This window comes from Eggerthella sp. BIOML-A4 (assembly GCF_009875575.1).
GTDB lineage: Bacteria > Actinomycetota > Coriobacteriia > Coriobacteriales > Eggerthellaceae > Eggerthella > Eggerthella lenta.
The window spans coordinates 92,173-149,843 of the sequence record NZ_WWRX01000001.1; the positions used below are offsets into that span (position 1 = coordinate 92,173).

Sequence of the window (57,671 nt, forward strand, 5' to 3'; positions counted from 1 at the left end):
ATGCAGGCGCCCACGCTGCTGTCCGTGGCCGCCGACGGCTCCGTGGACGTGATCCCGGGCGCCGCCGCCGTGTTCCAGCACGTCAATGCGATGAAAGCGCAGGTGACCGCCTAACCGCCGGCTTCGGTCGGTTTGAAACCAGGGCGTACCCGTCACCACATTCGCGAACGCGGCATCAGCATACCAGCAGCAAGCGCCCAGCAACTTCCGGGCCGGATCGAAGGATCCGGCCCTTTTGCATGCGGGGAGGTGCAGTATGGGGATGGCAAAGCTTGCGGGTGCTTTGCTGCGCACCGTGTCGACGCGGTTTGTTTCGCGAGTCTTTCCTGCGGGTGGGGCGACCGCTTCCTCAATGCTAGCATGCGACTGGTAATGCGAGCGTTTGGGTCGCAGCAAAATAATATAAGTCAATTCATCATGGACAAAAAGCTATAGTATTCTGTAGTTTTTTGACCTAAAAGAGAGGGATCGAGCATCAGGCAATTCCCATCATGCCTGGTGAGAAGCGCACCGCTTTGCCTTATCTTCATAGAGGATAAAGAAAATCGGCACTTTTTGTCCATGACTATATTGGTTATAAAAAGATACTGCGGCGCGCGGGTTCCAACGCGGCGTTCACCCTTCGTTGAGCTCGGTGATGTTGTAAAGCTTGGGCATTTGAGGCATCTTGCCGAGGTAATCGTCGATCTCCTGCTGGGAGGCGCCGCTTGAAGGAGGCTCGATGCTCTGAAATGCGGCACGGGCATCGGAATAGGCCTCGTATCGTTCGTCGAAATCGGGCACCGGAGCGATGCGATACGTTTTCGTTTGCATGGAGCCGTCGGCGAACGTGGCGGTGAGCTTCAATCGGGAGGTCGAGATTTCCCGGGCCGCGCCTTTTTCGATGGCGGTATTCAGCTGCCTGCTCGCTTCGAGCGAGTTTTTGCCGGCAAGGGCCAATTCGTACGCTTCCTTCCCCTCTTCGGGAAGGGGGAAGCCGATGTAGATTTCTACGATACGCTGGTCGTCGATCGACTCCTGATGGTCGTAGTCGAACGTAACGGACTTGGTGTAATTGAACACGTGCTTGCCGTTGTCGTGCTGCTCGGCGGTGACGGTGTTATCGATGATCTCGAAGTAGCTGCGCTCGCCTTCGATTTCGTAGGTGACGGATTCGATGTTGTTCCCGACGCACCGCACAGGGAAATGATACTTGTATCCAGCCCATTCGTAGCTCCAGAACGTGTCGTCGGCTGGGTTGTACCAGGGACCGCTGTAGCCGCCGCCTCCCGTGAAGTCTTGGGACTCCAGCTCTACGGTTTTCCCCGGTCCGAACCCGCCGGGGCCGTTGATCGCGAAAGCCGTTGCGCCGATTCCCGCGACCAGCACGAGGCAGGCAGCGACGGCGAACCCGAGCGCCGAGCGTCGCCTGACCGACGCGCCTGTTCGGACGGGTGTCCGCACGGTTTTAGCGCTGCGGACCCGGCGCCTGCCCGCTTCGCTCAGGGTCGCTTGTTTCAGCTGGTCCGGGACGTGCGTTCCTCGCATCATGGTGCGGTACTCATCCACGGTTGGGCGTGGGCCGGGGTTGCGGGGATCGGTCACGGTTCGGCTCCTTTCGGCATAGGGGGTCGCGGCAGCTTGCAAGGCTCGACTCGCGTTGGCCGCGGTCGTCTTCTAGCATGCTGCGCAGCTGCTGGCGGGCGCGGTGGAGGCGGGTTCGCACGGTGCTGGGGCGACATCCCGTGATGCGCGCGATCTCTTCGGTGGCGTAGCCCTCGACGTAGAACAGGTGCACCGGGATGCGCAGGTCGGGCGGCAACGCGCCCACGACCTCCCAGATGTCGGCGTCGAACGCGTCGGGGGCGGGGATGTCGGCATGCTCCCGCGTGAAGCCTTCCGTGCGGCGGTTCCAGGTCAGGCGCGCCAAGTCGCGGCAGCGGTTCACCGTGACGCGCAGCAGCCAGGCTTTCAGGTGCTCGTCGCTTTCGAACGCGGTGTCGTTTTCCAGCAGGCGCATGAACACGTCCTGGAACACGTCGTCGGCGTCGCTGGGCGAGCCGGTCTGCGCCAGCGCGACGCGATACACGACATCGCCCCACGCGTCCATGGCCTCGAGCAAGAACGCGTCGGATCGAAGCGGTTTCGGGCTGTCGCGGGCTGCGGCGGGCTGGTTTTTTCGCTGGAACGGCAAGCGCATGCATTCACCTCTCTGGTAACAATACGGGCTAGAGTGTGAGATTGTTCTGAGGAAGGCGAAAAAGTTCGTTTGAGCGAATGCGCTTCGCGGGCGGCGTGCGCGCAGCCTCGAATCCGCGAAGGCTGCGTCGATGGTTTGGAACGGGAAGGAAAGAGAGCGCCGCGCAAAGCGCGGAACGGAAAGGGGATCCGGAAATGCAGCAAGGCCGCGTGCGGGACGCGGCCTTGCGGGTGCGAGCGTCGCTCGCAGATGCTATGGAAGCGGTTACTCCACGCCCACGATGACGTCGGTGGACTTCACGATGGCGAGCGCGGCAGCACCCTCGGCGAGACCCAGATCCTCGATGGCCTCGTTCGTGATGGAGCCCATGATGCGTGCGCCCTCGGGGGTCTCGATGGTCACATGACCGTTCACGGCGCCCTTCTTCACGGACGCGATCGTTCCGGCGATCTGGTTGCGGGCCGAGATGCCCTGGATGCGCTCGGAGCCGGCGGCGAACATCACGTTGCTGGCCTTGATGATGGCCATTGCGTCGGTGCCCTCTTTGAGGCCCAGATCGTTGATGGCTTCCATGGTGATGTCGGCTTTGACCACGGTAGATCCCAGGTCGATGGAAACGACGCCGTTCACGGCGCCCTCGGCGATGGCGGAGACGGTGCCCTTGAGCTGGTTGCGAGCGGATATCTTCATAGCAGGTTCCTTTCGTTGGGGGCTTCCGGCTTCTGCGGAGCCCGTTCGACATGGTCACAGTGTCGCGGGTTCGGACGCGGTGTGGAAGAAGTCCGTGGGAAATGACTCCGGTTCGTGTCGTTTCGTTCAAGCTCGTGCATTCTCGTGTACGAAACCATGCGAATCCGTGGAGGGGTCATGAAGCTTGTGCGTTGCGCCACGCCCGATAGGGTTTATACTGAGAAGAAGATTATATGTGCATGAGGATGATTTCGAGAATGGGTGACCGTGCGGTATCTCGTGGACGGCCGCAACGTGACAAAGCGCGATCCCGTGACGAGCGGGCTTGCGATCGCCGATGCCGTACGACGTGGGCATTCCGGCGAACGCGAACGAGATCAACCGCGAGTTGAAGAAGCTGTGGGGTATCGACGACTGACGGAGGAGGCGGCATGCGCAACGACGACGCGTTGACGGCGGACGAGGTGGCCGGCTTGCTGCAGGTGAGCCGCAGCTCGGTCTACAAGTTGGTGAAGGCCGACGAGCTGGCGTCGTACCACGTCGGCCGCAAGATGCGCTTCACCATGGGCGACGTGGAGAACTACATCGCGCGTTCGAAGCGCGCGAAGACCGCTGCGGTGACGGCTGCCGCCCTGCCGTGCGCGGCCGTGTCGGCTCCGGCCCCTGCCCCGACTGCGGTCTCGGCGTCCCGATCGGGTTCGCAGTCGGCCTCCGGCCCATTCGTGTTGGCCGGCAACGACATCGTGGGCGACATCCTGGCGAACTACCTGGGAGCCACGAACACCGCGGTGGACCGCATCTACGAGGGCAGCTACAACGCGCTGGTCGACCTGTACCGCGGGGAGGTCCACGCGGCGCTCACGCATCTGTACGACGGCGAGACCGACTCGTACAACGTCGCCGCGGTGAAGCGGCTGCTGCCGGGAGTCCCGCTGAAGGTGGTACGCCTTGTGCGCCGCCGCCAAGGGCTCATCGTGGCGAAGGGCAATCCGAAGAGCCTGCGCACCTGGGACGACCTGCTGCAGCCGGGCGTGCGCCTCGTGAACCGCGAATGCGGGTGCGGGTCGCGCATCCTGCTGGACGAGCAGCTGGCGCGCCGCGGCGTTTCGGGGGCGGCCATCGAGGGCTATGAGCGCGAGGCGAATTCGGCGTTGTCGATGGCCTCGTTCGTCGCTCGGGGCGCCGCCGACGTGGGAATCGGTGCGGAACGCGTGTTCCACCAAGTGGAAGGCGTAGGCTTTCTCCCGCTGCAAGACGAGTGGCTCGACATCGTGCTGGCGAAGCGTCCCGGCTGCGAGCGCACAGTCGATGCCATCGCGAAGCTCGCCCGCACGCGCCCCTTCCGCGAAGAGATCGGCTCCATCGTCGGCTACGACGCCTCCCGCATGGGGGAAGTGTATTCGAGCGGTAGCCTTCGCCCCTGCTGGGCGCAAACGGGCACCCATGACAATTTCGATGGTTCTTAGCGTGCTATTTCGGCTTCGTCGCGAAACACGACCAGGCCTTTTGCTGACGACGTGCCGGACGAGCACGCTTTAGGCGATCGATTATTGACATGGGTGCCGTTTTGCGTCCAAGTTGTTCGTCTCGTTTTGGGCGCTATGCGCGTTGCGGTGGGCGAGCGCCCGGCGAACCCTACACCCCCAACGTCATGTGCAGCGCGTAGAACGTGAATCGCACAGCGAAGCAGGCGGCCAGCGTCAGCAAGGCACTCGCCCCCGTCAGCGCCAGCCGCACTATGCGTGCACGCTGCGCGGCTGCGAAAGGGTCGTCTCCCGTGCCGATGACGCGCCGCAGCGCGCCGATGCCGCCCAGCGCGACGGCGACGGCCTCGCATGCGGCGTACGCTCCGATGGCCAGCGGCATCGCGGGAACCAGGTCGACGGCGCGCGTGGTGGTGGTCACGATGCCGGGCAGCTCCTGCCACTGCATCCCCAGCACTGCGGCGTTCACGGCCGCGGCCAGCGCGACCAGCGCCAGCAGCGCCGCCACCATGCCCCTATTCGGCTCCTGGCGTGCCAGCAGCAACCCGAACAGCCCCACCAGCGGTCCGCTCGACAGAGCGTTCAGCCATAGCGTCAGCGGCGCGGTGGGCAGGTTCCAGGTGGGAACCGAGGGCACCGAGTACGCCACGGCGATATACCCCACGAACACGAAGCCCGCCGCCGCGGTGGCTGCCAGCCACGCGACGCGGAAAGGCCGCCGCAGGTCGTCGCGGAACGACAGGATCCAGTACACGCCGCCCAGCGCGAGGAACGCCACGGCGGCCACCACCTCGTTCGACAGGGGCGAGCGGCCGATGCCGGTGATTACGTACAGCGCGTTCGCTGGCGTTCCCAGATGGGTAGCCGACGCGATGAGGCCGGAGATGGCCAGCACGAGCGGCACCACGAGATAGCGGCTGATGGCGGCGGCGCGCTCCTCGTCGCGGGACAACACGATGGCGAGCGCCATGGTGAGGTACCCCATGACGCCCGCCGGAGCTATGGTGGTGAACAGCACGAGGGTGATCTCGTTGAGCGCCGTCTCCATGCTGCCGTTGCCCCCTTCAGTTGTCGCGCCTCGTTACAGCGCGATGCCCATGTACAAGCCGTAGAATCCGATGCGCGCCAGGAATATCCCCACCGCGACGACGACGCATGCCGTCGCCATGAGCGCCGGCGCGAACGCCTTCTTCGCCGCGGCGAGCGTCAGGCCGGCAGCGACGAGGCCGCACGCTGCGAACGCGCCCAGCAGCAGCCAGATGGCCGGCACCAGCTCGGCGGCCGACGACCAGATGTTGCGGATGGCGTCGAGCCCTGCGATCTGCATGCCGAAGCCCACGGTGCCCACCGCAACGCCGACCAGCGTCAGCGCAAGCGCAACGGTCCCCGCTCCCTTCGGCAAGCCCACCTGGGCGAAACCCACGGTGCAGAAGCCCAGCACCGTGCCGCCTGCTAGCAGGTAGCCGATCATCTGAACGATGGACAGCGGCGTGTTCCACGTGGGGATAGTGTACATCATGTAGGCCAACCCGCAGAAGGCGGCGAACACCACGGCCAGAGCCGCCAGCGCCACGAGCAGCGCTTTGCGCAGCGTAGACGACAGCTTTCCGGCAAGGGCCAGCGCCCAGTACACCACGGCGACCGCTGCGAACACCACGCCGACGAGGATCTCGTTCGACAGAGGGGAGGAGCCGATGCCTGCGAACACGCCGAAGGCGTTCAGCGGGCTTGCGAGGTGCATGAAGGCGCCGAGGAAACCCGCCGCCAGAACGGCGAGCGGCAGGGCCGTCCAGCAATCGAGGCGCTTCGCGGCGGTCTCGTCGGGGGCGCCGGCGATGAACGCGTAGGCCAGTGCGATGAATGCCCCGGCTCCCATCGGCGCCAGGGTGGTGAACACCGCCAGCGCGGTGTGCTCGAATCCGGTTCCCATGTTATTTCACCTCCGCGGCGTTGGCGACGACGCACGACGTGGAGCCGCACGGCTGCGACGAGGCGCAGGCTTTGATAAGGAAGTTCGGCGAAGTCACGCTAGGATCGGGCAGCGGAGCCACGGCGGCTGGCGCGCCGCCGCTCGGCAGGCTGTCCATCGGGCCGAATTCGATGGCGCGCATCGAGCAAGCTTCCATGCATACCGGCTGCTTGCCCGCGGCCACGCGCTCGGCGCAGCCGTCGCACTTGACGCTATGGCCCTTGGTGCGGTCGACATGCGGGTTGCCGTAGGGGCAGGCCAGCTCGCAGTAGCCGCAGCCGATGCAGCGATGAGCGTCAACCGACACGATGCCGTTGTCGTCTTTATGCATGGCGCCGGTGGGGCACACGTGCATGCAGGCCGGGTTCGCGCAGTGGCTGCACGAGAACGAGGTGTAGTAGGTGTAGGAATCCGTGGTCCAGGTGCCGTCGGACGCCTGGCTCCACGAGCCGCCTTCCAGCTCGTACACGTGACGGTGCGACAGCTCAAGCGGCAGGTCGTGGTAATCGCGGCACGCGGCCTCGCACGTCTTGCAGCCCGTGCAGCGCGTCGCGTCGAAGTAAAATCCGTATTGCGTCATGGTTTACCCCTCCACTTTCTCGATCGTGCCGATCACGCTGTGCTGGCCTGTGCCCTTCGACACCGGGGCGCAATGGCGGCTGGTCAACGTGTTGCTGCATCCGCCGTGGTCCACGCGGTCGCCTTGCATGTCGGCGTTGTGCCACGCGCCTTGCGGGTACATGATGACGCCGGGGATCACGCGGTTCGTCACTTTAGCCGTGGTGCGGATCTCGCCCTGCGCGCTGACGAGGCGGACGGGGTCGAGGTCGGCGATGCCCTGGCGCTCGGCATCGATCGGGTTGATCCATGCCTGGAACGGCGACATCTTGTGCAGCACCTCGTTGGCGGCGTACGTCGAGTGCGTCGTGCCCTTGTGGTGGAAGTCCACGATCTGGAACGGGTACTCGTCGGTGGTGGAGTCGGGCCCGTCGAAGCCCGGATAATACACGGGGATGGGGGAGATCACGTCGCCTTCCTGGAGCGTCCAGGTCTCGGCCATCTCGGCCAGCTCTGGAGAGTAGATCTGAATCTTGCCCGTGGCGGTTTTCAGCGGGTTCGCCTCAGGGTCGAGGATGTACTTGTCCACCTCGGTCGAGGGCTCGATGTCGTAGGTGAACGCGCCCATCTTCACGCCTTCGTCGTACGTGGGCAGCTCGGGCTTATCCTCGCGCAGCTCATCGTAGAGCTTGCGGCACCAGTCCTCGCGCGTCATGCCGCCCTCGGAGTACTCGTCATATACGCCCAGGCGCTTCGCCAGCTCGCCGCACACTTCGTACACCTCGCGGCGCTCGAACTTCGGCTCGTAGAGGGGCAGGCCGAAGCGGATGCCCTCCACATCGTTGCTCTCGCCGGCGGCCGTCAGGCTGTACGTTTCCTGCGGGGTGAGGTCGGGCAGCACGATGTCGGCCCAGTTGCACGAGGCGGTCCACGCAACGTCGTACTGCAGGATGAATTCGCACAGGCTCTCGTCGCGCAGGATGTCGGTGGTGAAGTTGATGTCGGCGTTCTGGTTGGCCATCATGTTGTTACCGTAGTTCACGAGGAACTTGATGCCCGTCTTGAGGCCTTCGGCATTCTGGATGCCGGCGTTTGTGGCGGTGAGCTTCGCGCCGTCGCGGATGGCTTCGGGCCACAAGAAGTTCGGGAACTTCGTCTTGATGGGGTTGTCTCCCGTGGGCAGCGAGTTCAGGCCGATATCGTCGTTGCCGATAGTGCCGCCGGACGTGGTGCCGGGCTTGCCCACCTGGCCCACCAGCTGCGGAAGCACCATGATGGCGCGCGCGGCGTTGTCGCCGTTGGTGTGGCGCTGCGGCCCGAGACCCTGGCAGATGTAGCACGGGTCGGACTCGGCGATCTCATGCGCCAGCTTCACGATGCGCTCGGCCGGGATCTTCGTGATGGAAGCGGCCCATGCGGGCGTCTTCTCCACCTTGTCATAGCCGGTGCCCATGATGTAGTCGCGGTACGACAGGTTCTTGCCGCGTGCCTCCTCGGGCATGCTCTCCTCGTCGAAGCCCATGCAGTACGTGTGCAGGAAGTCGAGGTCCACGAGGTCCTTCGTGATCAACTCGTGCGCGATGCCCGCCACGAGCGCGGCGTCGGTGCCCGGCACGATGGGGATCCACTCGGCTCCTTGGTTCGTGCACGTCTCGTTGCGGCGCGGATCGATGACGATGACGCGGGCGTTCTTCGTCTCGCGCATCACGTTGAGGTCGTAACCCGGGCCGTCGCCGGCCATGCGCATGTCGTTGGGCGCGAAGCCGAACATCACCACCAGCTCGCCTTCCTGGATGGTCTTGAGCGAGCGGTTGCCCCACGACTTGCCGTAAGTGTACGGCACGGCGCCGAAGCTGATGGCGGCGCTCGAGTAGCTGCCGTAGCGGGTGACCTCGCCGCCCAGCAGGTTGAACAGGCGGAAGAACGGGTTGTTCATCATGATGTTCTGCTCCACGCCCGAGCATTCCTGGATGAACACGCTCTCGTTGCCGTATTTCTCGGTGATGCGCTTGAACTCGCTGGCGATGGTGTCGAGTGCCTCGTCCCAGCTGATTCGCTCGTACTGGCCGTCGCCGCGCTTCGTGCCCTCGACGCGCTTCATGGGGTAGTTCAGGCGGTCGGCGCTGCCCAGCCACGGGCGGATGGAGCGTCCGCGCAAGCAGGCGCGCGCCTCTACGGCTCCGAACGACGCGTCGCCGGTGTTGTCCGATTCGACGTACTTCAACTCGCCGTCCTGCACGTGGCACTGCAGCACGCAGGCTCCTCCGCAGTTGACGTGGCAGTGCGTCCATACGATGCTCTCGCCGTCGCCGCTCCCGTCGCCGAACGCCTGCGGCGCCGACGCGTACAGCGTGTTCGCCGCGGTGCCGCAGGTGGCCAGCGCTCCCAGCGCTCCGGCCGATGCGACGAACGTGCGGCGGGTCAGCGCAGTGCGATCTGTTGACATGCAACCCCCTCCATTCTCGTTTCATGCGAGGCCGCTCATGCGGTGGCGCGGCCTCTCCGTCTGCGGTGAACTATAGGTGCTCGCCGCTTGCGATGTTGTCACCAGAATGTTGTGATATTTCTATTTTCCCAGTTCAAATGCATCACCGTGTCACCATGTCCGCCGGCCGTCCCCGGTGCGTCTGCTAGAATGACCCTACGGCAAACGGAGGGGGACTCTCGCACATGCGCGCTCCATCAGCATTGAAACCGGACGTGCCAAGCTTCGGGTACGCGACGTTTCTGTCCATCAACGCAACGTCCATCTGGGGCGGCATCTACCCCTACTTGCCTGCGTTCTGCCAGACGTCGCTCACCACCATCGTATTCTACACGGTGCAGATCGCCGTGTTCTGGTTGGCGTTCTGCGCGGCCATGGCCTTCACGTGGGCGCGTCCCGGCCTCTCCCGCGGGGCGCATGTGCTGGCGTTCTCGGCGCCGCTTGCGTTCGGGCCGCTCATGCTGGTGGGGGCCATGTACCTGGAATCGCTTGCGCTGGCGTTGGTGGTGGGCGCGGCGGCGCTCATCGGCGTGGGGTCGGCGGGCTACCTCATGAGCTGGCAGCGCGTGTTCGCCTCGCTCGACAGCGCGCGCGGCAACCTCGCGCTCATCAAGGGCACCGGGTTCTCGGCGCTGCTGTACTTCTTCCTGTGCTTCATCCCCACGGCTCTCACCGCTTACCTTATACCCCTGGTGCTGGTGCCGCTGGCGGGGCTGTGCCTGTGGATCGCCGCGCACGCGACGGACGCGCAGCAGCCCATGTTCGACGACGTGCCGCGCGAGCACGCGGTGGTGTACAAGAACGCGCTGTGCGAAAGCTTCCTGCCGGCGCTGTCGGTGGGCGCGCTCGGGTTCTGCTCGGGCGCCATCCGCTTCATCGCGGTCACGCACCAGGAGCTGCTCAGCACCATCAACATCTTCTCGATGTCCGCGCTGCTGGCTGTGGTGGCCGTGTTTTACGGGGCATGGAGGCGGCGCACCATCCACGTGGACCTCATGAGCGTGTTCCGCGTGCTGTTTCCCATCGCGGCGACGTGCCTCATCGTGCTGCCGTTCGCGGGAGGCGAGTTCACCACGGTGGGAAGCGGCGTGACGTACGCGTGCTTCATGCTGGCGTGCGTGCTCATGATGATGCATTGCGGCCAGATCTCGCGCGATAGCGGCATCAACCCGGTGTTCATCTTCGCGTTCTACGGCACCATCACCTACTTCATGCAGATGTGCGGCTACCTGGTGGGCTACGCCTCGGGCAGTGCGGCGGCGCTTGGCGTGGAGCAGCTGTCGTTCGTGGCGTTGGTGGCCCTGTACGTGATGCTGCTGATCGCGCTGGTGGGGCGCAAGGTGGGCAAGCTGCACACGAACCGCCTGGAGTTCCTCATGCTCACGCCGAAGGCGCCGCAGAAGGAGACGTCGGCCGAGATCGCCGTGACGCAGGCGGTGCGCTCCCGCGACGTGGGAGCGCCGGCCGGCGCTGCCACGGGGCCGCAGCTTGCCGATCGCGTGTCGAAGCGCTGCAAGCGCCTGAGCGAGCTGTACGGTCTGTCCAGCCGCGAGGCCGAGGTCATGGAGTTGCTCGTGCGCGGCTACTCGGGCCCGGCCATCGCCGAGATGCTGTTCATTTCCGAGAACACCATGCGGACCCACTCGAAGCGCATCTACGCCAAGCTCGACATCCACAAGAAGCAGGAGCTGCTGGTCCTGATCGACCAGATGTAGGGGAAGCGCGACGTCCGAGCTGGGAGGATGCTTGCTTCGTGGGCGCAAATGGCTTCCCATGGCAATTTTGGTGGCGGTTGGCGCGTCGCTTCGGCTTCGTTGCGAAACGCGACCAGGCCTTTTGCCGACGGCGCGTCGGGCGAGCGCGCTTTAAGCGTCCGATTATTGTCATGGGTGCCGTTTTGCGCCCAGCATTTCCGGTCGCGTGGTGCCAAGCAGCTGAGATCGTAGTCTGATCTGCTTGAGTTCCCAATCGTGCGCTCGGGAGCGACATCTCGTTCCCAGCCGTTTCGCCATCGCATGGGCGACCTTGTCCATTTCCGACCTCGTGTGCAGTTGGTCGCTTGAAACGGTGATGACGAGGATGCCCGCGTACGCCAACGCGGTTCTGCGAGCCGAGTCCTTCTCCTGCTCGGCCTCCCCTGCATGGTGCAGCCGGCTGTCGTACTCGACATCGAGTTTCGCGTCGGGCCAGAACAGGTCGCAGCGGCATATTCGGCCCACGTCCCGTCCGCGCGCGTTCTCCGAGATGCGCACAGGGTGGTTCAGCGTTGCCGGGGGAAACCCGTAGCCGCCGAGGCGTCCCGGAAAGCTGCTGAGCATGGAAAGCTGCGATTCTTTGGGCGATTCCGAATTCTGGAGTATGTGCGGAACGGCTTTTCTCGCCGCGCCGACGCCGTTGACATCTTGCGTGCGGGAGAGGAGCGACTGCAGCTTCGGCACGGAGGTCAGGGGGAGCTGGTCGGGTGCCATGTTGCCGTCTGGCAGGGCAGGCAGCCGGTATCGTCCGCAGAACTCGTAGCCCGTTTCGACGAGGTTCGCTAAAGCGGCCGTGCGGGCTTCGAGCAGCAGGCACAGTTCGGGCGAGGCGACGAACACCCCGTCGCCCACGTTGACGAAAGCCGATGAGGGAATCCTTCGGTCGAACACGCTGCAGGTTATGCGTGCAGTGCGCACGCGTGAAAGCGCGTTGGGGACGATAAAGTGCGCGGGGTTCGCGTGTTGCGCGAGCCCGATGCGCTCGAGCCGTTCCAAATCGCCTGCGCTCGGCTTGGCTACGTCAGGCGAATCCGAGCGAAAGCTCCGAGGCTCGCCGCGGCGAGCGAGCAGCGCGCGCGTTTGGGAATGCGAGCGCTTGGCGCGCCAGAACTCCATCGACGAGGTATGTCCGAGAACGATTTCCATGCGTCCAGCGTACCATGGCAAGCCGGGTAATGGAAGAGCAAAAATGATGTTTGATCAGGCGTTATACGTTAGATTCACGTGAGAAGCGCGCTAGATCGGCGCTAGATCCGCGTGGAATTTCCGTTAGATTCGCGCTAGGGCCGTGCGAGGTTTCCGCTAGATCGGCGCGCCGCTCGCCCAGGCGCCTGCATGCCGTCATGCGGGCGATTCGATTGGAGCGCCCCGGTGTTCGTGGGCGCAAAAGGCCACCCATGGCAATTCTGATGGCGATTTTACCGAAGGACGGGCATGCGGGTTGTTCACCACCTGGGGTTTTGCTAGCTGTAGGCGTTGAAGCGTCGAAGAATCGCGCTGGAAATTGTCATGGGTGCCGTTTTGCGCCCACAACGGCGAAGTATGGTCGGCGGGGGTCGCGGAGATGTGCGTTCGCAGCGGGATCGCGGGATCCTGGGGTTGGGATGCGGGATCGCGGGATCCCGCCCGCGCCGCCCGCTCCTTTGCCGGTGACTTCGCCGTGCGATTGTGGGACAATGGGACGTGAACTATTCGAATTCGCGCATGTGAGGTATGAGAGCCATGTCTGCCCAGTTCAAGATCAAAGCGGCCGACCCCGCGTCCGTCGTGCGCCTGGAGCGCGAACTCGGTCTGCCCCGCTTCATCGCAGCGACGCTGGTCGCCCGCGGCATCGACAACCCCGCTGCGGTTCACCGTTTCCTCGCGCCGTCGCTCGAGCGCGACTGGCTGGACCCCTACATCATCCCCGGCCTGTCCGACGTGGCCGATGCCCTGGAAGCCGCCGTCAAGCGCGGCGACCACATCCTCGTGTTCGGCGACTTCGATCTCGACGGCATCTCGGCCACCACCGTGCTCACCCGCGGTTTGCGCGCCCGCGGCGCGCAGGCCACGCCGTTCATCCCGCTGCGCTTCGAAGAGGGCTACGCGCTGTCGCAGGCCGCCATCACGCGCGCGTGCTCGTTCGGCCCCGACTTCATCGTCACGGTGGACTGCGGCATCGCCTGCAAGGCGGAGGCCGCGGCCGTGGTGGAGGCGGGTCTGGGCCTGGCTATCACCGACCACCACGAGCCGGTGGACCTTGTGCCTGAAGGCGTGCCCGTGGCCGATCCGAAGTGCGACGCGAACTGCCCCAGCTCCATCCTGGCGGGCGTGGGCGTGGCCCTGAAGCTGGTGCAGGTGCTGGGCGGCCGTCTGGGCCAGCCGCACCTATGGCGCGACTTCACCGACTTCGCCACGCTGGGCACGGTGGCCGACCTCATGCCCATGCGCGACGAGAACCGCGCCCTCGTGTCCGACGGCATCGCGCGCATGAACGCCGCGCCGCGCCCGTGCATCGCCGCGCTGCTGGCCACCAGCGGCGCGGCCGACAAGCCCGTCAGCGCCACGAACCTCAGCTTCTCCGTCATCCCGCGCCTCAACGCCGCCGGCCGCATGGGCGACGCGCAGCTGGCGCTCGACCTGCTGATGACCGACGACTTCGAGGAGGCGAACCGCCTGGCCACGAAGCTGGAATCGGTGAACGATCAGCGCCGCGCCATCGAAGCCGAGCTGTCCGAGATCGCGAAGGCGCAGGCCGCCGAGATCTACCACGGCCAGCGCGCGCTGGTGGTGTCGGGCGAGAGCTGGCACGAGGGCGTGAAGGGCATCGTGGCAAGCCGCCTGGTGAACACGTACGGCGTGCCCAGCCTGCTGTTCACCATCGACGGCGACGAAGCGCGCGGCAGCGGCCGCAGCGTGGGCCAGGTCAGCCTGTTCTCGGCTGTGGAAAGCGCATCCGACCTGCTCACGCGCTTCGGCGGGCACGATGCGGCCGTGGGCGTCACGCTGCCGGCCGACAAGCTGCCGGAGTTCGAGCGGCGCCTGTGCGCCTACATGGACGCGCTGCCCGAGGGCGCGTTCCATCCGCTCGTGGAAATCGACTCGTGCGTCAGCCTCGATGAGCTGACGCTGGACAACGTGGCGCAACTGGACAAGCTGGCGCCGTTCGGCCAGGAGCATCCCGTGCCCGTGTACCTGGCGCGCGACGTGATGCTGGCGAACTGCCGCGCGGTGGGCGCCGAGAAGAACCACTTCTCGTGCTCGCTGTCCGACGGGCGCGCCACGGTGTCGGGCATCATGTTCCACTGCTCGGACATCGAATCGCTCATGCGCACCGACAGCGTGGTGAACGCCGCGTTCGAGGTGCAGATCGACGAATGGCGCGGCCGCAAGTCGGTGAAGGCCATGCTGCAGTCGCTGGCTCCCGCGCGCACCTGCGGCGCCCTGGAGGCCTGCCTCAACCCCGAGAACCTCAGCTTCGTGGCCGACCTGTACGCCACGAGCGACGCCGAGCTGTGCGCGAACGCGCCGCATCGCCCCGAGGACGTGGAGGCCTACGAGGCGGCCCGCGCGGCGAACCGCGCCTGCTGGGAGCGCAAGGCCGCGGAAGACCCCGCGGCGCTCGAGCAGGCCGTCGTGCGCGCCATCATCGGCGACAAGCCGCTGCACGACGCGCAGCGCGAGATCCTCGCGCATCTGCGCGCCGGGCGCTCCACGCTGGGCATCATGGCCACGGGGCGCGGCAAATCGCTGACCTTCCAGGTGCACGCCGCCACGCGCGCGCTGGCGAACCACGAGGCCAGCCTGTTCGTGTACCCGCTGCGCGCGCTGATCGCCGATCAGGCGTTCCACCTGCGCGAGGCGCTGGACGCGTTCGGTATCGGCGTGATCACGCTGACGGGCGAGAGCACGCCCGACGAGCGCCGCCAGGGCTTCGCGGGCCTGGCCGACGGCACCTACGACATCGTGCTGACCACGCCCGAGTTCCTTGCGTGGCACGCTGACGAGTTCGCGGCCGCGGGCCGCGTGCGCTTCGTCGTGGTGGACGAGGCGCACCATATCGGCCTGGCGAAGGCGGGCCAGCGCGTGGCCTACGCCACCATCGGCGCCGCCATTGCGAAGCTGGCTGGGCCCGGCGGCGAGGCTCCCGCGGTGCTGGCGCTTACGGCCACGGCCGACGACGAGGTGGCGGCCGCCATCAAGCGCGAGCTGCCGGTGGACGCCTGCGTGTACGACCCGGCTTCGCGTCCCAACCTCGAGGTGGACGACCAGCGCAACCTCAAGAACCGCGACGACTACCTGGCGAATCTCATCGCGTCGGGCGGCAAGACGGTCATCTACGTGAACTCGCGCGAGCAGTCGGTTGCCGTGGCGCGCGCTCTGCGCAAGCGGGTGCCCCAGCTGGCGCCGCTCATCGGCTTCTACAACGCGGGCCTCGCACGCGCCGAGCGCAAGCGCATCGAAGAGCTGTTCCGCACCGACGCGCTGTCGGTGCTGGTGGCCACGTCCGCTTTCGGCGAGGGCGTGGACATCCCCAACATCCGCCACGTGGTGCTGTACCACCTGCCGTTCAACGAGATCGAGTTCAACCAGATGAGCGGCCGGGCGGGCCGCGACGGCAAGCCCGCGGGCATCCACCTACTGTTCAACCGCGGCGACTGCTCGCTCAACGAGCGCATCCTGCGCGACATGACGCCCGACCACGACTGCCTGGCCCAGGTGTACCGCCGCCTGCGCAGTCTGCAGCGAGAGATGGGCGAGTGCTTCTTCACCATGGGCAACGCCGATCTGGCCGCGGCGGCCAGCACCGATGCATTCCCTATCAGCCCCGCCTCGGCAGCGTGCGGCGTGGCGGTGTTTCGCGAGCTCGGGCTTATCGAGACGCACACCGCGTTCGGCGCCGACGGCATGGCGCGCTCCATCCACGTGGTGGAGACGCAGGACAAGGTGGAGTTGACGGACAGCGTACGCTACCGTGAAGGTTTGGGGGAGCGCGAGGTGTTCCACGCGTTCCGGGACTGGGCGATGAAGAGCGATTCTGCTACCCTCCATATACGCGTGTCGCGGCCCATTTTGCCGGGTGACGCGGCAGGCGACGCGCGCGAGCGCTAGGGCATAGGGAGGACGACCAAAATGGGCAAGAGCAACCATGAGGAGCTGCTGGGCGGCGCGCCCGAGGCGACGTCGAACAAGCAGACCGTGGAGGACAACCTGCTGGGCCGGCCGCACGTGGCCGAGAAATCGTTCGCGCCCGAAGCCAAGAAGGACGCCCTCGCGCCGAAGACTCCCGAGGAGCGATTCGCCGAGCTGCAGCGCCTGACCTCGGTGTACCTGTCCGAGGACGACGAGGCCATGCTGGCGAAGGCCTTCCGATTCGCAAGCGAGGCGCACGAGGGCCAGTGCCGCAAAAGCGGCGAGCCGTTCGTGGCACATCCCGTGGAGGTGGCCATCATCCTGGCCGACTTGCGCATGGACGTGGAAACGCTGTGTGCAGCGCTGCTGCACGACACCGTGGAGGACACCAGCGTGACGCGCGACCAGGTGGAAGCGGAGTTCAATCCCCAGGTGGCACAGCTGGTGGAGGGCGTGACGAAGATCACGCGCATCGAGGTGGAAAGCCTCACCGACGAGCAGGCCGCCACCATCCGCAAGATGTTCGTAGCCATGAGCAAGGACATCCGCGTCATCGTCATCAAGCTGGCCGACCGCCTGCACAACATGCGCACGCTGGGCGCGCTGCGTGAAGACCGCCGCATCTTCAAGGCGCGCGAGACGCTGGAGATTTACGCGCCCATCGCGCACCGTCTCGGCATCAACAACATCAAGTGGGAGCTCGAGGACCTGTCGTTCTACTATCTGGAACCGAACAAGTTCAAGCAGATCAGCCGCATGGTGACTGAAAGCCGCTCTGAGCGCGAGGGCTATCTCGACCAGATCATCTCCATCTTGCACGACGAGATGGAAAAGGTGAACATCCAGGCGCAGATCATGGGCCGCCCGAAGCACCTCTACTCCATCTACCAGAAGATGACGAAGAAGGGCAAGGGCTTTTCGGAGATATACGACCTCATCGCCGTGCGCGTTATCGTGAAGTCGGTGAAGGACTGCTACTCGGCTCTGGGCGCGGTGCACACGCTGTGGCATCCGATGCCCGGCCGTTTCAAAGATTACATCGCCATGCCGAAGTTCAACATGTACCAGAGCCTGCACACCACGGTCATCGGGCCGGCGGGCCGTCCGCTGGAGGTCCAGATCCGCACCGAAGACATGCACCGGCAAAGCGAGTACGGCGTGGCGGCGCACTGGCGCTACAAGGAGAAGGGCGGCAAGAGCGGCGACGCGCTGGACCAGCAGCTGGCGTGGCTGCGCCAGATGGTGGACTGGCAGGACGAGTCGCAGGATTCGCGCGAGTTCCTGAAGGACCTGAAAGTGGATCTCGCGCCCACCGAGGTGTTCGTGTTCACGCCGAAAGGCGAGGTCATGAGCCTGCGCGCTGGTTCGACGCCGGTCGATTTCGCCTACGCCATCCACACCGAGGTGGGCAACCACTGCGTGGGCGCGAAGGTGAACGGCGCCATCGTGCCGCTGACCTACGAGCTGCAGCTGGGCGACCGCGTGGACATCCTCACGCAGAAAAGCGCCAGCCCTTCGCGCGACTGGCTGGGCATCGTGAAAACGCCCAGCGCGCGCAGCAAGATCCGCTCGTACTTCAGCAAGGTCAGCCGCAGCGACGATTTGCAATTCGGCCGCGACAAGCTGACCCGCGAGATGCGCAAGCACGGTCTGGGCATATCCAGCGCCCAGTCGATGCGCGCCCTCAAGTCGGTGGCCGACCACATGGGCTACAAGGACGCCGACGACATGCTCGTGCACATCGGCACCGGCAAGGAAAGCGCCCAGCACGTGGCGAACCGTCTGCTGAAGATCCTCGTGGACAAGGGCCACGAGGCCGAGACCGCCATGGACTACGTGGCAGGCGACATGTCCACCGGCAAGATGCCGCCGATGCTGACCAGCGTGAAGGCGCCGAAGAAGCACGAGGCGCACACGTCGAACGGCGTGGTGGTGAAGGGCGTGGACGACGTGCTGGTGCGCCTGTCGCGGTGCTGCAACCCGGTGCCGGGCGACGAGATTCTCGGCTTCGTGACGCGCGGCCGCGGCGTGTCGGTGCACCGCGCCGACTGCCCGAACGCTCAGGATCTCAAGCAAACCCCCGAGCGTATCATCGAGGTGGCCTGGGAGAACGATCTGCCGAAGAACACGTCGTTCAAGGTGGAGGTGTTCTTGGACGCGCTCGACCGCATGAACCTGCTGCGCGACGTGGCCATCATCCTGTCGGAGCAAGGGGCGAACGTGCTGTCCAGCTCCACCACGTCGCATCGCGACGGCATGGTGGAGATGCGGTTTTTGTTCCAGGTGTCCGATATCAACCATATCGATATCGTACTGAGCAAACTGCGCGGCATCGAAGGAGTGTTCGACGCGCGCCGCATGGTTCCCAAGGCCGGCGGCGGCAAGAAAAAGACTAGGAGCGACGCATGACCAATAAGGTGAAGGGCACGTGCGTGCCCGTCGAGTACCTCGTGCTCGGCATGCTGGAGAACAACGTGTACATCATTTCCGACGGCAAGGCCACCATCGTGGTGGATCCCACGTGCAAGCCCGACGAGATCATCAAGGCGGCGGGGGGCTCGGTCGACGCCATCATCCTCACGCATCGCCATTCGGACCACGTGGGCGCTGCGAAGGAGCTGCGCGACAAGACCGGCGCCACGGTCATCGCCTCGGCCATCGACGCGCCCATCATTTCGGGCGAGAAGAAGCTGCCGCGCGACGACATGCGCTTCACGCCGTGCCCGGTGGATCATGTAGTGAACGACGGCGACATTCTCAAGATCGGCGACATGCCGTGGAAGGTGATCCTGACGCCGGGTCACACCGAGGGCGGTATCTGCCTGTTCATCGACCCGCGCTTCGGCACGAACCCTGAAGGCGCGCCGGTGCTGATTTCGGGCGACACGCTGTTCTGCGGCTCCATTGGCCGTACGGATTTCCAGGGAGGCGACATGAACGCTATGCGCCGCTCGCTGAAGCGCCTGGCCGTGCTGCCCGACGAGACGGTGGTCCTGCCCGGCCACAACAGCACCACCAAGATCGGCAACGAACGCAAAAGGGTGTTCGCTTACTACGCGTAGGGGGTCGCGGCTTACGCTCAGGAGACGGATTGCGCGCTCCGTGCCCTCAGGATGACCGAGTCTTCCTCCTCATGACCAGCGAAATCGCCAGGCAGGCGAGGGCGAAGGCGCCGAAGGCGGCAAATCCGGGGACGCTCGTGCTGAACAGCAGCGTCGATGCCGACAGCACGAGCGGCGGAAAGAAGCCGCCCAGGCCGCCCATCATGGCCACGATGCCGTTGGCAATCCCGGCTTGCTTCGTGAAGTACGCAGGCACCAACTTGAACACCACGCCGTTGCCGATGCCGCATGCGATGCTGACCAGATAGATGCCCGCCAGGTACACGGGCAGCCCCGGTGCCGTGGCCAGCACCGCGGCGCCTGCGGCGAGGCCTGCGAACACGAGGGCCAGCAGCCGATAACAGTCGAACCGGTCGCCCAGCCAGCCGCCCAGCACGCGGATGGCGGCCGCCGCCACGATAAACACCGAGGTGGCCACGCCTGCCGACACGCCGTCCATCCCGTAGTGCGACGTGAGAAAGTTCGGCAGGTACACGGTCAAGGCTACGAAAGCGCCGAATGTCACGAAGTAGAACAGCGACAGGAACCACAGGCGCGCGTCGCTCCAGACGGCGCGCAGCTGCTCCATGACCGGCGTCTTCACACGCGGTTCGTCGCGATCGCCCAGCACGAAGTTCAGCACGATGAACGCCGCCAGCAGCACGAGGTACAGCTTGACGGCCATGCGCCAACCGAAGGCAACCGCGGCCACGGGCGCCAACCAGGTGGTCAGCGCCGTTCCCATATTGCCGAAGCCGTATACCCCGTTCACGAAGCCGTGGCGCTCCTTCGGGTAGTACTTCGGCAGCGAGGTGACGCCCACCGAGAACACTGCGCCGGCGATGCCCAGAAACGTCCCGCCTATGAGCAATCCCTGATACGTGGTGGCCTCGCTCAAAAACCATACGGGCACCACGAGCACGATGAAGCTGGCCAGGAACACGGCACGAGCGCCGAACAGGTTCGCACAGTAGCCGAAGGGTACGCGCAGCACCGATCCCAACACCACGGGAATGGCGGTGACGAGGGCTATCTGGTCGGGAGGGATATAGACGTCCTGCTTGATGTACGGAAGCAGCGACGACAGGATGACCCACACCATGAATCCGGCGATCAGATCCGCGGTCTGCAAGGGCAGCTGGAAGCGCCTTCTCATTTCGATTTCCTCCCCCCAGGCGTCGTCGAGCCGTGCTTGCGACGCGGCGACGCGGAAACCTCTTCTTGCGTAACGGTTACTTTATCACGTATCGATAGAGCGGGGGTTAACTCCTACCGATTGCAGGGGTTTTACCCGTAGGCGGTGCCGGGGCGTGACTTTACCTGTATTTTGCCGTTTCGCCCGTAATCCAACGTGAAAAGAGAAAAGAGCCCCTTTCGCTTTGTTAGATTTACGTTAAACTGGGGAATGCTGAACCTTTTTGCTGTTGTTGTCGAGAGGGATTTCGTGACCATAGAGTGGGCTTCGTTCATCGCTGGGCTCGCGTCCAACCCGATCCTCGTGGTTGTGACCCTGCTCAACATCGGCGTCATCGTCGTGAATGGGGCGACGGACGCTCCGAACGCGATCGCAACCGTCGTATCGACAAGGGCTATGAAGCCGAAGCCCGCCATCGTCATGGCGGCTGTCTGCAACTTCCTGGGGCTGCTGGTGGTTTCTCTGTTTACCGCCGCCGTCGCACACACCATATTCAATATGGTCGATTTCGGAGGCGACTCCCAGCAGTCGCTCATCGCTCTCATGGCCGCCATGGTGGCCATCATCGTGTGGGGCACCGTGGCCTGGTATTTCGGCATTCCCACCAGCCAAAGCCATTCGCTGATCGCCGGCCTCACGGGCGCGGCCATCGCGCTGCAGGGCAGCTTCGACGCCATCAACGGCGCGGAGTGGATCAAGGTGGTGTACGGCATTCTTTTGTCCACGCTGCTGGGCTTCTTTCTGGGTTGGCTGAACTCCAAGGCGCTTGGACGCGTCTGCCGCAACATGGATCGCAAGAAGACTTCGCGCTTCTTCCGTTGGGCTCAGGTGGCCTCGGGCGCGGGCGTGGCGTTCATGCACGGCGCGCAGGACGGCCAGAAATTCATGAGCATCTTCGTGCTGGCCATCACGTTGGCCACGGGCGTGGGGCAGGCCGATCAAATGATCCTGCCCATCTGGCTCATGTTCTTCTGCGCGCTCAACATGGGGTTGGGCACCGCCGTCGGCGGCGAGCGCATCATAAAAAGCGTCGGCCTGGATATGGTGAAGCTCGAGCCGTTCCAAGGATTCGCCGCCAGCGTGGCAACGTTTTTCTGCCTTATGCTCTCCACCTTCGCCGGCTTGCCGGTTTCCACGACGCACACGAATACGACCGCCATCATGGGCGTGGGCGCAGCGAAGCGGAAAAGCGCGGTGAAGTGGGGAATTGCAATCGATATGGTGAAAACGTGGGTGCTGACGTTTCCGGGGTGCGGTCTGCTCGGATTCGCGTTCGCCCACCTGTTCTTAATGTTCTCGTAAAGGAGGACCCTGTGGGCAAGAGGGACAAGTTCGATTATTTCGATGCGTTCGAGAAACAGACGGAAGTTGCCGTTCAGGAAGCCGAGCTGCTGATCGAGGCCATCGAAAGCTTCACCGAGGCGGAGCATCTCAAAGAGGTCATGGAGCGCGCGCACGAGCTGGAGCACAAGGGCGACGAGATCAACCACGCCATCTTCAAGACGGTTGCTACCGATTTCATCACGCCTATCGAGCGCGAGGACATCATCAACATGTCCCAGTACCTCGACAACATCATCGACTACATCGAAGACGTCATGCAACGCTTCTACATGTACGACGTGCATTTCATCCATCATGATGCGCTGGAGTTCGCGCACCTCATCAAGAAGAGCTGCGTGGCGCTGGACAAGGCCATGGAGGATTTCCGCAATTTCAAGAAGTCCAAGATGTTCAAGCAGCTCATCATCGACGTGAACGATTACGAGGAAGAGGCCGATCAGCTGTACATGACGGTCATTCGCAAACTGCATACGCACGACCGCGAGAACCCCATGCGCGTGCTGGTGTGGTCGCAGATATTCGACCGCATGGAGAAGTGCTGCGACTCGTGCGAGCACGCCGCCGACACGATGAACTCCATCCTGCTGAAGAACGTGTAACCGAAGGAAAGCGTGTCGAAGGGACGGGGGGTTTGACACGCTTTTTCCCGTTTTGCGAGGCGCGGTGTCGCGAGCGTGTCAGATCCCCCGTCCTTTCGACACGCGCTGGACACGGTGGCTTGGTTTTAGCTTCTTGGCTCGAAGGGGTCGCGAGGTTTCTCTTCCTCGCCGCCCATGATGCGGTGGAGCTCCTCGCGGTCCACGATGATGCGGTCGCTGGGGTCGCTGGCTGCGGCGGTGCCGGCCGACGATCTGGCCGCTTGCGAGTCGGATGCGGCAAGCTTGTCGTCCTTGCTGCGCTCGGCCACGTACTCGCCGTTCATGCGCGCCCAGAACGCACGCAGCTTCTCGTAACCGTGCCGCTCCTTGTCGCGCTCCACCTTGCCCTTGGGCGGCCGCACGCGATTCGCCACCGAGCGTACCGGCTTCGATACCGCGCGGGTCACCACGTCGGAGTAGTCGCGCGGCGGCTTCGTGCGCCAGCCGAAGAACAGCGACGCGTAGCGCAGCCCCAGCACCAGCACCACGCAGGACAGCGCGGCGTAGTTGTCCAGGATGTGGTTCTGGCTCATCAACGCGTACACGATGCAGCCCACCAGCGCGGCGCTGCCGTACAGTGCGCCGGCCTGGAACGCCTCGGGCTCGCGGTTCATGCAGATGTCGCGCAGGATGCCGCCGCCCACGGCGGTGATGGTGCCCAGGATGATGGACGGGATGATGTCGAGCCCCGCCGACAGGCTCTTGCTCACGCTGATCACGGCCCACAGCGCTACCGACAGGTTGTCCAGCAAGTCGACGATGGGGTCGAGATAGGTGGCCAGCTTACCGAAGTAGAACACCACCACGCCCGCGATGGCGCAGGCGATGATCAGCGTAGGCTTCTGGAACGCGTAGATACCGTAGTTCTGCAGCAGGATGTCGCGCATGATGCCGCCGGCCAAACCGGTGATAATGGCGATGCACGCCACGCCGAATATATCGTAGCGTGCGCGCACTGCGCTCATGGCGCCGGACAAACCGCCGGTCAGCGCAGCGGCAAGCTCCAGCCAGAAGGGGATGGTGAGGGCGACGTCCAGCATGGGGCGCTTACGCTTCGTCGGCGGGCTGCGGCTGCGCGTCGGCAGCGCCGTCCTCGACCGACACCACGAGCGCCACAACGGGTTCGCCCGAGAAGTCTCGCTCGTTGGTGATGGCGCGCGCTGCTGCGAGATCGAATCCGTCCTCGTCGAATGCGAACAGGTTGTCTTGCGCTTTTCCCAGCGCCTCGCCGAAGAGATCCCAGAAGCTTGCGGTGCTCATGTCTCCCGTGAACGGGTTCTCCCACGTCTCGCGGGCACGGTTGTCGAACTGGCTTTCGGTAAGCGCGACGGGGCGGTGGCTCATCGACTTGTAGAACGAGAAGGGGCGCAGCAGTTCTTCGACGCGCCCGAAGAGGGCGCGCTTGCGGCCGGAGGGCGAGTAGAACACGCGCTGCGCCACGCGGAAGTCCTTGACGGCCGTCTCGAACAGGTCGGCGGGGACGATCTCGCCGTACACGGTGAGGGCGACGTAGGCGTACATCTTCGAGATGACGTGCAGCGTGAAGTTGCTGGCGTTGAGGATTTCGGCGGAGGGGTTGAACGTGGCGATGGTCTCGCCGCGCTTCTCAAACAGAACGAGTTCGTCCAGTTCGCTCTCGATCGTGCCGTGCACTTCGCTTCCGTCGGCGCGCGTCAGGCCTGGAACGCCGGCGTCGCACAACCGGTACTCGTGGAAGTACACGAACGGGTGCATCGTGGAGTCCAGCGTGTAGTGGCAGAGGAAACCCAACGCATAGGCGCGACCCACTTCGCGCTCGGCGCTGTTGAGGATGCCGAGTGAGTTTTTGAGCGCGGTTAGAAGCTCGCTGGGCTTTTTGTTGTGCATAGTCGAGCCCAGTCGGTTGTGCGCGCGCAACTGCGGACTGAGTACCAGGTAAAACAGAGGGTCGGGGCCTTGGTTGCCCAACAGGAAGGCGTCGGCTTCGTCGCGCGAGCCGCCTATGAAGGTGTACAGGCGGTCGTAGACGTCGCGCCCGAAGAAGTCGTGGGTGATGAGTGCGGGCATGGGGATGACGCTCCGTTCTGACTTGAATTTTACCGGTGACGCTACGCGCTATCATATACAATGAGCGGGGACTTGTTAACCTTCGGTTTCGCACTTGTGAAGAAGGAATCCCAAGTTGACGCAAACGAGACGAGAGGCAAGGCCATGGCAGGCAAGCTGACCAAGCAGGAGAAAAGCTGGATCCTCTACGATGTGGGCAATTCGGCCTTCGTGCTGCTTGCGACGGCGCTGATCCCCGTGTATTTCAAGACGCTAGCCGAACCGGGTTCGTCGGTTGTGGTGGCGTGGGGCTATGCCGAGACGGTGGCGTCGCTTCTGCTGGCGCTGCTCATGCCGGTTCTGGGCAGCCTGGCCGACCTCAAGGGCAACAAGAAGAAGTTCTTCATCGGAACCGTGGGCACGGGCGCCATCGCCTTGGCGGCGCTGGGCATCCCGTCGGCTGCGCTGGCTTTCCTCGTGATCTACGTCGTCGCGTCCATCATGCTGAACGGCTCGATGGTGTTCTACGATGCGTTCCTCGTGGATGCCACCACCGATGAGCGTTACGACGAGGTGTCGTCGCAGGGTTACGCCTGGGGCTATATCGGCTCGTGCGTGCCGTTCATCCTGTGCCTGATCGTGGTGCTGGCAGGGCCCAGCGTGGGTATCCCCATGGACATCGGGATGAAGATCGCGTTTCTGATCACGGCCGTTTGGTGGGTGGCGTTCAGCGTGCCCCTTATCCGCGATGTGCATCAGACGCACTACAAGGAACGTGCTCCTCGCTTGATCCGCGACACGTTCGCCGGCCTCTTCCGCACGCTGAAACGTATTTGGAAGGATCGTCGCCTGCGCTACTTCATGCTAGCGTTCTTCTGCTACATCGACGGCGTGCACACCATTATAAAGATGTCCACAAGCTACGGCACCGACCTCGGCATCGATGCGACGCAGCTGGTTTTGGCGCTGTTGGTGACGCAGTTCGTGGCGTTCCCGTCGGCCATCGCCTACGGGCGTCTGTCCACAAGATTCGGCACGAAGCGCATGCTGCTGGTAGCTATCGGCGCGTACTTCTGCATCACGCTGTTCGCGGCGTTCTTCCTGCGCGAGGCCGCGGAGTTCTGGATGCTGGCCATCTGCGTGGGGTTGTTCCAGGGCGGCATCCAAGCGCTGTCGCGCAGCGAGTTCGGCAAGCTCATTCCGAAGGAGCACGCCAACGAGTACTACGGCTTCTTCGACATCTTCGGCAAGTACGCTGCCGTCATGGGCACGTTCCTGGTCAGCTTCTTCACCCAGCTGTCGGGCAACTCGTCGTTGGGCGTGCTGTCCATCGCCGTGCTGTTCGTGCTGGGCTTCGTGCTGCTGTGGAGGATGCCTGAAAAGCAGGGGTAGAGCGCGCGGCGCGCGGGTTTTACGGCCTCCGCGGCGCGGGCGGCTGGTCTCCGGTTGGGGCTCAGCGGGTGCGGCTGATCGGATACATGGTGCGGCTGCTCTCCGAGAACAGACAGGCCACCAGCACGAATGCTCCTATGATGACGGTTGCGCCGACGGCTTTGCAGGCGATGCTCAACGGTTTGCTCATGGCGATCTCCTCGTATCGTGCGTTCACGGGTTCAACTATACCGTGAGCGCATGACGGACGCCTTGACCGCCGCTTACACTCAGCTTACGTCTTCGTAAGACGAGGGTTCCCGGCAAAGCGCAGGTGTGAGGTCGCGTGGGGAAGCGACGTTTCCGCCCTCTGTCGAAAGGATTCCCGTTCGGGTGCCTCTCGCTCGGGGCGGTTGCGGACTGTATGCGGAGCTGGGCGCAAAGCGGCACCCATGGCAAAGTTTGCCGTCACGAACTGGCGAATTCTCGAATCAGCGAAGTTGCGACCAGGCATTATGGTGGGTGACGCCCGTGTTTGCGGGTGCGAGCAGCTCGAAAACGCTTGCGAAATTGTCATGGGAAGCATTTTGCGGCCACGTCGGCAGGATGACCTAGCTCCTGAGGGTCGCCTCTTCGAGATCGAGGCCGGGGGAGCCTTCCGGTTCGCACGCGTAATTCTCGTCAAGCGCGGCCGGTCGTCCGTACGCGCTCCTCGCGATGCGGTATCATGCGTACCGTATCGCATCTTCTTGGAAGATCGCTTCTCATGCGCGATGGGACGGAGGGGCTGTTGGTTACCGTTGCGGACATTATCGCATTGCCGGCGTTCAAGAACGTGGAGCTCGCCGCTCCCTGCGAGGGAGCGGAGCGGCGCGAGGTGCGCAACGTGGGCATCCTCGACTGTCCTCCCGACTACAACGAATACAGTGTATACGTGGCGGGCGAACTCATCCTCACGAACCTCGGGTTCGCGTTCGGCAACCCTGGCATGGCCGAGAAGTCGCTGCTGACGATGCTGCGCCGCGACGTGGCCGCCATCGCCGTCAAAACCGTCTACGAGCCTCCCATCAGCGACGCCGTGCGCAAGGAAAGCACGGCGCGCGGGGTGCCGCTTTATCTGTACGACGGCGCTTACCACGAGACGGTGGCGTACCAATCGCTCGATCTGCTGCAGCGCGATCGCGACGAGCTGGACAAGGGCAAGGCCCTCGACGAGCTGCTGACCGCCCACGACGGCGACCGGGTGCGTACGAGGCTGAGCGCGCTCGTGGGCGTGACGGGCTCGAAGCTGCAGTGCTTCGCGTTCGCCCTGCGCGCGGGCGACCCGTGCTCATTCTACGCCATGCTCGACTCGGTGTCCTCTGGGCTGGGGACGGTGAGGGACGGGTGCGCGATCGTCGAGTCGGCCAGCGTGTGCCGCTACCGCGATCATATCCTGGCGTTCGTATCCTACGGCTCGGCCAGCGATGAGGAGCGGGCGGCCGCCGAGCGCCGCTGCATCGCCGTGACCTCGGTGGAAGGCAGCCTGCACTGCGGCGTGAGCGAGGCGGTGCACCTGTGCGATGGCGACCTGGCTATCCGCCAGGCGCTTGCCGCAGCCGCGAGTGCGCAGCGCCACGGCGAGCAGCTGGCGCGTTGGTCGGGCCTGCACCTGTCGGCATTCGCCAGCGCCGCGCGCTACGACCGCCTGTTCATGAGCGCGAGCGAGCTGTACCGCTCGATGCTGGCCGGCTATGACGACGAGCACGGTACCGAGCTCGTGCGTACGGCCGAGGCGCTGGTGAACTGGCACGGCGACGTGAAGGCTATCGCCGAGGAGCTTCACCAGCATCCGAACACCGTGCGTTACCGCATGCGCAAGATGAAGGCCGTGTTGGGCATTCCCCATGAGGACGACAAGGTGTTCATTAACCTGCTCAGCCTGGTGTTCCTGCCCGAGTTGGGGTGAGGCAAGGGAACGGGTTCACGCCTCATTCAAACGGCGAGGGCACCTTCTGCTTGCTGAGAAGGTTCGCCGCTGCGTACGCTACGAGCCCCGACGCCATGCCTGCGACGATGGGGACTGAGCTTGCTGTTCCCACGACGACGAAGCAGCCCGTCACCGCCACAGTGCTCGCGCCCAGCGCGTACAGCCCTGCCTTCGGGCTGAACCGCTTGAGCACGAAACTGGCCACCAGCGGCACGAACACGCAGCCCGACAGGTAGCCGTAGCAGATGTCGATGCCCACCAGCACGTCGTTGATCCACAGCGAGCACACCATCACCACCACGCCGATGAGCAGGGCGAACAGACGCGTGATGGTCACTTCCTTGAGATGCGTCGTCCTCCGGGCCGCCCCCTTGCGAACGAATCGCAGGTACAGGTCGTTGTATAGGATGGTGGACGATGCCAGGATGGTGCCGCTCGACACCGACATCGTGGCCGCCATCGCCGCCGCCAAGATCAGCCCGCGCACCCCGACCGGCAAGAACGTGGACACGCCCACCACGAACGCGTTCTGCGGGTTGTCCAGATGGGGCAGCAGCACGAACACGCTCATGCCGATGACGACGGTGGCCAACGCGTAGAAGACGCTGTACACGCCCGCGCAGACGGTGCCCGTTTTCGACACCTTCTCGTTCTTCGCGGTGAAGATGCGCTGCCAGATGTCCTGGCCGATGATGAGCCCTGGCACGTACAGCACGATGTAGGCGAAGCTCTTGTCGAAGCCCATGCTGCCCACCGACAGGTACGTCTCGGGCACCTTGCTGACGAGCGCGTCCCAGCCGCCCGCCGCCGAGATGCAAAAGATGGGGGCCAGGATGAGGATGCCCACCGTTTTCACCACGAACTGCACGATGTCGGTCATGGTGACCGACCACATGCCTCCCACGAACGTGTACAGGATGACGATGCCGCCTCCTACCAGCATGGACAGCGTGGCGTCGATGCCCGTCACGCCGTTGATGATGGTGCCGATGGAGATGACCTGCACCACGCTCAGCGTGAGCGTGTAGATGAGCGTGAGCGCCGAGCTGAACACGCGGGCGATGGGGCCGTAGCTGCTCTCCACCACCTCGTTCACGCTGAGAGCGCGCAGCTTCGAAAGCTTGCTGGTAACCAGGAAGCCGGCCGCGACGAGCCCCAGTCCGATGCTCAGGTTGAGCCAGATGCCGCCGAGCCCGAACTCGTAGCCCAGCTGGGCGCTGCCGATAGTGGAGCCGCCGCCCAGCGTGAGCGCGGCCATGCAGCCGAAGAACAGGGGAAACGACAGCCGCCTGCCGGCCACGAGGTAATCTTCCTTCGTTTTCGCGAACCGCGCCGCGATGAAGCCGATGGCCACGATGACGATGAAGTACAACGCGATGATGACGTAGTCGATAGGCGATAGAACCATCTGCGACCCCCGCTCCGTTGGAAGAACCCGCTTGCGCGCTTTCATCCTAGATTCCCGTTGCCCTGTGTCCCTTGTTCGGTCGGACAAAGCGCGCGGCTCGGGTTTTGTCCGACTGTCCAGAGGGGCTCCCTCTCGCCGCTGCGTATGATGCTTCTCGTAACCTGGCCTGCCAGGAGGGGTCGCACCATCGGGCGCGGCGTCCGTCGGGGATTAGGGCGCAAGAGCATCCATCGAAAGGAGCTTCACATGACCGAGTCGGTATTCCGGGGACGCAGCCTCCTCTCCACGAGGGACTACACGAAAGACGAGCTGATGTACCTCATCGGGTTCGCCGAACATCTCAAAGACCTGAAGAAGCGGGGCGTCGAGCATCGCTACCTCGCAGGCAAGAACATCGCGCTCTTGTTCGAGAAGACGTCCACCCGCACCCGCGCCGCGTTCACCACCGCGTGCATCGACCTGGGCGCGCACCCCGAGTATCTGGGCAAGAACGACATCCAGCTGGGCAAGAAGGAGACGGTGCGCGACACCGCGCTGGTGCTGGGCAGCATGTTCGACGGCATCGAGTTCCGCGGCTTCAAGCAGGAGCACGTCGAGGATCTGGCGAAGTACAGCGGCGTGCCGGTGTGGAACGGCCTCACCGACAAGGAGCATCCCACCCAGATGCTGGCCGACTTCATGACCATGAAGGAGAACTTCGGCACGCTGGAGGGCCTCACGCTGGCCTACTGCGGCCAGGGACGCAACAACGTGCAGAACTCCCTCATGATCACCAGCGCCATCCTGGGCGTGAACTACGTGAACGCCACGCCGGCCGAACTCGAGCCCGACCCGGCCATCGTCGAGGTGGCGCGGGCCTTCGCCGCCGAGAGCGGCGCTACCATCACGGTGACGAACGACCCGGTGGAGGCGGTGGAGAATGCCGACGCCATCTACACGAACGTGTGGGCGGCCATGGGCGAGGAGTCTCAGTTCGCTGAGCGCGTGAAGCTCATGTCGCCCTACCAGGTGAACGCTGAGCTGCTGTCCCATGTGAAGAACCCGGACTACATCTTCCTGCACTGCCTGCCGGCCTTCCATAATGCGGAGACCGAGTACGCCGCCGATATGGCCGAGCGCTTCGGCGTGAAGGAGATGGAAGTTACCGACGAGGTGTTCTACTCCGACCACGGCCGCCAGTTCCAGCAGGCTGAGAACCGCATGCACACCATCAAGGCCATCATGGCGGCCACCCTGGGCGATCTGTACATCCCCTGCGTCTAAACACGCTTCCCGGTACGCCGTGCGGCTCTGCGCAGGGTCGCACGGCAGGCTCGGTCTGCGAGGATGCCGCTTCTGCGGCACCCTTGGGCAGCTGCGCCCCGCTGTGCCGGAAGCGTCGAGGAGAGGAGCATCCATGCCAGACAACGAGCCCGAGAAGGGCAAGAAGAAATTCAAGATGCCGAACACCTACGTCATCCTGTTCGGGGTCATCTGCTTCATCGCCGTGCTCAGCTGGTTCGTGCCGGGCGGCGCGTACGAGCTGAACGCCAACGGCGACGCTATTTCGGGGACGTACCACATCGTGGAGTCCAACCCGCAAGGGTTGTGGGACGTGTTCATGGCGCCCATCACGGGCATGCTGGGTTCGGGCGCCATCAGCGGCGCCATCGCCATCTCGCTGACCATCTTGCTGTTCGGCAGCTTCCTCGAGATGATGGAGGAAACCGGTGCGGTGAAGACGGCGCTCAAGCGCATCACCATGAAGAACCAGAACAACATGCACCTGCTTATCGCCATCCTTGTATGCCTCATGTCGTTCCTCGGCACCTTGGAGGGCGCCTACGAGGAAGGAATCGTGTACTTCCTCATGTTCGTGCCGGTGATCCTGGCGCTGGGGCTGGACACCGTGGTGGCCATCATGATCGTGGTGCTGGGCACGCAGGCCGGCTGCCTGGCCTCGACGGTGAACCCGTTCGCCACGGGCATCGCGTCGGGCATCGCAGGCATCTCGGCCGGCGACGGCATGGGCATGCGTGTGCTGATGCTGGTGGTGTTCACGGGACTCGTCATCTTCATCATCAACCGCTACGCCGACAAGGTGAAGGCTCATCCCGAGAAGTCGGTCCAGTTCTTCCGTCGCAAGCTCGATCTTATCGAGTTCCCGGTCTCGGCTGACGAGAACCTGGAGCTGTCCGGCCGTCAGAAGGGCGTGCTGGCCATCTTCGTCCTCACGTTCGCCATCATGGTGGTGGGGTGCGTGCCGTGGACTTCCATCAACCCTGATTGGACGTTCTTCGAGCAGTTCGTGTCGTGGATCGGCGTCACGCCGGTGCTGCGCGAGGTGTTGGGCAGCGACATCACGCCGTTCGGTTCGTGGTACTTCCCCGAGATCGCCATGCTCGTGATGGTGATGACGCTGCTCGCGGGCATCGTCATGCGCTACAAGGCCGATAAGATCATCGACACGCTGATCAAGGGCGCTGCCGGGCTCGTGTCCACCGCGTTCGTCGTGCCGCTGGCGCGAGGCATCCAAGTGGTGATGGACGGCGGGCAGATCACGCCCACTATCTTGCACATGTGCGAGAGCACGCTGTCGGCCCTGCCTCCCGTCGCCTTCGTCATCGTGGCGCTGGTCTGCTACTTCCTCATCGCGTGCCTCATCCCGTCGTCGACGGGGCTGGCGGCCGCGACCATGGGCATCATGGCGGCGCTGTCGCAGTTCGCCGGCGTGGACGTGGCCATCATGGTGACCATCTACTGCATGGCGCTGGGCCTGGCCAAGATGATCTCGCCTACGTCCATCGTGGTGATGACCTGCACCTCGGCCGCCCACATGAGCTACGGCGACTGGGTGAAGCGCGCCGCTCCCATCGTGGGCTTCCTGTTCCTGGTGTGCTGCGTGTTCCTCACCGTGGCCGTGATGCTGTAACCCTCCGCGCTGCCCCCCGGGGCGCCCCGCGCGCTCCGGCTTCTCAAACTGCTTCCCAAACAACCTGTCAAACGAAAGGAGCCTATCATGGCTGAAGAAGAGAAGGTCTACGTGTCCAACGCAACGAACCCCCTGAAGAAAGTGATGATGTGCTCGCCGCGATACTACCAGTTCAACGGCATCAACGTGATCACTGCCGAGTGGATGAAGAAGGGCGACCAGGAAAAGAACGACGTCATGGTTGCCGAGTGGCAGATGCTGGTGGATGCGTTCAAAGACAACGGTATCGAAGTGGTCGAAGTGGAGGCGCGCCCCGAGTTCGAGGTGATGACGTTCGCCCGCGACTACGGTTGCATGATCAAGGAAGGCGCCGTGATCGGCCACTTCCGCCACCCGGTCCGTCAGGTGGAGGCCGTGGCGTACGAGGAGAAGCTGAAGGAGATGGGCGTTCCCATCGTGGCGCGCGTGAACGCGGGCTGCATGGAGGGCGGCGACTTCTGGATGATCGACGAGCACACGCTGGCGTTCGGCCAGGTGGACCGTACCGACCAAGCCGGCGTGGACAACCTGCGCGACCAGCTGCAGAAGTTCGGCTACACCGTGGTGGGCGTGCCGTGCCCGCCGGACAACCTGCATCTCGATATGATCTTCAACATCGTGGCCCCGCAGGTGGCGCTGGCTTGCATCGACCAGCTGCCCTACAACTTCCTGCAAATGCTGAAGCGTCGCAATTTCGAACTGATCCCCGTTGCCAGCGAAGATATGTACAAGCACGGCTGCAACGTGCAGTGCATCGGCAACGGCAAAGTGGTGGCAATCGAGAAGAACAAGCACATCAACGACAAGATGCGCGCGCTGGGCTTGGACGTGATCGACGTGCCGCTCGATCAGATCCTGCATGCGGGCGGCGGTCCTCACTGCCTGACCCAGCCCATCGAGCGTCCGTAACTTCGTCGAGACGAAAGAAGGGTTGCCATGAAGGTTCTCATCTGCGATCACGCCGATTGCATGATGCCCGACCACGCGTTGGAGATCGAAACCCTGCGCGCGGGTCTGGGCGAGGACGTGGAGGTCGAGGTTCTCGAGTACGAGGACGATAAGCGTGATGAATTCTACGAGCATGTGGCCGATGCCGACGCGTTGCTGACGGCGTTCGTTACGGTGGATGCCGAGGCTATGGATCGCGCGCCGAAGCTCAAGGTGGTTTCGCTGAACTCTACCGGGTTCGACCAGGTTGACCTGGACGAGGCCACGAAGCGAGGCATCGGGGTCTGCCCGGTGGGCGAGTACTGCACGTGGGACGTGGCCGAGAGCGCCATCGCGTACATGGGCGCGCTCAACAAGCACTTCAAGTTCTACCAGAGGGAGATCGACGAGCGGCACAAGTGGGATTACGCCGCGGCGCCCCAGTGGCCGCGTCTGGAGGATCAGGTGCTGGGCATCGTCGGGTTCGGCAAGATCGGCAAATGCACGGCCGAGAAGGCGATGGGCCTCGTGAAGCGCGTGATAGCCTGCGATCCGCACGCTGACGACGCTGCATTCGCCGAGCGTGGAGTGACGCGCGTAAGCAAGGAAGAGCTGCTGTCTCAGGCCGATATCATCGTGAACCACATGTGCTTGACCGATGACAACGTGCGCTTTTTCGACGAGGCGGCGTTCGACGCGATGGCGCGACGCCCTATCTTCATCAACCTGGGCCGCGGCCTGTGCGTTGATGAGGAAGCGCTTGTGGACGCGCTCGATGCGGGCAAGCTCCGTGCGTTCGGCGCGGACGTGCTGTACGACGAGACGCCCGACTTGGCCGCGAACAAGCTGGTGGGGCGCGACAACGTCATCATCACGCCCCATTCTGCGTTTTACTCGACCACGGCTATCGAAGACTTGGAGCGTTTGAGCTGCGAGAACATCGTCCATTTCCTGAAAGGCGAGAAGGAGAAGGTATTCAAGCTGGTCAACGAGGTGTAGGGCGAAACGGAGGGAGGGCCGTCGCAAGTACGGCCCTCCCTCGCTGCGCGCGTTCTGGGCGCAAACGGCCTCCTGTGACAAAGTTCGCCATGGCGAACCGCCGATTTTCCGAAGCGGAAAATCGCCACCAGGCATTATGCCGAACGTCATCCGGGTCGGTCGGCGCGAGCGGCCCGAAAACGCCTCGGGAATTGTCATGGGTGCGCTTTCGCGTCCATTTTTCTCGCGAGTCGGGTTGGATGCTTCGTGCCGAACGGCAGGATGCGCCAAGTGGCGCAGGACGGCGACTCGTCGTATCATGTCCGTGACAGGTTTCGGAAGGAGCTCCTCGTGATCACGGTTGCGGACATACTTGCGTTGCCGGCGTTCGAGCAGGTGCAGCCGCTGGTGCTGTGCGAAGGAGCCGAGTTGCGAGAAGTCCACAACGTGGGCATCCTCGATTGCGCTCCCGATAAGGACGGCGGCTACGAATCGTACATTCCCGGCGAGTTCATCGTGACGAACCTGGGGTTCGCGCACGACGATCCGGAATTGTCCGAGCGATCGCTTCTGGTCCTGATAGCGCGCGGCGTTTCGGGTATCGCGTTGAAGAAAGCGTATCGCCCCATCGTCAGCGACCGCGTGAGGGCTGCCAGCGAGGCGGCGGGCGTGCCAATGTACTTGTACGACGGCGGCTACCACGAAGTGGTGGCATATCAGGCGCTCGATCTGATTCGGCGCGACGGCGAACAATCCGATAAGGGACGCATCATGGACGGCTTGCTTTCTGGGCACGATCCGCATGCTGCTCGTGCGGCGTTGTACGAGCTGGCGGGGGCGACCGGATCGACCGTCCAATGCATAGCGGCGTCCCCGAAAGCGGACGACGAATGCTCCCTATACGCCATGCTCGACGCGATGACCGTCGTGTTGGCCGAGTTCAAGCGCGATTGGGACGATGTGGTGGAGGCGGTGTTCGCCTTCCGCTACCATGGCGCGTTGCTTGCGCTGGTGTCGTACGCGCAGCCTCCTGCCGGTGTGCGAACTCGCTCCGAAAGCGACCTGACGATGCGCCTTTTGGCTGCGGGCCAGGTGCATCTGGGAGTGGGCGAGGAGACGCCGCTTTCCGACGGCGACATGAGCGTGCGCGAGGCGCTTGCCGCGTTGAAGACGGCGCAGGTTGAGGGCGATCGCGTGGTGTGCTGGGCCGATCTGCATCACGATGCGTTTCGCGCGGCCGCCAACGAGGGGCGCTTGTTCTGGCGCACGGCCGCGCTGCACAGGGCCTTGCTGGAAGAGCACGACGACGCCCACGGCACCGAGCTTGCCGCGACTGCCGAGGCGGTCGCGCGCGCCTACGGCGACCTGCGTCTGGCGGCCGAGGCGTTGCACCAGCATCCGAACACCGTGCGCTACCGCCTGCGCAAGGCCAAGGACGTGCTCGGCATGCCCGATTCCCCCGATCGCGAGTTCGCGTTCCTGCTGGGCCTCGTGTATCTGGACTACACGAATCCCTTGCTGCAGCCGTAAGGGCAGGGGGCGGCGGCTCGCTACGCGGCGCTCGATGCTTTCTCGGCCAGTCCGCCTGCAATAATATGATTTAAATAATCATGGACAAAAAGCACCACTTTTCAGTAGTTTTCGACGCGTAATGGGAGCGAGCAGGAAAGAGAGGTCGAAGAAACCCCAGGTGATGAAAGGCTATTCCAAAATGAGAATAAAGAAAAACGGCATATTTTGTCCATGATGGTTTTGGTAATGAATCAAGTCGCAGCGCGCCGCTGTCTCACGAGGCAACGGAGGCGCTTTGAAGCTGTCGGGATGCTTGTTTGTACGATCGGCCAAAACCGACCGGCGAGGTTCTCCATTCGTCCAAAAGCCATCTTTCCTTGGTGCAGTACGCTGGATGCATCGAAAAGGAAAGGAGCATCTCATGTTTGGAAAACTGAACGAGCAGGCTGCGTCCGCCCTGCTGTCTTTGGAGCCCGGCGACCTGTCGTATTGCCTTAAGCTGGCGAAGCGCTTCGAGCACATGGGCATCGAGAGCGATCAGGCGAGCAATGCGTTGTGCACGCTCGTTGAGAGCGGCGAGCTGGAGACGATCTACCAGGCGGGGTAAGCGTATGCAGAGCAACGTCGAAGCTGTCTTCGGTTCGGGACGTCGCCCGCATGATCTGCTCGGTTTCGAGCGCATCATGCGGGCGACTGCTCGTTCTCTTCGTTTTCCCCATGTAAAAAGCTCCTGTTAACGGGCTTTCTATAGGCGACGATGCGACCGTTTGGTATAGTGGACAGCCGATTGGGTTCAACCTGACGAGAAAGAGCACCATGTCGCTAATCGTATGCAAATTCGGGGGCACGTCCGTCGCTTCGCCTGAGCGCATCCAGATGGTCGCGAAGAAGCTCATTGCGAAGAAGCAGGCCGGGCACCAGGTGGTCGCCGTCGTGTCCGCCATGGGCAAAACCACCGACGAGCTGGTGGGCCTTGCCGCCTCGCTCAACGACAACCCGCCGGCGCGCGAGATGGACCGTCTGCTGTCCACGGGCGAGCAGGTGTCCATGACGCTGCTGGCCATGGCCATCGAAGCGCGCGGCTACAAGGCCATGAGCTTCACGGGCCGCCAGGCCGGCATCGAGACGGACGGCACGCACGCCAAGGCCAAGATCGTGAAGGTGCACAACGAGCGCATCATGGAGGCTCTGAACAGGGGCGTTATCGCGGTAGTGGCCGGGTTCCAGGGCATCGACGCCAACGGCGACATCACCACGCTTGGTCGCGGCGGCTCCGACACCACGGCGGTGGCGGTGGCGCACGGCCTGGACGCCGACGTGTGCGAGATCTACTCCGACGTGGACGGCGTGTACACGGCCGACCCGCGCGTGTGCCCGCGCGCCAAGAAGCTCGACGTCATCTCCTACGACGACATGCTTGAGCTGTCCAGCTCCGGTGCCGGCGTGTTGCAGATGCGCGCCGTGGAGTTTGCGCGCAAGTACCAGGTGGTCATTCATTCTCGTTCGGCGTTCTCCGACGCCGAAGGCACCTATATCAAGGAGGAAACCGACATGATGGAGGAAGCCGTCATCACCGGCATCGCCCACGACACGTCCGAGGTGAAGTTCACCATCCGCGGCGTGCCCGACATGACCGGCGTGGCTGCGAAGGTGTTCTCGGCGCTGGCTGGCAACGCGGTGAGCGTGGACATGATCATCCAGAACATCTCGGAAGCCGGCATCACCGATATCAGCTTCACGTGCCCCGGCGCCGACCTGGCGCGCGCGAAGGAGACAATCGAGCGCATTCTGCCCGACATCAGCGCCCGCGATTACGACGTGGACGAGGACATCGCGAAGGTGAGCCTCGTGGGCACGGGCATGAAGTCGTCTCCCGGCGTGGCGGCGCGCGCGTTCTCGACGCTGGGCGAGAACCAGATCAACATCCTGGCCATCTCCACGTCGCCCATCCGCCTGTCGGTCGTGGTGGACGGCGCGCAAGCTGCGGCGGCGGTGCGCTGCCTGCACAAGGCGTTCGACCTCGACTCCGACAGCGTGTTCGAGGAAACCCAGCTCAGCGCGGAGGAAATCGCTGCAAAGATGAACAAGGGAAGATAGAAGCTTTGCCATGCATGTGTTTCGCTGGCGATACGCATGTTAGAATGTGTGCGAGTCAGCGGATGTAAGTCCTGAGCGTCAGGCGGCACCTACTTCTTGAGGAAGGAGGTGACTCGCTTGGATGCTATCGTGATAATCCTCAAGCTCGCAGCTTCGGCTGTTGGGCTGGCGGCCGCGATTGTCGGCTTGCTTCGGGAGGCGGTGGCGTTCGCCAAGGCGCTTTGGGCGCACCAGAAAGAAGATGACCGCTAGCAGCAACTAGCGGTCACAAACCTTAACGGTGTCGCCTGCTCTTCACCTCAGGCCATCCGCTGACTTCTTCATTATATACTAGCGGCAGTTGGTTGCGCAAACGCGTGAGCGAGGCTTGTCGATAGGGTGCATAAGCGGGGAAAGGGAGTTGCTATGACATGGACGAAAGAGATTCCGGCTAATCCGGTGGTGGCTGTGGCGGGGGCCACGGGCGCGGTGGGCGCCGAGTTCTTGCAGGTGCTGCACGACGTCGACTTCCCGGCGGCCGAGGTGCGCGCGCTGGCATCGGCTCGCTCGGCGGGCAAGAAGCTGCCGTTCCTGGGTTGCGGCCAGGTTCCGGCAGGCGAGCTCACGGTGCAGGAGATGACGCCGGAGTCGTTCGAAGGCGTGGATATCGCGCTGTTCTCGTGCGGTGCCAGCGTATCGAAGGAGATGCGCGAGGCCGTGGCCGCGGCCGGCGCCGTGATGATCGACAACTCCAGCGCGTTTCGCATGGACGAGGACGTGCCATTGGTGGTGCCCGAGGTGAACCCCGGCGACGTGGCCTGGCATAACGGCGTGATCGCGAACCCGAACTGCTCCACCATCCAGATGGTGGTGGCGTTGAAGCCCCTGTACGATCTGTCGCGCATCAAGCGCGTGGTGGTGTCCACGTATCAGGCGGCCAGCGGCGGCGGCGCCCCGGCTATGGCCGAGCTGTACGACCAGACGAAAGAGTTCCTCGACGGCAAGTCCGACGACGAGCTCACGGTGAGCGCGTTCCAGCATCGCATCGCGTTCAACTGCATTCCGCATATCGACAAGTTCCTCGAGGACGACTCCACCAAGGAAGAATGGAAGATGGTCGTCGAGACGAAGAAAATAATGGGAGACCAGGACATTCGCGTGGCCGCTACGTGCGTGCGCGTGCCCGTGCTACGCTGCCATGCTGAGGCCGTTTACGTGGAGTTCCAGGACGAGGTGGGCGTCGAGGCCGCGCGCGCGGCGCTCGAGGCGTTCCCGGGCATCGTGGTCATGGACGACTGCGCCACGAACACGTATCCCATGCCGGGTCTGCTGGCCGGCACGAACGAGACGTACGTCGGTCGTCTGCGCCGAGACGACACGGTTGATCACGGCTTGGCCATGTGGGTGGTCGCTGACCAGATCCGCAAGGGCGCGGCTCTGAACGCCGTGCAGATCGCGCAGCTGCTGCTGCCGTAAGGCGCAGCCTGCAACCGCGCATGTTCCGGGGGCCGCCTTCGGGCGGCCGCCGTGCGTTGGGAAACGTTTGCTTCCGAGGGAGGCGACGCCCAGCGGAGCGAAGTCCTCGACTTGCGTGCGCTTCTGCCACGAAAATCGACGATTTCTCCCATGTCCTTGAGTTATGTGCACCTGGAAAACGCCCGGTTTGGTAAAGGCGAGGTTCGATAAAAACGCGACCAGGCATGATGCCGAGGCGTATGCAGTCTTTCGTCCAAACGCGGCGCGATTTGCGTGGCAGAGGTGCGCATAAGTCGGGGACATGGGAGAAAACAGCCGGTTTGATTGCAGAAAGCGTAGCTCGCCTATAGCCGAAAACGATGCGAAGGATTCGCATTAGCGTACCCTTGCGTCTATAATCTTCAGATCGTAGGTGTCGGAAACCAACTCTTGGGGAATTTTATGTGGCTCATGCTTGCTTTAGCGGTGGTCGTATGCGTTGCGGTGCTGTATGTGCCGGGGTATTTGTTCGCACGCTCGCTTTCTGTGGCTCGTTTTGCTTCCGTCGCGATTGCGCCGATGATCTCGATTTTCTTCCTGGCGGTGCTGGGTATCGTCCTGTTCGAGGTCGGCGTGACGTGTTCGGGCCCCGTATTGCTGGCGATCGCCGTCGCGATCGGCGCGATTGCCTTGCTGGTGAGCAAGGGCATCGCTCAGGCGAAAGCCCCGAACGCCTCTCGTGAGCTGATCGCCATCGACGACGTGAAGGGCGCGTGGAAGGCGGCGGCTCTGTACGTCGCTGTGGCGTTCGCGGTCGTGTTCGTCGTGTTCCTGTTGGCCATCGACGGTCCGGAATCGTTTTCGAGGAACGATGACACCACCGTGCACCTCGCGATTGTGCGAGGATTCCTGGACACGGGCACGTTCTCCACGTTGCATGCGAGTTCGTACCTCGATCAGGGCGTCACCAGCTCGTTCTATCCTTCGGCTTGGCATGTGGTCACGGCGGTCGTGGCGTCTTTCTTCGGCAATGCCGTGACGCTTGCCGCAAACGCTTCCATCATCGCGCTGACGGCGGTGGTGTTTCCCCTGGGCATGTGCCTGCTGTTCCTGAAGCTGTTCGGCGAAGGCAAGCGGGTCGTATGGGCGGGCTCGCTGTTCGTCGTGGCGTTTTGCGGGTTCCCGTGGGGGTTCGTCGTGTACGGCCAGCTGCTTTCGAACATGGTGTCCTTCATGCTGATCCCGCTGGCGTTCGTCGCGCTTGTCGGGGCGATCGAAGCGAAGGGGCTCTCGGGCAAGGTCAGACTCGCGTTCCTCGTGGCGGCAGGTCTCGTTTCCATAGCGCTGTCGCAGCCGAACGGCGCGTTCACCTTCGGAATCTGGGCGGTGCTCTACTGCATGGGCCGGATACTGGTTCCGCCTTGCGACGACGCGCCGCGCATCGCCTCGAAGCGCATCGCGGCAGCCGCAGCGCTTTTCGCGGTGGCGTGCGCGGGCTGGGTCGTGCTGTATTTCGCACCGTTCTTGCAGAACGTGGTTCAGTACACGTGGAAAGCCACGCTTTCACCTCTCGAGGCGATCGGCGGCGGCTTGCTGTTCATGTTCACGACGCGCGAGGGCGTGCAGCCTTTCTTGAGCGTCGCGGTGCTGGCGGGCGTCATCTACACGTGCAGGAACAGGCGGTACTTGTGGATGACGGTCGCTTACGCGTTCGCCTTCGTCGTGTACGTTATCGACGTGTCGACCGACGGCGTGGTGAAGCAGGTGCTGTCGGGGTTCTGGTACACCGACTACTACCGAACGGGCGCGATGACGGCGCTTTTCGCCATCCCGCTTGCTTCCTTGGGTTTCGTCCAACTGGTCGATATCGTCAGGTCGTGGTGCGCGAAGGCTCTGCGCGTGCAGGCGGATCATCCGAAGTGCAGGTACCTGCCGGTGGGCATCCTCGTCGCGCTGATGCTCATGTGCCAGTTCTTCCCCTTTCATGCGAAGCTGATGGGTAAAACCGACATCGGCGCGGGTCTGGTGAAAATCCATCGCGAGGTGTCGATGCGGTATTCATGGGATCGCGGGCTGACGGGGGAGGAAGACGCGTTCGTGAAGAAGGCGGTGGAGCTGATTGGGGAGGGTGCTCTCGTCATCAACGTGCCGAGCGACGGCAGCTGCTGGAGCTACGGGGTGGAGGGCATCAACACCTATTTCAGGCGCTCGTCCGACAACGGAAGGGGCGGTGCCGAGGAAAGCAAGATCCTTCGTACGCAGCTGCGCGATATCAGCACGTCCGAAGAGGTGCAGCGGCTCGTGAACGACCTCGACGCGCGCTACGTGCTGATGCTCGACGTGCAGGGAAGCGACCATCGCACCACGACGACCATCCGCTACAAAGAGGAGAATTGGCGCGGCATCGAAACCATCGACGAGCAGACACCGGGCTTCAAGCTGCTTCTCAGCGAAGACGACATGCGGCTCTACGAGATCGTGGGGTAGCGCTCGCGATCCTTTCCTGCGCCAAGCGGGAAACGGCGAGACTCTCCGTTTCCATCGGTGCAGACGCGCTTGCTATATACTGTGCCCATGAAGAAAAACAGACTTGATACGCTGTTGGTGGAGCAGGGATACTTCGCGGATGCCGACGAGGCGCTGCGCGCGGTGTTGGCGCACGAGGTGAAGGTGGGCGACGTGTACGCCACCAGCGCCGCCGTGCGCGTGGCGCCGGATGCCGAGGTGGTGGTGAAGAACCGCAAGCGGTTCGTGTCGCGCGGCGGCCATAAGCTGCAAGGGGCGCTCGATGCGTTCGGACAGGACGTGCGCGGTTTGCGGTGCCTGGACATCGGCTCGTCCACCGGCGGTTTCAGCGACTGCCTGCTGCAGGCGGGCGCGGCCAGCGTGGCGTGCGTCGACGTGAACTACGGGCAGTTGGCATGGAAGCTGCGGCAGGATCCGCGCGTGAGCGTGTTCGAGCGCGTGAACATCAAGCTGGCCGATCCAGTGGAATTGGGCGCTCCCTTCGACGTGCTGGTGGCCGACCTCAGCTTCATCGGCCTCGCGGCGCTCGCGCCCGTGTTCGCGCGTCTCTCGCAGCCGGGCACGGTGTTCATAGGGCTGGTGAAGCCTCAGTTCGAGTCGCGACCTGACGAGACGGAGCGCGGCGTGGTGCGCGACGAGGCCGTGCGGCGGCGTACGGTGGACGAGGTGCGCGCGGCGCTGGCGGATGCCGGGTTCGACGCGACGGGCGTCGTGGAGTCGCCCATCACAGGGCCCGAGGGCAACGTGGAGTACCTGGTACGCGCCGTGTTCGAAGGGTCTCGCGATGACGGGGACCGTGGCGAAGGGGGGCGTTCATGAGCGTGATCGGCAACATACTGTGGTTCATCTTCGCGGGGTTCTGGCAGGGCGTGAGCTGGTGCCTCGTCGGCCTTGTGTGGTGCGTCACCATCGTGGGCATCCCCGTGGGTACGCAGTGCTTCAAGATGGCGGGGCTCGCGTTCTTCCCGTTCGGCAAGGAAGTCGAATACGGCGGGGGCGCGGGGTCGGCCATCCTCAACGTGCTGTGGTTCGTGTTCGGCGGCGTGTTCCTGGCGCTCGAGGCGCTGCTCAACGGCGTGCTGCTGTGCATCACCGTCATCGGCATCCCCTTCGGCCTGCAATGCTTCAAGCAGGCGAAGCTTGCCCTGCTGCCCTTCGGCGCCGTGGTGAGAGGGAAGTAGGGAAGGGGCGCGTTTGCATCCGCGGTTCTTCGAACGCGAGAGTCTTTCGCTTCGTGTGCTAACATGCTATATTAATGTTGTACGTACAACATAGGAGGTGCAGCATGGCCGATGCGATGGTGACGGCGCGCATGTCGCAGGAGAAGAAAGAGGCGGGCAACCGCGTGCTCGAACAGCTGGGCACGAACGCCTCGCAGGTGGTGAACCGCCTGTACGACTACGTGCTGGAGAATAAAAAGCTGCCGTTTCCGGAGGAGCAGGGGCGGCGGAAATACACGCAGGAGGAGATCGCCGAGGCGATTGCCTGGGTGGACAGCATTCCTCGAAAGGATCGCTTCTCCACCATGACCGACGATGAGATCAGGCGGGAGCGCTTGGTATCGCGCGGTCTTGCGACGAGCAAGGATTTCTCATGAGGCTGATGCTGGATTCGAGCATTGTGATCGATTACCTCAAAATGAGAGATCCTTTCTATGCTGCCGCACGAAAACTCATCTTGCTGGGATTTCTTTCAGAGCATGAACTCTGGTTCAGCTCTGCGCAAGCGAATGATGTTTTCTATACCCTGACGGGAGGAGGAAAGCCTGCACTCGCTGTCCAGCTGAAACGTGATTTGAAGAAGCTTCGCCAAGGGGTTCGCATATGCGGCGTCAACGAGGTTGAGTTCGATGCTGCGCTTGATTCCTCATGGTCGGATCTCGAGGGCTCGTGCGTGCACCAATGCGCGCTGAAGCTGAAAGCCGATGCCATCATCGCGCGCAATCAAAAGGATTTCGAAAAGTCGTCCATCAAAGTGTTCGACTGCGACGAGCTGTTCGCCTACCTGGCCGAGGAGAAGGGCCTCGTCTACGAAGAGATACCCTGGTAGTCGTTCGCGTGTGATACACTGATGCCAAGCACCAAGCGCTTGGTAAAGGAGATGCAGTATGGGCTCAGCAGCTTTGGCAGAACCGCTGGCAATAAAGATTTCCAGCAAACGGCAGATCACCATCCCCGCGAAAGCGTACGAGGAGGCGGGGTTCAAAGACTACGCGCTCTGCACGTGGACCGACAAAGGCATGTTTTTGCAGCCGCTCGACGTCGAAGACGAAGACGTGACCATCGACATCCTTCGCTATCTGATCAACGAGGGCTACGAAGGGGAAGATCTGATTGCGCAGTATAAAGCCATGAAGAAGAAGGTCGTCTCCGTCAAGGACAAGCTCGACGAGGCCGAGCGCGATATCGCCGAGGGCCGGGTAGGATCGGCTCGGGAGATGCAAAATAGGATGCGGGAAAAATATGGGTTATACGGTCAATAAGTCGCTGCGTTTCGAGTGCGACTATGACGACATACTTGCGTATCTTGTAGACGATTTGAAATCGCCCCGATCAGCCCTGGCATTGATCAATGAAATGGATAGGGTCATCGATTTTTTGGAAACCACCCCATTTGCGAATTCCGTTTCAACAAAACCAACCTTGGCCAAGAACGAGTATCGAGAAATGACAGTTAAGAGTTATGTCGTGGTGTATAGAGTTCAAGAGTCGATCGTGCATCTTGTCCGCATGTTTCACCAAACCCAACGCTACGAGCGCTTCGTGATGGAATGGGGGTGATAGCAAAAGCGGCCCCGCAGGGCCGCTTTCGGAAACGCGCTGGCTGATCGCCTCGTTAGTTCTTCAAGGAGTTGAGGGGCGCGGGCATGCGGCCGCCGCGGTGGGCGAACGTGGTGCCGGCGAACTGGTTCACGGGCATGACCGGGGCGTAGCCCAGCAAGCCGCCGAAGTCCAGCTGGTCGCCCACCGTCTTGCCGATGGCCGGGATGAGGCGCACGGCGGTGGTCTTGGAGTTGATCATGCCGATGGCGCACTCATCGGCGATGATGCCGAAGATGGTCTCGACGGACGTGTCGCCGGGAACCGCGATCATGTCGAGGCCCACCGAGCACACGCAGGTCATGGCCTCCAGCTTCTCCAGCGACAGCGCACCGTCCTCGGCCGCGCGGATCATGCCGGCGTCCTCGGACACGGGGATGAACGCGCCGGACAGGCCGCCGACGGACGACGAAGCCATGACGCCGCCCTTCTTCACGGCGTCGTTCAGCATGGCGAGCGCTGCCGTGGTGCCCGGTCCGCCGCACTGGCCCACGCCGATGGCCTCGAGGATCTGGGCCACCGAGTCGCCCTCAGCCGGGGTGGGTGCCAGCGACAGGTCGAGGATGCCTTGCTGCACGCCCAAGCGCTTGCTTGCCTCGCGCGCCATGAGCTCGCCGGCGCGGGTGATCTTGAATGCGGTGGCCTTGATAGCTTCGGCAACCGATGTAATGTCGGCGTCCTTCGGCAGGTCGGCCAGCACGGCGCGCACCACGCCGGGGCCGGACACGCCCACGTTCACCACTTCGTCGGCCTCGCCCGAGCCGTGGAACGCACCGGCCATGAAGGGGTTGTCCTCCACGGCGTTGCAGAACACCACCAGCTTGCCGGCACCGATGCACTGGCGGTCGGCTGTGGCCTCGGCCGTGGCTTTGATGATGCCGGCCATCTTGAGCACGGCGTCCATGTTGATGCCCGCGCGCGTGGAGCCCACGTTCACCGACGAGCACACGTTGTCGGTGACGGACAGGGCGTGGGGGATGGAGTCCATCAGCTTGTGGTCGGCCTTGGACGCGCCCTTGTGCACGAGCGCGCTGAATCCGCCGACGAAGTCGACGCCCACTTCCTTGCCGGCCTTGTCCATGGCCACGGCGATGGGGGTGAGGTCGGCGGCGTTCGTGGCGGCGCAGATCTCGGCGATGGGAGTGACCGAGATGCGCTTGTTCACGATGGGGATGCCGAACTCGCGCTCCAGCTGCTCGGCCGTGGGCACGAGACGCTCGGCGGCGGCGGTCATGCGGTCGTACACCTTGCGCGCCATGACGTCTATATCGGCGTCCGTGCAACCTCGCAGGTTCAACCCCAGCGTGATCGTGCGGATGTCGAGGTGCTGCTTGCTCACCATGGCAAGCGTCTCGGCGATTTCAGCAGGCGTGATCTGCATGATGCCCCGTCTTTCTCTCAAATGATGGTTCGCGATGCGTATCGAACCAGCATAGCAAACCGCGCGCACGCCAACGGCGCGTTTCCCCCGTTTTCGGCGTTTCTTCTCATGGAAGAGGATCGCGGTTTGAGCCGGGCATGAACAAATGTTTCACGTGAAACACAGGGAGGGCGCTAAGGATGGGAGGCGATGGAGCCTATGGTCACCTCGCCGTAGGGGAGCTCGCGGCGGGATTTGTCGGGCAGCTCGATGACCAGCTTGAAGTCGGGCGTGAGATCGACGGCGCGGGCGCGCACGCGCGAAGCCCCCTGGCGCACGATCAGCGGCTGCCCCAGCAGAAAGCAACGGCGCCGGTACTCGTCGTGCAGCTTCGGGTCGTCCATGTGCTGGTAGAGGCTCCAGAAGCGCGCGAGGATGGCGGCCGCCAGCTCGCAGCGCACCGCGCCCGTGCGATCGTCGAGCACGGCGCCGGCGACGTCGGCGATGTCGTGCGGGAACCCGTCGGCCGGCGGCTTCACGTTCACGCCGATGCCCAGAACGGCGTGCTCGAAGCGTCCCGACTCCATGTCCACCACGCCCTCGGTGAGGATGCCCGCCACCTTCCGGCCGTCGCAATAGATGTCGTTTACCCACTTGATGAGTGACTCTGCGCCCGTCACCTGCTCGATAGCCTGCGCGCACGCCACGGCTGCGGCGCATGTGATGAATTGGCCGCGGTCGGCGGCCAACGTGGGGCGCAGCACGATGCTGAGGTACAAGCCGGTGGCGGCAGGAGAGAAGAACGTCTTTCCAGGCCGTCCTTTGCCGGCGATCTGCTCCTCGGCGACGACGACGGTGCCTTCGGCCGCGCCTTCGAGCGCGCGGCGGCGCGCTTCGGCGTTCGTGGAGTCCACGCGTTTGCGCACGGTGACGGCGAAAGCGCGGTTGTCCGGCAGGAACCGCTCGATACCTTGGGGCGACAACAAGTCGTTTTCTTGCGAGAGCGCGTACCCCCTGTTCGTGACCGCATCGATGGCATATCCTTCGGCACGCAGCGCCTCGACGGCTTTCCATACTGCGTTGCGGCTCACGCCGATGGCCTTGGCCATGGCGGCGCCCGATACGTGGCGCTCGCGGTTGTCCTCCAGCAAGCGCAGCAGTTGTTCCTTGGTACCCATGGGATCAATGATAGGGAGGGGCGAGGAGGTCGTCAATGAGAAGTGTGAGCTAGGGTGACAATATTTTTCGAGCGGAGAGCCTCTGCGTAAAGAAGGGAACGCGTGCAAGATCCTTATGAAAAGCGTACGAATGTTTCACATGAAACATTCGCACGAGTGGTTGGCGGCTCGGCCCGAGCGTCAGATGCGATGCTGTCGACCGTCGTGCTCTTCGGCTCGAATTGCTCGATGCCGACCCCGGAACGGGCGGATACGAGCTCGGATTGGGCGGATGCGAGCGCGTAGGGGCTTCGGGCTCAAGCCGAGCTGGCGCGGCCGGGCCGCCCAGTCCTGACGCGACGGCGTCTCATCGTTGCAAAGGTGATCGGCGTAGGGTCAATTGAGCGCTCCTCGTTGTATTCGGTGCAGCGAACGGGTATAATACCCGTTAATGAACAACCTGTTCATTATTGATCCAGCTGTTCAATAGAGGTGATCATGACTACGACAACCGTCTCACCAGCCGCTGCCGCCGTCCAGTCGGCGCGCCGGTGCACGGCTGCGCCGCAGGATCGTCGCATCCTGCGCTCGAAGCGCGCGCTGCGCGACGCGCTCATCGAGCTGATGGAGGAGCGCAGCTTCGACGGCTTCTCGGTGAACGATCTGTGCGAGCGAGCCGACCTCAACCGCGGCACGTTCTACAACCATTTCCGCGATAAAGACGATCTGCTGGCTCAGCTGGAAGCCGAGGTCATGGAAGATCTCGAGCGCTTTCAGGTGCAGATGCGCAACCTCACCGTGCACGAGCTTTTGGGCTATCGCGCTCGTAAGAAGCCGTTGCCGCTGCTGGTTGGTCTGTTCGACTACCTGCGCGAGCAGGGCGCGTTCCTTCATGCGGTGTTGGGCTCCGGCGGCGATGTGGGCTTCGGCCCTCGCTTGCGCGACTCGTTGTGCACGAACCTCGTCCAGTCCGTCTTGCACGAGCGTTACCGCAACGACCCCGAACCGTTCGTCGGCTATTACGTGGCGTTCTTCGCGTCCGCCTATCTCGGCGTCATCACGCGCTGGATCGAGACGGGCATGCGGGAAAGCTCGGAGGAGATGGCGCTTATCGCCATGAGGCTGTTCTTCATCAAACCGGGCGAATCGATCAAGCTGTAAGGCAAGGGAGCTATGAAAGAGAACAATAACCTGCATATCGGCATCGACGTGGGTTCGACCACGGTGAAGCTGGCCATCCTCGACGAGGCGAACGACGTGAAGTTCGCGGTGTACCGCCGCCATCACGCCGACGTGCGCGCCACCATCGTGGAAGTGCTGGAGGAGGCCGCGGTCGACTTCGGCCCTGAGCGCATGACCATCGCCATCACGGGATCGGGCGGCCTGCTGCTGGCACAGTGGCTGGGCATCGAGTTCGTGCAGGAGGTCATCGCCTCGAAGACGGCGGTGGAAACCTTCATCCCCAAAACCGACGTGGCCATCGAGCTGGGCGGCGAGGACGCGAAGATCATCTACTTCGACCAGGGCATCGAGCAGCGCATGAACGGCACGTGCGCCGGCGGCACGGGCGCGTTCATCGACCAGATGGCCGCGCTGCTGAACACCGACGCCGGCGGCTTGAACGAGCTTGCTCGTGAAGCCACCACCATCTATCCCATCGCCAGCCGCTGCGGCGTGTTCGCGAAGACCGACGTGCAGCCCCTGCTGAACGAAGGCGCGCGCAAGGAGGACATCGCCGCGTCCATCTTCCAGTCGGTGGTCACGCAGACCATCTCCGGCCTAGCGTGCGGTCGCCCTATCCGCGGTCACGTGGCCTTCCTCGGCGGCCCTTTGCAGTACCTTCCCGAGCTGCGTAAACGCTTCTACGAGACGCTGGAGCTGGACGACGAGCACATCATCGTGCCCGAGAACGCGCATCTGTTCGTGGCCAGCGGCTGCGCTATCGCGGGCGCAGCCAGCGAGACGGTGAAGGCCGAGCTTCTGTCCGACGTGCTGGACCGCCTGAAGAACCTCGGCGACATCCAGGGCTCCGAAGTGGTGCGTCTGCCGCCGCTGTTTGCCGACGAGGGTGAGTACGCCCGGTTCAAGCAACGCCATGACGGCGAATGCGTGCGTCGCGGCGAGCTGATGGACTACGAGGGCACGGCGTACCTCGGCATCGACGCCGGTTCCACTACGTTCAAGGCTGCGCTCATCGGTGAGGACGGCGCGCTTCTGTGGTCGCACTACGCCAGCAACAAGGGCGATGTGCTGGGCTGCGCTCGCGCCGCGCTGACCAACCTGTACAACGACATGCCGGTGAATGCTGACACGGGCGAGCCGCTGGTGCGTATCGGCCACGCCACGGTGACCGGTTACGGCGAGCACTTGCTGCTGGAAGCGCTGCGCGTGGATTCCGGCGAGATCGAGACCGTGGCTCACCTGCGCGGCGCGCAGGAGATGCTGCCGGGCGTGGAGTTCATCCTCGATATCGGCGGCCAGGACATGAAGTGCCTGCGCGTGAAGGACGGCGTGATCGACCACATCATGCTGAACGAAGCGTGCAGCTCGGGCTGCGGCAGCTTCATCGAGAGCTTCGCCACGGGCCTCAACTTGGGCGTGGCCGAGTTCGCTCAGACTGCCATCGAGGCCAAGCGCCCCGTCGATCTGGGCAGCCGCTGCACCGTGTTCATGAACAGCCGCGTGAAGCAGGCTCAGAAGGAAGGCGCCACCGTGGGCGACATCGCCGCGGGCTTGGCCATCTCCGTCATCAAGAACGCCCTGTTCAAGGTGATCAAAATCCGCGACCCGCACGACGTTGGCACGAAAGTGATCGTGCAGGGCGGCACGTTTTTGAACGATGCCGTGCTGCGCGCGTTCGAGCAGCTGTCGGAGGTGGAAGCCGTGCGCCCCGACATCGCCGGCAACATGGGCGCGTTCGGCGCGGCCCTGTTGGCGCGCGAGCGCTACCAGGAGGCCGTCGCCCGCGAGGCGCGCAAGGCCGAGGCGGGAGACTCGTGGAGCAGCGAGTTCGATGCGGCCGAGGGCTCCGTCGAAGTCGTTTCCAGCCTGCTGTCGCTCGAGCAGCTGGCGGCGCTCTCGCCCACGCAGAAAACCGTGCGCTGCAAGGCGTGCTCGAACCACTGCTTGCTTACCGTCAACGACTTCGGCGTGGACGACGTCACGGGCAAGCACCGCCGCTTCATCACGGGCAACCGCTGCGAGAAGGGCGCGGGCACGTTCGACGAGAGCAAGAGCGCCGTGCCGAACCTCTACGAGTACAAGAGCCAGCGCCTGTTCGGCTACGAGCCGCTGGCGCCCGAGGACGCGCCGCGCGGCAGCGTGGGCATCCCGCGCGCGCTCAACCAGTACGAGAACTACCCGTTCTGGTTCACGTTCTTCACGAAGCTGGGCTGGCGCGTGGTGCTGTCCGACCCGTCCACGAAGAAGACCTACGAGGCGGGCATCGAATCCATGCCGTCCGAGTCGGTGTGCTATCCGGCGAAGCTTTCCCACGGCCATATCATGAACCTGCTGGACAAGCATCCCGACTTCATCTGGTTCCCATGCAGCAAGTGGGAGCGCCAGGAAGACGAGGGCGCGGGCAACCACTTCAACTGCCCCATCGTGGCCAGCTACCCCGAGGCGCTGCGCCTCAACATCGACGAGCTGCGCACCTCCGACGTGGAGCTGCTCACGCCGTGGCTGCCGTACGACCAGAAGGAGCACCTCAAGAAGCGCCTGTTCGTGGAGCTGGTGGAGGCGCATCCTGAGCTCATGGGCGCGGCCGGCGCGCCGACGCAGGCCGAGGTTGACGCTGCCGTGGACGCCGCGTGGGCCGAGGACGAGGCGTTCAAGCGCGACATCCGCGCGAAGGGCGAGGAGACGCTGGCCTGGATGGAGGCCACGGGCACGCACGGCATCGTGCTGGCCGGGCGCCCCTACCACAACGACCCCGAGATCAACCATGCCATCCCCGAGCTTCTGACCAGCTTCGGCCTGGCGGTGCTCACCGAGGACTCCATCGCGCACCTCGGCACGCTGGAGCGCCCCATCCGCCTGGTGGACCAGTGGATGTACCACACGCGCCTGTATGCGGCGGCGAAGGTGGCCACCGAGCGGGCCGACCTCGACCTCGTCCAGCTGAACAGCTTCGGCTGCGGTCTGGACGCGCTGACCACCGACCAGGTGCAGGAGATCCTCGAGGCGGCGGGCAAGGTGTACACCGTCCTCAAAATCGACGAGGTGTCGAACTTGGGCGCGGCGCGCATCCGCGTGCGCAGCCTGCTGGCGGCGCTCAAGGACCAGGCCGACGAGCAGGCCGAGGCCGAACGCACGCCGTGCGGCTGCCCGGCGGTGTCGTTCGACCCCGACAAGTTCCTCGCCTCGCCCGAGGCCGCCATCGACGCGAAAACCGGCGTGACCGAGGGCCGCATCGCCGCCGAGATCGCGCGCACGGTGCCCCGGACGTTCACCGAGAAGGCGGCGCCCGAGGTGGCCGAGCGCTTCAAGCAGCGCGAAGGCGCCACCACCGAGTTCCCGCGCGCCGTGTTCACGCAGGAGATGAAGGACGCGGGCTACACCATCCTCTGCCCGCAGATGGCACCCATCCATTTCGACCTGCTCATGGACATTTTCCAGCGCAACGGCTACAACCTCGAGTTGCTGCCGTCGGTTGACCACGGGGCGGTGGATGCGGGCCTCAAGTACGTGAACAACGACATCTGCTATCCGTCGGTGCTGGTCACCGGTCAGATCATGGAGGCCGTCATGTCCGGCCGCTACGATACCGACAAGCTGGCGGTCATCATCACGCAGACAGGCGGCGGCTGCCGCGCCACGAACTATATCTCGCTTATCCGCAAGGCGCTGGCCTCGGTGGGGCTGCCGCATATTCCCGTCATCGCGCTGTCGTTCAAGGATCTGGGCGAGAGCAACCCCGGCTTCAAGGTGACGCCGTCCATGCTGCTGCAGGCCGCATACGCCATCTTCTACGGCGACCTGCTGATGATGGCGCTGTACCGCACGCGTCCGTACGAGGTCGAGGAGGGCAGCGCGAACCGCCTGTTCGACCACTGGATGACGACGTGCAAGGCGCAGCTGCGCAGTGGCTTGAAGCGCGGCGAGTTCAAGAAGACGGTGCGCCGCATCGTGGAAGACTTCGATACGCTGCCGCTGGCCGGCGAGGGGTTGAAGCCGCGTGTGGGTGTGGTGGGCGAGATCCTGGTGAAGTTCCATCCCACTGCGAACAACCAGATCGTCGACGTCATCGAACGCGAGGGCTGCGAGGCCGTGGTGCCGGGCTTGGCCGAGTTCTTCCTGTTCGGCATCGCCGGCGGCATCTTCCAGAAGGACCCGCTCGGTCGTTCGGCGAAGGGCGCGCTGGGTTCCCGCATCGGGCTGTGGGCCATCGCGAAGATGCGGGCGCCCGTCACGAAGGCGCTGCAGGACTCCAGCCGCTTCGAGCCGCCGGCCGACATCTACGAGCTGGCCGAGTACGCGAGCGAGATCCTGTCCTTGTGCAACTCGATGGGCGAGGGTTGGCTGCTGACCGCCGAGATGGTGGAGCTCATCAAAACCGGTGCGCCGAACGTGGTATGCACGCAGCCCTTCGCGTGCCTGCCGAACCACGTGGTGGGCAAGGCGGTCATCAAAGAGCTGCGTCGCCGCTACCCGGAAAGCAACATCGTGGCGGTGGACTACGACCCCGGCGCGTCCGAGGTGAACCAGCTCAACCGCATCAAGCTGATGATCAGCGTGGCGAAGGCGAACCTTGCCGACAAGGAGGCCGAGGCGAAGAAGGCGCGCGACCGGTTCGTGGACGCCGGCCGCCCCCAGGCCGTCCAAGAAGAAGCCGGCGCGCTGGAAATCGAGACGGAGCGGGCATAAGGAAGTTCGAAGGACGGGCCGAGAGGCCCGTCCTTCGTGGAACCGCTATCGGTTTACCAGCCGATAGCGTACATGAGGGCTGTTCATCGCTCCGGTTGGAGCAAGCACTCCCCGTTCGACGAGATCCGCTACACGTTTTCTGATCGTGGGCCTTGAGCGCTTGAGTTCTTCCATCAACTCGCGCATGCTCACCGATTCTTGTGCTGCGGCAAGCTCCACGATGGCGTACTCGAGCCTTTCAGGTCGCGTGCCTGCAATCTTCGGGATATTCGATTCGTCATCCGCGCTCTGGATGGGGAGCCGTATCCCTTCGCTCTCCGGTACGATGAACGCGCGCGAATCGGAAGGCTCCCATTCGTTTCTGAAAGTCAGGCAGAAGCGCGTCAGCGAGTCGTACGGCTCGGGGTCTGGTTTCCCGGCGCGTCGCACCTCGTCGTTGATGACGAAAAAGCCTGTGCCGCGTCGCTCCGCAACGTAACCGTCGGGAGCTGTTGGATGGTTGAGAGCTCGAGGAGTGCTTTCTAGGATATTGGAAAGGTACTGGTTTCTGTACGATCCGGCTGCATGCTTTTCTCCCAGATCGCTCACGGTCATGGTGCCGTACAGACCGCCGGGATTGATGATTTCCAGACGGTCTGCATACAGGTCGACTGCTACGGAGGTTCCCTGCGCATTGGGCGAGTAGTCGCGATGCATGAGCGCGTTCGCGATGGCCTCGCGAACGGCAGGGGCAGGATAATCGGGCACATCGTAACGAAACGTCCCTTGAATGCGGCTTCCTGTGCGCATGTTCTTGGTTACGGCTGCGACGGCGTCTTCGATCATGTCGGGAATAGGTCCGACGCAGGTGAACGAATCGACGAAGCGCCGCGTGCCGGGAAGAGTTTCAGCTTTGATTCTGCCAGGATAGGATGTGAAGGTCACGACGAGGCATGGATAGAATTCTTGAGGGTACGTTCCTAAAGCGAGTAGGCCTGCGAGAGTGGGGTGCAGCAATCCGTGGTCGTCTGCTTTGGCGACGTGCAGCTTGCAAAGCAAGGTTTCGTCATCCATGGTTCCGAGGCGGCTTGGATGGAGACTCCTCTCGCGGCGGAGCAAGCCGGTTACTAAATCGGGATCCAAATCGTCAAGCGTGGCTTCCCGGACGATCCGGTCGTCGTAACGGGGTTGTTCGTGTTCGTCGATCAGGCGGTCGATTTCGTATCCTGACAGACGGCGGTCGCCGTCGCCGACACGAATATACGATCCGCCATAGCAGCCGCTTGCGGTGATGTAGCAGGGCTTTTGCACGGGAAGCAGCTCGGGGATGTGGGCTGCGAGCACGGGCTTGCCTTCTAGGATAAACGTCTCGATTATGGGCCGTATGGGAGGCCTCATCTTCTCGCCGCAATAGTTTGCAAGCGCATCTTGGATGCGGGCAGCATCGAACCCTTTAACAGGCTTGAAGTCGTCATTCTCGTCGAGCCCGCAGATGATGGTGCCTCCGGAAGCGTTCGCGAAGCCCGAGATGGTTCTTCCGATATCGCGCGTTAGTTCTTTGCGGCACGATTTGACTTCGAACGACTGGTTGTCGGTGCCGGCGACCCTCAGATGTGCGATTACGCTATGAAATTCCCTATCGTCCATGAACTCGGTCGCCTCCTTTTTCGATGGTTGTCAGTATAGAGGTATTTCTAAGTTTTACAAGCTTTCTAACTAAGTTTATTAAGCTGTATGGACGCTTGGGAAAGACTGATCTCAGGCCTGCACGTTACTGTCGTGCGGCGGTTGCGCGGCGTAGCCTTCTTTGTAAGTGTGTATACTGGAAAAACGTCGGAAGGCCTCCGGCTCTTTCGCTGGAGAAAGGTGGAGTTATGGCAGGCATTCGTCACATTTTTCTTGCTGGTGCATTCGCGTGCCTTGCGACGGGGATGCTGCTCTGCTCGTGCTCGACCGGTTCTCCCGCTGCGCCTGAATCCACATCCTCGCATGCAGAGGAGAGCGTTCCTTCCCATGAGGCTTCCGCGCCCGAGCCGGCTTCGGCCGATAGCGCGGAACCTGTGCGCATCGGCAAGGACCAGGTGACGGTGCTCGTGTTGAACGGTTGCGGCATCGAGGGCGCAGCCGCCGAGGTGGCCGAGAAGGTGCGCGCCGCGGGGTTCGAGAACGTGACGGTGGACAACGCGACCTACTTCAACGTACCGTCGACGCGCGTGTCGTACTACCATGAGGAAAACAGCGCGGAAGCCGAGGAGCTGGGCGATCTGCTGAAAGTGGTCGGGCTTGCGAGCGTGTACTGCTACGACGGCGACGACTGGGCGGGAGGATGGAACAAGGACTACGACATCCTCGTCATGGTGGGCGACCCCTCGGCTGCCGACAACCCCATCTATGTCGGTGCTGGTCCAGAGGGGGAGTCGAAATAGCTCGCTTCGCTATCGCGTGCCGTGGAGCATGCGGGCGAACTCGTCGGCCATGGCGGCGGGGGACTCCTTCATCCCGCTTTCGAGCCAGCAGATCAGCACGTTGTAGAACGCGCCGGCGTAGAAGTACAGCTGGTAGCGTTCGGGCGAGCTTGCGGACATGTCGCCGTGCGAGGCGATCTCGCAGTCGGTGACGAGGTCGAGCAGCGACGTGGAGGCCTTCGCCCGGTGAAACCCCAGCACGAGGCTCGCGTGCTCCTGGTAGAAGCGGAACTGGTACTCGATGCGCTCGCGGCTGCGAGGGTTGCCGTCCGTCGTGGGCATGCCCTCGTGGTAGCGCTGCGTCACCTGGCGGATGCCGTAGTCCACCAGGTCTTCGACCGACGAGAAGTTGCGGTAGAACGACGCGCGCGCGACGCCCGCCTGCTCCACCAGTTCGGTGACGGTCACCTTCGACCAGTCCTTGCGTCCGGCGAAATCTATGAGCGCGGCAAGCAGGCGGTCCTTCACTTGCTGGTTCGCGAGCTTTCTTTTGTCCATGAGACACATCACCCCGTTTTGTCTCCGGTCGACGATTGACGGTCGAGCACAACCTGATACAAAATGTATCGGGTTACAGCATACCATCGAAACGGAGCGAAGCACCATGATTCTGTACTTCAGCGGCACGGGCAACAGCCAATGGGCGGCGCGGCGGCTAGCCGAGGCGCTCGACGACGAGGTCGTCTCCATCAACTGCATCATGAAGGAGGGGACATCGGCGCCCCTTCGCTCACGGAAGCCGTTCGTGTTCGTGGCGCCCACCTATGCGTGGCGCCTGCCCCGGGTGGTGGATCGGTGGATCCGCGGTGCGTCCTTCGCGGGCAGCAACGACGCCTACTTCGTCCTGACCTGCGGGGGAAGCGTCGGCAACGCGGCCGCCTATGCGCAGAAGCTGTGCGCGGGCGTCGGGCTGCGCTTTCGCGGCCTCGCATCGGTTCTCATGCCCGAGAACTACCTGGCGCTGTACGACACGCCGGACGAAGCGGAGTGCCGCGCTCTGATCGAGCGCGCCAAGCCGCGCATCGACGAGGTGGCTGATCTCGTTCGCCGCGGCGAGCCGCTTCCCGAAGAGCCGGTCACGGCGAAGGGTCGTTTCCGCAGCGGCCCCGAGAACGCGCTGTTCTACCCCGTGCTCGTGCACGATGCGAAGTTCGTCGCGACGGATGCATGCACGGCGTGCGGCACCTGCGTGCGTCGCTGCCCGCTGAACAACATCGCGCTCGCGGGCGGCAAGCCCGCATGGAACGGCTCCTGCACGCATTGCATGGCCTGCATCGCAGGGTGCCCGACGCGCGCCATCGAGTACGGCCAGAAGTCGAAGGCGCGCCATCGGCACGACATCTGGACGGATGCGGGCGACGGCGCATGCGGAGGCGATGCGCGATGAGGGATCGTCACGAGGTTCTCATCGACGAGGCCCGCTGCATCGGGTGCGGGCTGTGCCGGGAGGATTGCCCGGCCGCCAACATCGTGGTCGAGCAGGGGAAAGCCGCGGTGATCTCGCAGGACTGCCTCATGTGCGGCCACTGCGTGGCCATCTGCCCGCAAGCGGCCGTCACGATGACCGGGTTCGAGGAAGAGCCGAGGGAGCTGGACGCCGGCGCGCCAACGGCCCTCGACCCTGATCGGCTGCAGCAAGCGCTCGGCGCGCGGCGCAGCATCCGCCGCTTCGCCGACCGGCCCGTTCCCGACGACGTCTTCGCGCGCATCGTCGAGGCGGGGCGGCTGACGCCTACGGCCAAGAACGAGCAGGACGTGTCGTTCGTGGTGCTGCGCGACGACATCGCGCGCTTCGAGGCGCGGGCGGTGCGCCTGTTCAGGCGCGTGATGCCGTTCGTGCGGCTTACGAGCTCGATGGCGCGCCGCACCTCCATCGACGACCGGTTCTTCTTCAAGGGCGCGCCCGCGGTCATCGTCGTGATCGCACGCGGGGACATCGACGGAGCGCTGGCCGCCTCCAATATGGAGCTCATGGCGCAGGCGCACGGTTTGGGCGTGCTGTACAGCGGTTTCTTCACGATGGCCGCGCGCCTGTCGCGCGGGCTTCGTCGCGAGCTGGGGCTCGGCCGGAAGCAGAAGGTGGTCACCGCGCTCGTGCTGGGGTATCCGGCCGTGCGCTATCGGCGCACCGCCCCGAAGGAGGCGGCGGCGATCAGCTGGAAGTGAGGCTGCTCCGACGACGCTGCGGCTCGCCGCAAGTGGCCGAAGTATGACCGTTCCGTAAAATGTTATCAACAAAGTATCATTTAGCGGTATCATAGGTTCGATCACAGACGACGGACAACCCCTCATCGAAAGAAGGATCCATGGCTTCCAG

49 protein-coding genes (2 of these 49 only partly in view) are annotated in these 57,671 nt (G+C 63.6%); 32 read left to right on the top strand and 17 right to left on the bottom strand.

Annotation, left to right across the window (positions count from 1 at the left end; translation table 11 throughout):
- Nucleotides 1-114, top strand: partial view of a ribonucleoside triphosphate reductase gene (locus GT613_RS00425; protein WP_114516461.1) — the 3' portion only. 2,328 nt of this gene lie to the left of the window's left edge; 114 of the gene's 2,442 nt are visible here — the last part of the coding sequence; its start codon lies beyond the left edge, outside the window; its stop codon occupies nt 112-114.
- Nucleotides 115-615: 501 nt separating this feature from the next.
- Here the strand turns inward: GT613_RS00425 and GT613_RS00430 are convergent.
- The 3 genes from GT613_RS00430 to GT613_RS00440 form a co-directional block, all read right to left on the bottom strand.
- Nucleotides 616-1,584, bottom strand: coding sequence for a hypothetical protein (locus GT613_RS00430; protein WP_271802332.1), 969 nt, complete (start codon nt 1,582-1,584; stop codon nt 616-618).
- Nucleotides 1,541-2,179: an RNA polymerase sigma factor gene (locus GT613_RS00435; protein ID WP_114551554.1), complete on the bottom strand. Its 639-nt coding sequence runs from the start codon at nt 2,177-2,179 to the stop codon at nt 1,541-1,543. Before GT613_RS00435 ends, GT613_RS00430 begins: the two co-directional genes overlap by 44 nt.
- A 264-nt stretch (nt 2,180-2,443) precedes the next feature.
- A complete protein-coding gene (locus GT613_RS00440; RefSeq protein ID WP_114550657.1) occupies nt 2,444-2,869 on the bottom strand; it encodes a molybdopterin-binding protein in 426 nt (141 codons plus the stop codon).
- 431 nt (nt 2,870-3,300) lie between these two features.
- Here GT613_RS00440 and GT613_RS00450 point away from each other — a divergent pair, with 431 nt between their 5' ends.
- A complete protein-coding gene (locus GT613_RS00450) occupies nt 3,301-4,335 on the top strand; it encodes a helix-turn-helix transcriptional regulator (RefSeq protein ID WP_161172457.1) in 1,035 nt (344 codons plus the stop codon).
- A 169-nt stretch (nt 4,336-4,504) separates the two neighbouring features.
- Here the strand turns inward: GT613_RS00450 and GT613_RS00455 are convergent, their stop codons facing one another.
- From GT613_RS00455 to GT613_RS00470, 4 genes are read right to left on the bottom strand one after another with little or no spacing between them, the layout of a single operon-like run.
- Entirely contained in the window at nt 4,505-5,401 is an 897-nt protein-coding gene (locus GT613_RS00455) for a DmsC/YnfH family molybdoenzyme membrane anchor subunit (RefSeq protein ID WP_114550655.1), read from the bottom strand.
- Between the two features lie 33 nt (nt 5,402-5,434).
- Entirely contained in the window at nt 5,435-6,283 is an 849-nt protein-coding gene (locus GT613_RS00460; RefSeq protein WP_114550654.1) for a DmsC/YnfH family molybdoenzyme membrane anchor subunit, read from the bottom strand.
- Nucleotide 6,284: 1 nt separating this feature from the next.
- Entirely contained in the window at nt 6,285-6,902 is a 618-nt protein-coding gene (locus GT613_RS00465; protein WP_161172458.1) for a 4Fe-4S dicluster domain-containing protein, read from the bottom strand.
- Between the two features lie 3 nt (nt 6,903-6,905).
- Entirely contained in the window at nt 6,906-9,326 is a 2,421-nt protein-coding gene (locus GT613_RS00470; protein WP_161172459.1) for a DMSO/selenate family reductase complex A subunit, read from the bottom strand.
- 224 nt (nt 9,327-9,550) lie between these two features.
- On the opposite strand from GT613_RS00470, the gene GT613_RS00475 reads away from it, so the two are divergent.
- Nucleotides 9,551-11,080, top strand: a complete 1,530-nt coding sequence (locus GT613_RS00475; RefSeq protein ID WP_161172460.1) for a helix-turn-helix transcriptional regulator — start codon at nt 9,551-9,553, stop codon at nt 11,078-11,080.
- Between the two features lie 168 nt (nt 11,081-11,248).
- Here the strand turns inward: GT613_RS00475 and GT613_RS00480 are convergent, their stop codons facing one another.
- Nucleotides 11,249-11,971, bottom strand: coding sequence for a hypothetical protein (locus tag GT613_RS00480; RefSeq protein WP_226844191.1), 723 nt, complete (start codon nt 11,969-11,971; stop codon nt 11,249-11,251).
- An 870-nt stretch (nt 11,972-12,841) separates the two neighbouring features.
- On the opposite strand from GT613_RS00480, the gene recJ reads away from it, so the two are divergent.
- From recJ to GT613_RS00495, 3 genes are read left to right on the top strand one after another with little or no spacing between them, the layout of a single operon-like run.
- Nucleotides 12,842-16,210, top strand: coding sequence for a single-stranded-DNA-specific exonuclease RecJ (gene recJ / locus GT613_RS00485; RefSeq protein ID WP_161172461.1), 3,369 nt, complete (start codon nt 12,842-12,844; stop codon nt 16,208-16,210).
- 21 nt (nt 16,211-16,231) lie between these two features.
- Nucleotides 16,232-18,640, top strand: coding sequence for a bifunctional (p)ppGpp synthetase/guanosine-3',5'-bis(diphosphate) 3'-pyrophosphohydrolase (locus tag GT613_RS00490; protein ID WP_009306831.1), 2,409 nt, complete (start codon nt 16,232-16,234; stop codon nt 18,638-18,640).
- Complete coding sequence (locus tag GT613_RS00495) at nt 18,637-19,293, top strand: MBL fold metallo-hydrolase (protein ID WP_009306829.1); 657 nt, start codon at nt 18,637-18,639, stop codon at nt 19,291-19,293. Before GT613_RS00490 ends, GT613_RS00495 begins: the two co-directional genes overlap by 4 nt.
- Before the next feature lie 46 nt (nt 19,294-19,339).
- Here GT613_RS00495 and GT613_RS00500 read toward each other — a convergent pair whose 3' ends face one another.
- Entirely contained in the window at nt 19,340-20,488 is a 1,149-nt protein-coding gene (locus GT613_RS00500) for a NarK/NasA family nitrate transporter (RefSeq protein WP_009609314.1), read from the bottom strand.
- 288 nt (nt 20,489-20,776) lie between these two features.
- Here GT613_RS00500 and GT613_RS00505 point away from each other — a divergent pair, with 288 nt between their 5' ends.
- On the top strand, nt 20,777-21,829 hold the full coding sequence (locus GT613_RS00505; protein WP_015761374.1) for an inorganic phosphate transporter: 1,053 nt from the start codon (nt 20,777-20,779) through the stop codon (nt 21,827-21,829).
- An 11-nt stretch (nt 21,830-21,840) separates the two neighbouring features.
- Nucleotides 21,841-22,470: a DUF47 domain-containing protein gene (locus tag GT613_RS00510; protein WP_009306822.1), complete on the top strand. Its 630-nt coding sequence runs from the start codon at nt 21,841-21,843 to the stop codon at nt 22,468-22,470.
- 125 nt (nt 22,471-22,595) lie between these two features.
- On the opposite strand, the gene GT613_RS00515 is transcribed toward GT613_RS00510, so the two are convergent.
- Entirely contained in the window at nt 22,596-23,549 is a 954-nt protein-coding gene (locus GT613_RS00515) for a trimeric intracellular cation channel family protein (RefSeq protein ID WP_009306820.1), read from the bottom strand.
- A 7-nt stretch (nt 23,550-23,556) separates the two neighbouring features.
- Nucleotides 23,557-24,555, bottom strand: a complete 999-nt coding sequence (locus tag GT613_RS00520) for a zinc dependent phospholipase C family protein (RefSeq protein WP_035585659.1) — start codon at nt 24,553-24,555, stop codon at nt 23,557-23,559.
- 144 nt (nt 24,556-24,699) lie between these two features.
- On the opposite strand from GT613_RS00520, the gene GT613_RS00525 reads away from it, so the two are divergent.
- Nucleotides 24,700-25,926, top strand: coding sequence for an MFS transporter (locus GT613_RS00525; RefSeq protein ID WP_035579014.1), 1,227 nt, complete (start codon nt 24,700-24,702; stop codon nt 25,924-25,926).
- Nucleotides 25,927-25,987: 61 nt separating this feature from the next.
- Here GT613_RS00525 and GT613_RS15605 read toward each other — a convergent pair whose 3' ends face one another.
- Nucleotides 25,988-26,116, bottom strand: a complete 129-nt coding sequence (locus GT613_RS15605) for a hypothetical protein (RefSeq protein ID WP_009609324.1) — start codon at nt 26,114-26,116, stop codon at nt 25,988-25,990.
- A gap of 555 nt (nt 26,117-26,671) precedes the next feature.
- On the opposite strand from GT613_RS15605, the gene GT613_RS00530 reads away from it, so the two are divergent.
- Entirely contained in the window at nt 26,672-27,853 is a 1,182-nt protein-coding gene (locus GT613_RS00530) for a helix-turn-helix domain-containing protein (protein ID WP_009306813.1), read from the top strand.
- A gap of 22 nt (nt 27,854-27,875) precedes the next feature.
- On the opposite strand, the gene GT613_RS00535 is transcribed toward GT613_RS00530, so the two are convergent.
- Nucleotides 27,876-29,282, bottom strand: coding sequence for a sodium:solute symporter (locus GT613_RS00535; protein WP_114516663.1), 1,407 nt, complete (start codon nt 29,280-29,282; stop codon nt 27,876-27,878).
- A 246-nt stretch (nt 29,283-29,528) separates the two neighbouring features.
- Between GT613_RS00535 and argF the strand changes: the two genes are divergently transcribed.
- The 16 genes from argF to GT613_RS00610 all read left to right on the top strand — a co-directional run bounded on the left by argF (nt 29,529) and on the right by GT613_RS00610 (nt 44,486).
- Nucleotides 29,529-30,545 (top strand): ornithine carbamoyltransferase, encoded by a 1,017-nt coding sequence (argF, locus tag GT613_RS00540; RefSeq protein ID WP_009306809.1) that lies wholly within the window; start codon nt 29,529-29,531, stop codon nt 30,543-30,545.
- A gap of 133 nt (nt 30,546-30,678) precedes the next feature.
- Complete coding sequence (locus tag GT613_RS00545; protein WP_009306807.1) at nt 30,679-32,193, top strand: YfcC family protein; 1,515 nt, start codon at nt 30,679-30,681, stop codon at nt 32,191-32,193.
- Between the two features lie 87 nt (nt 32,194-32,280).
- Complete coding sequence (locus GT613_RS00550) at nt 32,281-33,141, top strand: dimethylarginine dimethylaminohydrolase family protein (protein ID WP_009306805.1); 861 nt, start codon at nt 32,281-32,283, stop codon at nt 33,139-33,141.
- 27 nt (nt 33,142-33,168) lie between these two features.
- The gene (locus GT613_RS00555) at nt 33,169-34,158 is read left to right on the top strand and encodes a hydroxyacid dehydrogenase (protein WP_009306803.1); all 990 of its coding nucleotides are present in this window, start codon (nt 33,169-33,171) and stop codon (nt 34,156-34,158) included.
- 330 nt (nt 34,159-34,488) lie between these two features.
- Nucleotides 34,489-35,667: a PucR family transcriptional regulator gene (locus GT613_RS00560; protein WP_009609372.1), complete on the top strand. Its 1,179-nt coding sequence runs from the start codon at nt 34,489-34,491 to the stop codon at nt 35,665-35,667.
- Nucleotides 35,668-36,070: 403 nt separating this feature from the next.
- Nucleotides 36,071-36,256 carry a hypothetical protein gene (locus tag GT613_RS00565; RefSeq protein ID WP_009306798.1) on the top strand — a complete coding sequence of 62 codons (186 nt, stop codon included), beginning with the start codon at nt 36,071-36,073 and terminating at the stop codon, nt 36,254-36,256.
- A 209-nt stretch (nt 36,257-36,465) separates the two neighbouring features.
- Nucleotides 36,466-37,746 (top strand): aspartate kinase, encoded by a 1,281-nt coding sequence (locus GT613_RS00570; RefSeq protein ID WP_009306796.1) that lies wholly within the window; start codon nt 36,466-36,468, stop codon nt 37,744-37,746.
- Nucleotides 37,747-37,863: 117 nt separating this feature from the next.
- The gene (locus tag GT613_RS15610) at nt 37,864-37,998 is read left to right on the top strand and encodes a hypothetical protein (RefSeq protein WP_009609461.1); all 135 of its coding nucleotides are present in this window, start codon (nt 37,864-37,866) and stop codon (nt 37,996-37,998) included.
- Nucleotides 37,999-38,151: 153 nt separating this feature from the next.
- Nucleotides 38,152-39,201, top strand: a complete 1,050-nt coding sequence (locus tag GT613_RS00575) for an aspartate-semialdehyde dehydrogenase (RefSeq protein WP_009609347.1) — start codon at nt 38,152-38,154, stop codon at nt 39,199-39,201.
- 450 nt (nt 39,202-39,651) lie between these two features.
- A complete protein-coding gene (locus GT613_RS00580) occupies nt 39,652-41,667 on the top strand; it encodes a DUF6541 family protein (protein ID WP_238031727.1) in 2,016 nt (671 codons plus the stop codon).
- Between the two features lie 87 nt (nt 41,668-41,754).
- A complete protein-coding gene (locus tag GT613_RS00585; protein ID WP_161172462.1) occupies nt 41,755-42,525 on the top strand; it encodes a TlyA family RNA methyltransferase in 771 nt (256 codons plus the stop codon).
- Complete coding sequence (locus tag GT613_RS00590; protein ID WP_114552320.1) at nt 42,522-42,887, top strand: YccF domain-containing protein; 366 nt, start codon at nt 42,522-42,524, stop codon at nt 42,885-42,887. Before GT613_RS00585 ends, GT613_RS00590 begins: the two co-directional genes overlap by 4 nt.
- 104 nt (nt 42,888-42,991) lie before the next feature.
- Nucleotides 42,992-43,303, top strand: a complete 312-nt coding sequence (locus GT613_RS00595; protein WP_009306787.1) for a type II toxin-antitoxin system RelB/DinJ family antitoxin — start codon at nt 42,992-42,994, stop codon at nt 43,301-43,303.
- Nucleotides 43,300-43,755: a PIN domain-containing protein gene (locus tag GT613_RS00600; protein ID WP_009306785.1), complete on the top strand. Its 456-nt coding sequence runs from the start codon at nt 43,300-43,302 to the stop codon at nt 43,753-43,755. Before GT613_RS00595 ends, GT613_RS00600 begins: the two co-directional genes overlap by 4 nt.
- 58 nt (nt 43,756-43,813) lie before the next feature.
- Nucleotides 43,814-44,188, top strand: a complete 375-nt coding sequence (locus GT613_RS00605; protein WP_009306783.1) for a hypothetical protein — start codon at nt 43,814-43,816, stop codon at nt 44,186-44,188.
- Nucleotides 44,169-44,486 carry a type II toxin-antitoxin system RelE/ParE family toxin gene (locus tag GT613_RS00610; protein ID WP_009306782.1) on the top strand — a complete coding sequence of 106 codons (318 nt, stop codon included), beginning with the start codon at nt 44,169-44,171 and terminating at the stop codon, nt 44,484-44,486. The genes GT613_RS00605 and GT613_RS00610 overlap by 20 nt, the downstream gene beginning before the upstream one ends.
- Before the next feature lie 55 nt (nt 44,487-44,541).
- Here the strand turns inward: GT613_RS00610 and GT613_RS00615 are convergent, their stop codons facing one another.
- Together GT613_RS00615 and GT613_RS00620 are read right to left on the bottom strand one after the other, a co-directional pair.
- The gene (locus GT613_RS00615; protein WP_009306779.1) at nt 44,542-45,906 is read right to left on the bottom strand and encodes a PFL family protein; all 1,365 of its coding nucleotides are present in this window, start codon (nt 45,904-45,906) and stop codon (nt 44,542-44,544) included.
- A 173-nt stretch (nt 45,907-46,079) separates the two neighbouring features.
- Nucleotides 46,080-47,063, bottom strand: a complete 984-nt coding sequence (locus GT613_RS00620; RefSeq protein WP_161172463.1) for a biotin--[acetyl-CoA-carboxylase] ligase — start codon at nt 47,061-47,063, stop codon at nt 46,080-46,082.
- A gap of 477 nt (nt 47,064-47,540) precedes the next feature.
- Between GT613_RS00620 and GT613_RS00625 the strand changes: the two genes are divergently transcribed.
- Nucleotides 47,541-48,203, top strand: a complete 663-nt coding sequence (locus GT613_RS00625) for a TetR/AcrR family transcriptional regulator (RefSeq protein WP_009306776.1) — start codon at nt 47,541-47,543, stop codon at nt 48,201-48,203.
- A 12-nt stretch (nt 48,204-48,215) separates the two neighbouring features.
- On the top strand, nt 48,216-52,910 hold the full coding sequence (locus tag GT613_RS00630) for a 2-hydroxyacyl-CoA dehydratase (RefSeq protein WP_009306774.1): 4,695 nt from the start codon (nt 48,216-48,218) through the stop codon (nt 52,908-52,910).
- A 45-nt stretch (nt 52,911-52,955) separates the two neighbouring features.
- On the opposite strand, the gene GT613_RS00635 is transcribed toward GT613_RS00630, so the two are convergent.
- Entirely contained in the window at nt 52,956-54,536 is a 1,581-nt protein-coding gene (locus tag GT613_RS00635; RefSeq protein ID WP_009306772.1) for an ATP-binding protein, read from the bottom strand.
- A gap of 227 nt (nt 54,537-54,763) precedes the next feature.
- Between GT613_RS00635 and GT613_RS00640 the strand changes: the two genes are divergently transcribed.
- Nucleotides 54,764-55,315, top strand: a complete 552-nt coding sequence (locus GT613_RS00640) for a LytR C-terminal domain-containing protein (RefSeq protein ID WP_009306770.1) — start codon at nt 54,764-54,766, stop codon at nt 55,313-55,315.
- Nucleotides 55,316-55,324: 9 nt separating this feature from the next.
- Here the strand turns inward: GT613_RS00640 and GT613_RS00645 are convergent, their stop codons facing one another.
- Nucleotides 55,325-55,852, bottom strand: coding sequence for a TetR/AcrR family transcriptional regulator (locus GT613_RS00645; protein ID WP_009306768.1), 528 nt, complete (start codon nt 55,850-55,852; stop codon nt 55,325-55,327).
- A gap of 106 nt (nt 55,853-55,958) precedes the next feature.
- Between GT613_RS00645 and GT613_RS00650 the strand changes: the two genes are divergently transcribed.
- The 3 genes from GT613_RS00650 to GT613_RS00660 all read left to right on the top strand — a co-directional run.
- Nucleotides 55,959-56,741: an EFR1 family ferrodoxin gene (locus GT613_RS00650; protein WP_009306766.1), complete on the top strand. Its 783-nt coding sequence runs from the start codon at nt 55,959-55,961 to the stop codon at nt 56,739-56,741.
- Entirely contained in the window at nt 56,738-57,520 is a 783-nt protein-coding gene (locus GT613_RS00655) for a nitroreductase family protein (RefSeq protein ID WP_009306764.1), read from the top strand. Before GT613_RS00650 ends, GT613_RS00655 begins: the two co-directional genes overlap by 4 nt.
- Nucleotides 57,521-57,660: 140 nt before the next feature.
- Nucleotides 57,661-57,671: the beginning of a glutathione peroxidase gene (locus GT613_RS00660; protein ID WP_009306763.1), read on the top strand. 544 nt of this gene lie beyond the right edge of the window; 11 of the gene's 555 nt are visible here — the first part of the coding sequence; it begins with the start codon at nt 57,661-57,663; its stop codon lies off the right edge, out of view.

What these genes read in the sequence shown, in the direction of transcription:
- GT613_RS00435 (WP_114551554.1), bottom strand. Translation starts at nt 2,179, where the DNA reads ATGCGCTTGCCGTTCCAGCGAAAAAACCAGCCCGCCGCAGCCCGCGAC.
- GT613_RS00440 (WP_114550657.1), bottom strand. Translation starts at nt 2,869, where the DNA reads ATGAAGATATCCGCTCGCAACCAGCTCAAGGGCACCGTCTCCGCCATC.
- GT613_RS00450 (WP_161172457.1), top strand. Translation starts at nt 3,301, where the DNA reads ATGCGCAACGACGACGCGTTGACGGCGGACGAGGTGGCCGGCTTGCTG.
- GT613_RS00455 (WP_114550655.1), bottom strand. Translation starts at nt 5,401, where the DNA reads ATGGAGACGGCGCTCAACGAGATCACCCTCGTGCTGTTCACCACCATA.
- GT613_RS00460 (WP_114550654.1), bottom strand. Translation starts at nt 6,283, where the DNA reads ATGGGAACCGGATTCGAGCACACCGCGCTGGCGGTGTTCACCACCCTG.
- GT613_RS00465 (WP_161172458.1), bottom strand. Translation starts at nt 6,902, where the DNA reads ATGACGCAATACGGATTTTACTTCGACGCGACGCGCTGCACGGGCTGC.
- GT613_RS00470 (WP_161172459.1), bottom strand. Translation starts at nt 9,326, where the DNA reads ATGTCAACAGATCGCACTGCGCTGACCCGCCGCACGTTCGTCGCATCG.
- GT613_RS00475 (WP_161172460.1), top strand. Translation starts at nt 9,551, where the DNA reads ATGCGCGCTCCATCAGCATTGAAACCGGACGTGCCAAGCTTCGGGTAC.
- recJ (WP_161172461.1), top strand. Translation starts at nt 12,842, where the DNA reads ATGTCTGCCCAGTTCAAGATCAAAGCGGCCGACCCCGCGTCCGTCGTG.
- GT613_RS00490 (WP_009306831.1), top strand. Translation starts at nt 16,232, where the DNA reads ATGGGCAAGAGCAACCATGAGGAGCTGCTGGGCGGCGCGCCCGAGGCG.
- GT613_RS00495 (WP_009306829.1), top strand. Translation starts at nt 18,637, where the DNA reads ATGACCAATAAGGTGAAGGGCACGTGCGTGCCCGTCGAGTACCTCGTG.
- GT613_RS00500 (WP_009609314.1), bottom strand. Translation starts at nt 20,488, where the DNA reads ATGAGAAGGCGCTTCCAGCTGCCCTTGCAGACCGCGGATCTGATCGCC.
- GT613_RS00515 (WP_009306820.1), bottom strand. Translation starts at nt 23,549, where the DNA reads ATGCTGGACGTCGCCCTCACCATCCCCTTCTGGCTGGAGCTTGCCGCT.
- GT613_RS00520 (WP_035585659.1), bottom strand. Translation starts at nt 24,555, where the DNA reads ATGCCCGCACTCATCACCCACGACTTCTTCGGGCGCGACGTCTACGAC.
- GT613_RS00525 (WP_035579014.1), top strand. Translation starts at nt 24,700, where the DNA reads ATGGCAGGCAAGCTGACCAAGCAGGAGAAAAGCTGGATCCTCTACGAT.
- GT613_RS15605 (WP_009609324.1), bottom strand. Translation starts at nt 26,116, where the DNA reads ATGAGCAAACCGTTGAGCATCGCCTGCAAAGCCGTCGGCGCAACCGTC.
- GT613_RS00530 (WP_009306813.1), top strand. Translation starts at nt 26,672, where the DNA reads ATGCGCGATGGGACGGAGGGGCTGTTGGTTACCGTTGCGGACATTATC.
- GT613_RS00535 (WP_114516663.1), bottom strand. Translation starts at nt 29,282, where the DNA reads ATGGTTCTATCGCCTATCGACTACGTCATCATCGCGTTGTACTTCATC.
- argF (WP_009306809.1), top strand. Translation starts at nt 29,529, where the DNA reads ATGACCGAGTCGGTATTCCGGGGACGCAGCCTCCTCTCCACGAGGGAC.
- GT613_RS00545 (WP_009306807.1), top strand. Translation starts at nt 30,679, where the DNA reads ATGCCAGACAACGAGCCCGAGAAGGGCAAGAAGAAATTCAAGATGCCG.
- GT613_RS00550 (WP_009306805.1), top strand. Translation starts at nt 32,281, where the DNA reads ATGGCTGAAGAAGAGAAGGTCTACGTGTCCAACGCAACGAACCCCCTG.
- GT613_RS00555 (WP_009306803.1), top strand. Translation starts at nt 33,169, where the DNA reads ATGAAGGTTCTCATCTGCGATCACGCCGATTGCATGATGCCCGACCAC.
- GT613_RS00565 (WP_009306798.1), top strand. Translation starts at nt 36,071, where the DNA reads ATGTTTGGAAAACTGAACGAGCAGGCTGCGTCCGCCCTGCTGTCTTTG.
- GT613_RS00570 (WP_009306796.1), top strand. Translation starts at nt 36,466, where the DNA reads ATGTCGCTAATCGTATGCAAATTCGGGGGCACGTCCGTCGCTTCGCCT.
- GT613_RS00575 (WP_009609347.1), top strand. Translation starts at nt 38,152, where the DNA reads ATGACATGGACGAAAGAGATTCCGGCTAATCCGGTGGTGGCTGTGGCG.
- GT613_RS00580 (WP_238031727.1), top strand. Translation starts at nt 39,652, where the DNA reads ATGCTTGCTTTAGCGGTGGTCGTATGCGTTGCGGTGCTGTATGTGCCG.
- GT613_RS00585 (WP_161172462.1), top strand. Translation starts at nt 41,755, where the DNA reads ATGAAGAAAAACAGACTTGATACGCTGTTGGTGGAGCAGGGATACTTC.
- GT613_RS00590 (WP_114552320.1), top strand. Translation starts at nt 42,522, where the DNA reads ATGAGCGTGATCGGCAACATACTGTGGTTCATCTTCGCGGGGTTCTGG.
- GT613_RS00595 (WP_009306787.1), top strand. Translation starts at nt 42,992, where the DNA reads ATGGCCGATGCGATGGTGACGGCGCGCATGTCGCAGGAGAAGAAAGAG.
- GT613_RS00600 (WP_009306785.1), top strand. Translation starts at nt 43,300, where the DNA reads ATGAGGCTGATGCTGGATTCGAGCATTGTGATCGATTACCTCAAAATG.
- GT613_RS00605 (WP_009306783.1), top strand. Translation starts at nt 43,814, where the DNA reads ATGGGCTCAGCAGCTTTGGCAGAACCGCTGGCAATAAAGATTTCCAGC.
- GT613_RS00610 (WP_009306782.1), top strand. Translation starts at nt 44,169, where the DNA reads ATGGGTTATACGGTCAATAAGTCGCTGCGTTTCGAGTGCGACTATGAC.
- GT613_RS00615 (WP_009306779.1), bottom strand. Translation starts at nt 45,906, where the DNA reads ATGCAGATCACGCCTGCTGAAATCGCCGAGACGCTTGCCATGGTGAGC.
- GT613_RS00620 (WP_161172463.1), bottom strand. Translation starts at nt 47,063, where the DNA reads ATGGGTACCAAGGAACAACTGCTGCGCTTGCTGGAGGACAACCGCGAG.
- GT613_RS00625 (WP_009306776.1), top strand. Translation starts at nt 47,541, where the DNA reads ATGACTACGACAACCGTCTCACCAGCCGCTGCCGCCGTCCAGTCGGCG.
- GT613_RS00630 (WP_009306774.1), top strand. Translation starts at nt 48,216, where the DNA reads ATGAAAGAGAACAATAACCTGCATATCGGCATCGACGTGGGTTCGACC.
- GT613_RS00635 (WP_009306772.1), bottom strand. Translation starts at nt 54,536, where the DNA reads ATGGACGATAGGGAATTTCATAGCGTAATCGCACATCTGAGGGTCGCC.
- GT613_RS00640 (WP_009306770.1), top strand. Translation starts at nt 54,764, where the DNA reads ATGGCAGGCATTCGTCACATTTTTCTTGCTGGTGCATTCGCGTGCCTT.
- GT613_RS00645 (WP_009306768.1), bottom strand. Translation starts at nt 55,852, where the DNA reads ATGGACAAAAGAAAGCTCGCGAACCAGCAAGTGAAGGACCGCCTGCTT.
- GT613_RS00650 (WP_009306766.1), top strand. Translation starts at nt 55,959, where the DNA reads ATGATTCTGTACTTCAGCGGCACGGGCAACAGCCAATGGGCGGCGCGG.
- GT613_RS00655 (WP_009306764.1), top strand. Translation starts at nt 56,738, where the DNA reads ATGAGGGATCGTCACGAGGTTCTCATCGACGAGGCCCGCTGCATCGGG.